The following is a 54285-nucleotide window of genomic DNA, read 5'->3' as shown; positions in this document are numbered from 1 at the left end:
CAGGGCGTGGGCCGTCAGGCCACCATGTTCCGCGCCGCCAATTTCGAGGAAATGGTCGCCGACCTGCGCCGCGCCCAGGCCGAAGGCGAGATCAGGTGTTTTTACTAGCAGGCTGCAGCGCAGCCTCCTCACCATGAGGGATTCCTTTATGTAAAACAATTGAGTAGCCCCTCACCCTGAGGAGCCCGCCTTGGCGGGCGTCTCGAAGGGCGGGGGCGGGCCACGGGTTTTTCAGCGGCCTGCTCGAGCGTTTTCCAGCGAAGCGGACGCCAGTTCGCGTGAAGAAAATGCGTTAAACCTAAGAGCGAGACAGGCGGCGGCGCAGGTCGGCGCATATCGGGCCGAGGTCGGGCAGCCAGGGCGTGACGCTGTCGTCGAGTTCGTCATTGAGGTCGTGGAAGTCGAACACGCCGTCGGTGTATTTGGCGAATTTGCCGGGATCGTCGGCGCCAAGGCTGGCGCGGCCGCGCGACCGCTTGACCGCATATTCCTCCCGGCTCTTGCAGAAATAATGGTTGACCTGGGCGACCGACCAGTCGACGTCGGTCGCCACGCCATGCGGCTCCATCTCCAGCGGCGCGCCATTGGCGAGCACCGCGCGGCCCCGGGTCAGCGAGGGCGCGTGCATGTGGATCTGGTCGACGCTGTCCGGCCGGAACAGGCTTTTGACATGGCGGTTGAGCGGCGACGCCTGGGTCGAGGCGCGGCGAAACCGCTCCATCACCGGGCGGGGTGAAAATTCCGTCGCGCCGGAAGAGCCGAACAGCCGCCAGTTCACGCCGATGCAGGCGACATCGGCCGGGAACGAGGCCAGAAAGCCGTTCACGCCGCCGCCGCGCTTGAGCACGAAAAACTCGTCGGCGTCGAGGAACATCAGCCAGTCCGTGCGGCAGTCGCGGGCGAAATGGATGTAGGCGGAGAGCTGCGGCGAGATTTCGGTGACCGGCCAGGGGATGTGCGCGTCAATGGCCCCGATGGCGCGCAGGCCGGCGAGCAGGCTGGCGGTCTCGTCGGTCGAGGCATTGTCATAGATGACGATCCGATCAAAACCGAGCATGCGATGCCAGGCGACCCATTCGACCAGATAGGGCGCTTCGTTCTTGACGATGGCGCAAAGCGTGGCGGACATGGGCGGCTCCGGCGGGTTGCCCAAGCGGAATAGCCCGCGCCGCGTCCGCGCTCAACCTTATTTCAGCAGCATCAGCCAGCGCTGGGTTTCGTCGGGCCGCGCCACCTCCAGCCGGCTCATGCCGATGTAGCGGACGATGCGCAGCTTGTCGCCCTTGGCGAAGCGCACGCATTGGCCGGTCTTTTCCTCCGTGTCCAGATAGGCTTCGGCGACGTCGCGGCTTTCGTCGACATAAAGCTCCACCCAGCGCTTCAGGGGATCGCCGGTCTTGCAGGCGAACAGCGGGAAGGTGAGTTCGCAAATGTCGCCGACGGCGCAGCGCACCTTGGGTTCGGCCTGGGCCGAAACGGGGAAGAGAAGCGCCGGCAGGGCTGCGAGCAGGAGCAACGGTCGCATGAGAGGTATCCGCATGGGTTTTCACGAAAATTAGGCGGCGAAACTCGCGCGAAGCCTGCGGCGCCGGCGGGGCGGTTGAACTTCGTGGAATTTACGTTAACGGTGACTGGCGATGGGGGAGGGGAGCGCATGGACCAGCCGGTCGACGTGGCGATGTCGGTCTACGGAAAACCGTTCCACACCGCCGTGACCCTGCTGAGCCTGCAGAAGCACAGCGGCGCCCATATCCACCGCATTTTCGTGCAGCTCGAACGCCAACAGCCGTTTGGCGCGCAGCCTGAAAAATTTCTGCCGCTGCTCGGCGACAAGATTGTTGTTTACCAGCCGCCGCTCTATCTCGGCTGGTCCCATGCCGATCCGCGCCGGCTCGGCGACCCCGCCTACCGGCAATCCGTGCGCTATCAATGGCCCTGGGAGACCAGCGATCGCGCAAAACTCTTCATCCTGCACAATGATTGCGTGTTCTTCGACGATGTGATCGGGCGCATGGGCGCGGTCATGGCGCGCGACGGCGTGGCGGGGGTCGGCGCCATCGGGCAGTGCTGGAACTGTCCCGCGCATCGCGCCGGCCGCTGCGACGGCGCGCGGCACGAGACGTTTCAGCCGAGCTATGAGGAGGCCTGCGCGATCGTGCGCGCCGATCCGGGGCCGCGGCTCACCGTGGAAAAAATCGACAAGATTTCGCCCATGCCCCTGTTGGAATGCCGCCTGAACGAATTCGCCTGCCTCATCGATCTCGCCCAGGCGCGGCCGGCGACCATGCCGTTCGGGCCCTGCCTGCCGTTCGGCTGGAACCGCACCGACATTGGCGTCGACTGGTTTCGCGGCATGCGGCTGCAAAAATTCCGCTTCGCCCATTGGGATTTGCGCGACGGGTTTGCGCATGGCCTGTTCTATGGCGAGAACGGCGGCCACCCCGCCGACAGCGACCGCGCCCTTTACGACAAGGGCGAAGCCGAGGCGCGCGCCTGGCTGGAGGCGCATTTTCCGGACGAAGCGGCGCTTTTGCGCGCCCTGGTCTGATCGCCGCTCATGCAACCAATGGCGCCGCCTCGCGTATAGGTTTGGGCGCAACCCATGCGCTTTTTCAAGAGAAGGCGTTTGACGATGTTCCGAATCTTCTTGCTCCTATTGGCGCCGGTCCTGGCCTCTTCCGCCCTCGCGGCCGAAAGCGCGCGCTTCATCGATGGCGTCTGGTCCGGAAAGGGCGCGTTCCAGATGGGCGACAAGATCGTGCTGTGCGGCGACGTCATGATGAAATTCAGCGGCGACGAGAAGACTTTTGTGGTCCGCGAGGCCTCCATGACCTGCGACGGCATGCCGCCGCAAAACTTCACCGAAGTCGACAGCTTTTCGCTCGCCGACGATGGCGAACTGACCTTCGAAAAAGGGGTGGCCACGCAGATCGCCGCCGGCACCAAGGTCGGCCGGGTGAAGGGCGCCCGTCTGACCATGCTCAATCCGATCGACGCCACGAAAATGGACGATATCGACATCCGCCTGTCCGGCGACACGCTGGTCTATAGCCAGATCGCCGGCGCGCCCGGCGTTCAGCCCGATTACGCCTTGTTGGCCTTCATGAAGAAGAAATAGGCGCCTCGACCGGCGGCGCCGGGAGGATGCGGGCGATCAGCGCCTTGCGCCGCGCATTGCTGACGCCGTCGAAAAAGCGCAGGCCGAGTTCGCCCTCGCCGATGCGCCGCACTTCGCATTCGATGGCGCGGTCGTCCTCCTTGACCGCGACCTCGATATGGGTCCCGACCCCCAGCGAGGGCGGCAGGGGATGGGTTTCCGTCGCGTCGATCACCAGGCGCAAGCCGTCATTGGAAATATCGGCGATGGTCGCGCGGATTTGCAGCTCGCCGTAGAAGATCACGGCCTCGACATGGTCGAAGATCTTGTGCCGGATGGAGGCGCGGCGCTCGTAACGCATCGGATGTTTTCCCCACCGCGCGGCGCGCGGCTTTCCTCCGATACGATTTTGCGCCCATTGGCTTGCGCGGAGCCGGACGGGACGCGCCCTGCGGCGCGTCCCCTAGGTTCAATGGCCTTCGAAGGCGACCAGCGAGCGCACCGGCACGTTCAGCGCGCCGAGCTGTTCGGCGCCGCCGAGTTCCGGCAGGTCGATGACGAAACAGGCGGCGACCACTTCCGCCCCCATCTGCCGCAGCAGCTTGATCGCGCCGCAGGCGGTGCCGCCGGTGGCGATCAGATCGTCGACGAGCAGGACCTTTTCGCCCGGCTTGATCGCGTCCGAATGCATTTCCATCTCGTCGACGCCATATTCCAGCGTGTAGGACATGGACACCGTGGTGTGCGGCAGCTTGCCCTTCTTGCGGATCGGAATGAAGCCGGCGGAGAGCTGGTGCGCCACGGCGCCGCCGAGAATGAAGCCGCGCGCCTCCATGCCGGCGACCGCATCGATTTTTTGCCCCGCGAAGGGTTGGACCAGTTCGTCCACCGCGCGCCGAAAAGCGCGGGCGTCGCCGAGCAGCGTGGTGATGTCGCGGAACAGGATGCCCGGCTTGGGATGGTCGGGGATGGTGCGGATGATGGACTTGAGATCTTGTTCGAAGGTCATTGTTCGATCCACGCGCTGAAACTCGGACGGCTTGCGCGGCGGCAAGCGGGATTTTGAAAAAGCACATGGCGCAGTAAGGGGAAAGCGAAAACAACGCCGCATCCCTCCGCATATCGTCACACTGCCTTTGTTTTGGGCAGGCGTCGCGGCGGCTCAGTCGATGGCGAAAATGTCGCGGTCCCGGGTTTCGGGGACGAGCAGCAGGCCGACGACAAAGGTCATCAGCGCGACGCCGATCGGATACCACAGACCGGAATAGATGTTGCCGCTGGCCGCGACCATGGCGAAGGCCAGCGGCGGCAGAATGCCGCCAAACCAGCCATTGCCCAGGTGATAGGGCAGGGCGACGGCGGTGCTGCGGATGCGGGTGGGGAAAAACTCCACCAGTTGCGCCGCGATCGGACCATAGGTCATGGCGCCCAAAATGATCAGCAGGGTCAGCAAGACCAAAACCTTGGGCTTGTCGACGCGGGCGGGGTCGGCGCGCAGCGGATAGCCGGCGGCGGCGATCGATTTTTTCACCTCCGCCTCGAAGGCGTCCCGCTTTTTCGCCATGTCCTCGCGCGGAAGACCGGCGCCCTCGAAGGCTGCGATCTCGGTCCGGCCTATGGCGACGCGCGCCAGCGCGCCGGCGGGGGCGGCCTCGTTGGCATAGCTGACGCCGGCATTGGCGAGCACGTTTTTGGCGACATCGCAGGAGCTGCGGAAATCGGCGTTTTCGACGGGATCGAACTGGAAGGCGCAAGAAGCGGGATCGGCGATCACCCGCACCGGCGCGGCGGCCTGCGCCTGCGCCAGAGCCGGATTGGCGGCGACGGTCAAACCCTTGAAAATGGGAAAATAGAGCGCGGCGGCGAGCAGGCAGCCGCCCAAAATGATCGGCTTGCGGCCGACGCGGTCCGACAGCCAGCCGAACAGGACGAAAAACGGCGCGCCGATCACCAGCGCCGCCGCCACCAGCAGATCGGCGGTGGCATGGTCCACCTTCAGCTCCTGGGTCAGGAAGAACAGCGCATAGAACTGGCCAGTGTACCACACCACCGCTTGCCCGGCGGTGCCGCCGAACAGCGCGATCAGCGCCATCCGCGCCGTGTTCCAATAGCCGAACGCCTCGAACAGCGGCCGGCGCGCGCCGCGATCATTGGCCTTCATCCGGCGAAACGCCTCGCTTTCCCGGAGTCTGAGGCGCATCCAGATCGAGGCCGCGAGCAGCACGAAGGACAGGAGAAAGGGAATGCGCCAGCCGAACGCCTCGAACTCCGCCTTTCCCAGCAGGCCGCGCACGCCGAGGATGACGATCAGCGACAGCAGCAGGCCGAGGCTCGCCGTCGTCTGAATCCAGGAGGTGTAAAAGCCGCGCCGGCGCTCCGGCGCATGTTCGCCGACGAACACCGCGGCGCCGCTGTATTCGCCGCCGAGCGCCAGGCCCTGGGTCATGCGCAGCGCCACCAGCATCATCGGCGCCGCAATGCCGACCGAGTCGAAATCCGGCAACAGCCCGATCAGAAAGGTGGAGGTTCCCATGATCAGGATGGTGAGGATGAAGGCGTATTTGCGCCCGAAGAGGTCGCCGAGCTGACCGAACAGCAAGGCGCCGAACGGACGCGCGGCGAAACCCGCGGCGAAGGTGAGCAGGGCCAGAATATAGGCGGCGGTCGGGTTGACGTTGGAATAGAAATTCTTGGCGATGGTCGCGGCCATCGAGCCATAGACAAAGAAATCGTACCATTCCACCACCGTGCCGGCCGAGGAGGCGACGATGACCCGCTTCTCCTGCGCGGTCATGGGACGGGCGTCCCGCTGTTCGAGAGCGGCCTCGGTCATCGCCTCTCCTCTCCCGCTTTTGCGTCGCTCAGCGATCGGCGGCTTCGAAATGCACGGCGTCGAACAGCAGCCAGAGATGAATGCGCGCGCAGCTGTCCCGCACCGCGCCCAAAGCGAACAGGGCGCCGAGCAGCGCGCCGGACAGGATGAGCAGCATGTCGTCGCCGTGCAGCCCGACCATGAGGGCGACGACGCCGACGACGAGACACGCCCAGCGCACCACGAGCGGCGCGGCATTGCGGTTGGCGAAGGATTGGCCCACCCGTCCGGAACTCGCCTGTTGCTCCGACCGCGTCGGCGCGCGGTCGAGGGTCGCGCAGCCGCGCAGCAGCACGGCGAGGGCGAGACGGTCGATCAGCCAGCCGCTCGCCAGCACCAGGAGGATCAGCAGGACGAGCGCGAGCGCCAAAGTCTGCGCCGTCAGCCGGCCGGAGCCCGACCAGGCGGGGCCCCAAAGCGCAACCACCGGCAGGAAGTAGACGGTGAACAAAGTGAGCGGAAGTTGCGCCCGCCATCGCGTCCAGCGGTCGAGGCTTTCGATGCGCCGCCCGGACACGCGGTAGCCTTTGCGCCTCGTCCCAAAAGGATAAAACAAACGTTGTTCGTCGCCATGGCCAAACCAGAGCGGGCGTCGCGCTGCAATCATCTGCTCCCCTTTCTGCCGAAGAGGAAAAGGGCGACGGATTCCAAATGACTCAGATCAAAGACATCCGTCACTCATGATGTTAGCAGGCTACGTCGAATATTTTGCGCGCTCAACCGCGCGGGGTCCTGTTTTGGCCCGGGCCGGCGTGCGATCTGCATAAGCGACTGAATTCTCCTCGCTTTCCCCGGATCATTTCTACGTGACATCTGTCGCGGCGCGCGCCGGCTTGCCGAGATCTTGTCGATCCTAACGCGATGCGTGCGCAGGAGACCCGGCACGCATCGCAAAGCCTCAGTTGAACAGGCTCGAAACGCTTTCTTCCTTGGCGGTGCGGTCGATGGCCTCGCCGATCAGCGGCGCGATCGAGACGACGCGGATGTTTTTTGCGACCCGCACGGCCTCGGTGGACTGGATGGAATCGGTGATCACCAGTTCCTTCAGTTTTGAGGAGGAAATGCGCGCCACCGCGCCGCCCGAGAGCACGCCATGGGTGATATAGGCGCGCACGTCCGCCGCGCCCACATTGAGCAAAGCTTCCGCCGCATTGCACAGGGTGCCGCCGGAATCGATGATGTCGTCGACGAGAATGCAGCTCTTGCCCTTCACTTCGCCGATGATGTTCATCACTTCGGATTCGCCGGCGCGCTCGCGGCGCTTGTCGACAATGGCGAGCGGGGCGTTGATGCGCTTTGCCAGCGCGCGCGCGCGAACGACGCCGCCGACGTCGGGCGACACCACCATCACATTGGACAGGTCCAGCTTGTCCTGGATGTCGCGCACCAGGACGGGCGCCGCAAACAGATTGTCGGTGGGGATGTCGAAAAAGCCCTGGATCTGGCCGGCGTGGAGATCGACGGTGAGCACGCGGTCGGCGCCGGCGCGGGTGATCAGATTGGCGACCAGTTTCGCCGAGATCGGGGTGCGCGGTCCCGGCTTTCTGTCCTGTCGGGCGTAGCCGAAATAGGGCATGACCGCCGTGATGCGGCGCGCGGAGGCGCGGCGCAGGGCGTCGATCATGATCAACGCCTCCATCAGATGGTCATTGGTGGGGAAGGAGGTCGACTGGATGACGAACGTGTCTTGTCCGCGCACGTTTTCGAGGATTTCGACGAAAACTTCCATGTCGGCGAAGCGGCGGACCTGACATTTGGTCAGGGGGACGCCGAGATAGGCGGCGATGGCCTCGCTCAGCGGCCGATTGGAATTGCCCGCAAGAATTTTCATGACGCCAGACATCTCGTGTCGTTACGTTGAAGTTGGCGGCGTCTTAGCAGCGCGACCGGCGATGAACAATGCCATAGCCGGATGCTGTCGCATTTTCGTTAAAGACTTGAAGTCGCACCTGGGATCGGCGGATCAGCGGATCGGCGCGTAGGACAGCGCCCGGGTCGGCGTGGATGGCATGGCCGCCAGCGCTTCCGGCGTGTTGGAGAGATAGGCCGCGACATCGTCGGCGCTGCGCTGGGCGAGGGCGGCGAGGGCGGCGGCGTCGACCAGCGACCACGGGTCGGGCGAGGCGCCCTTGATGGCGATTTCGTCGTTGAGTCGCTGGGCGCGATGCGCCTTGTTGTCGTAGATGTCCCAGACATAGGTGAGGCGGGCGCCGCCATTGTCGGGATAGGCGGAGATATAGCCGCGCGCGAGATAGCGGGCGCCCGCCGAATCGGTGAGGGCGACCTCCTGCTTGGCGGCGTCGGCGTTGAATTCGGCCAGGAATTTGGTCTTCAGCGGTTCGGGCGCGTCGAGCTGCGTGACCGCCAGCGTGGCGGGGCGGGGGCTCGCGCCCGAGGGGCTGATCACGCTATGCGTCGGGGCTTGCATCGTGGCGGTGGCGATGGGATCCATGTCGCCGCCGCATCCGGCGAGAAGAAGGGGAAGGGCCGCGAACAGGCGCAACACCGCTTTCGACTCGACCATACGCACTCCCTGAATCCCGCGTTGACGGTTTGTTAACCACAGTGCTAGCGGTAAAATCGCGCGAGGTCCAGAACCTGGATCAACATGCGGCAAATGCTGACTTTTGTTCATGATCCCGGACCCGGACACAGATCTTCCCGACACGCCCAATCTGGACGACGAAGACGACGCGGAGCTTGCGCCGGAAACGGCGCTCGAGCTTGATTTCGAGGCGTCTGAGAGCCCGGACGCGCTGAAGCGCGGCGTGCGCGCGATTCGCGACCACTGGAAGCATGCGCCCTCGGGGCCGGGCGTTTATCGCATGCTCGCCGAGGATGGCGCGGTGCTCTATGTCGGCAAGGCCAAGAGCATCAAAAAGCGCATCGCCTCCTATATGCGGGTGAGCGGCCACACCAACCGCATCGCGCGCATGATCGCGTTGACGGCGACCATGGTGTTCGCCTCGACCGAGACCGAGGTCGAGGCGCTGCTGCTCGAAGCCAATCTGATCAAGCAGCTCAAACCGCGCTTCAACGTGCTGCTGCGCGACGACAAGAGTTTTCCCTATATTCTGCTGACCAAGGACGAGCGCGGCGCGCAGATCGTCAAGCATCGCGGCGCCCGCGCGCGAAAGGGCGATTATTTCGGCCCGTTCGCCGGGGTCTGGGCGGTCAACAACACGCTGAACACGCTGCAAAAGGCGTTTTTGTTGCGCTCCTGCGAAAATTCGTTTTTCGACAACCGCACCCGGCCCTGCCTGCTGTTCCAGATCAAGCGCTGTTCCGGTCCCTGCACGGGCGAGATTTCGCCGGGCGATTATGACGAGCTGGTGCGCGAGGCCCGGGATTTTCTCTGCGGGAAATCGCGGGCGGTGCGCGAGCGGCTTGCGGCGGAAATGAACGCCGCGGCGGAAGAGCTGGAGTTCGAGCGCGCCGGGCGGCTGCGCGACCGCATCGCCGCTTTGGCCGCCATTCAGGCCCAGCAGGGGATCAATCCGCGCAACACGCCGGAGGCCGACGTGTTCGGCCTGCACGAGGAGGCCGGCGCGTTCTGCGTCGAGGCCGTGTTCATCCGCGCTTGCCAGAACTGGGGCAACCGCGCCTATTTTCCCCGCGCCGACAAGGTTTTGACGCCCGGCGAGGTGTTGGGGCCGTTCCTGGCGCAATTTTATGCCGACCGCCCGGCGCCGCGCTGCGTGCTGCTCTCGCATGAGATCGAGGAGGCCGAGCTTTTGGCCCAAGCGCTTTCCGCGAGAGCGGGGCATAAGGTCGAGGTCGTCGTTCCCAAGCGCGGCGAAAAGGCTGAGCTGGTCGGGCATGCGCAGCGCAATGCCCGCGAGGCCCTGGGCCGCAAACTCGCCGACGCCGCCAGCCAGCAGCGGCTGCTGGAGGCGCTTGGCGCCGCGTTCGGCATGGATAAGCCGCCGCGCCGGGTCGAGATTTACGACAATTCCCACATCATGGGCTCAGCCGCCATCGGCGCCATGGTGGTCGCGGGTCCACAAGGCTTTGTCAAAAACCAGTACCGCACCTTCAATATCAAGTCGGAGATCGCGCCGGGCGACGATTACGCCATGATGCGCGAGGTTTTGGGGCGGCGGTTTACCCGCATCCTGAAGGAGGGGGAGCCGGAGACCAACGATCCCGAGGCGTTTCCTCATAAGCCGGATCTGATCCTGATCGACGGCGGGCGCGGGCAGTTTTCCGCCACGCTGCAGGTGATGCGCGAGCTCGGGGTGGAGGGGATCACGCTGGCGTCGATCGCCAAGGGCGTCGACCGCGACGCCGGGCGCGAAACGTTTTTTGTCGAGGGGAAGGAGCCGTTTCGGCTGCCGCCGCGCGACCCCGCGCTTTATTTCGTGCAGCGCCTGCGCGATGAGGCGCATCGGTTCGCCATCGGCACGCACCGCGCCAAGCGGAAAAAGGAGTTTGTGAAGAACCCGCTCGATGAGATCGCCGGCATCGGGCCGGCGCGGAAACGGGCGCTGTTGCAGGCGTTCGGCACCGCCAAGGCGGTGGCCGGGGCGTCGCTCGCGGATTTGGAGAAGACGCCAGGGTTGTCCGCCGCGACCGCGAAGCTGGTCTATAACCATTTTCATGAGAAGGGGTGAGGCGCTGGGCGTCTCGCGAGGCGTCGCCGCGCGTCCCCTCGCCCCGCTTTAGCGGGGAGAGGGACAGGGTGAGGGGCTGGGGCATTGGCTTCAATGTCGTCAGACAAGTCGTTTGAATGCTTTCCTGACGACGTCGAGGGTCGCGACCCTGCCCCTCACCCCAACCCTCTCCCCGCTAAAGCGGGGCGAGGGAGAAGAGCGAGGCAGGGAGAGGGCGTTTACTCCTTCCCCAAACAACACTTCTTGAATTTCTTGCCGCTGCCGCACGGACACGGGTCGTTGCGGCCGACATCTCTAAACTTGTTCTCGGCGGGGGCGGGCGGGGCGAAATCCTCTTCGTCGACGTCGAAAACTTCTAAGGCCGCCACCGCGTCCTCGACCGGGCCGAGGCCGCGCTCCTTGAAAAAGCCGTCGCGGTCGGCGCGGGCGGCGCGCAGGTCGTCCTGGAAATCCTCGAAGGCCAGAATCGTGTTGTCCACCTGTTTCTGGCGGAAGGCGCGGGCGACCAGGGGCTCGAGATCGCCGAAACCCAGCAGCGCCACGCCCGCCTGCATGCCGTACCAGACCACATGGGTGTCGCGCGGCAAAAGGGTTTCGAACCAGCCTGAGAACTGGGCGCGCGTCTCCTCGACCGGGATGTCGCCCTTGTGGGTGAACCAGCTCAGCGCTTCAATCGCCGCGACCCGCGCCCATTCGTCGGCTTCCGGCGTCTCCACCAATTTCCGCAGCGTGGCGAAATCGCCGTCGCACAGGCTGATCAACAGGCTGGGCAGCGTTTCCGTCGCGCCGTCGCCGATCATATCGTAGAGCGGCTCGCCCTCCAGCGCCACCGAGACCAGCGGCGCGAAAGCCGCCGCATCGCGCTTTTCCGCGAGCAGATGCAGGCCGAAAAAGGCCTTTGAGGCGTTTTCCGGCGAGCGGTCGGCGCCCGAAGCATAGGCGTTGAGCGCGGACAGCAAGGGGTCGCGCGCCTCGCTCCAGCGCTGGCGCAGGGTCATCAGCGCATCCAGCGGAAAGGTTTCGGCGCCCGAGAGGTCGTCCAGCGCGATTTTGACCAGGTCCATGAATTCTCCTTAGACGGGGACCCGCACGCTGGCGCGCAGGCCGCCGAGCGGGGATGTGGAAAGATAGATGTCGCCGCCGTGCGAGCGGGCGATGTCGCGGGCGATGGCGAGGCCGAGGCCGGTGCCGCCCTCGTCCTGGTTGCGCGCCTCGTCGAGACGCACGAAGGGCCGAAAAACCTCCTCGCGCTTGTCCGCGGGAATGCCGGGGCCGTCGTCGTCGACGTGGATTTGCAGGAATTTGCGGTCGCAGGAGCCCTCGAGCGCAATGGTCTTGCCATGGCGCACGCCATTGACCAGCAGATTGGCGAGGCAGCGCTTGAAGGCGTCGGGGCGCACGGTGGCGATGGGCTCGCCGGCATAGGTGACATGGGTCTTGTGGCCGAGCCGCTCGGATTCCTGGCGCAGCATGTCGAGCAGGGCGGGGATGTTGGTCGGCGACGCCACTTCGCCGAGATCGCCGCGCGCAAAAGCCAGATAGGCCTCGAGCATGCGCTGCATTTCATTGACGTCGCCGGCCATGTCCTGGACTTCGGGTTCGTCGGGCAGCAGGGCGAGCGACAGTTTGAAGCGGGTGAGGATGGTGCGCAGGTCGTGGCTGACGCCATTGAGCATGGTGGTGCGCTGCTCGATGGCGCGCTCGATGCGGCGCTTCATTTCGAGAAAGGCGTAAGCGGCGCGGCGGACCTCGCGGGCGCCGCGCGGGCGGAACTCGACTTCGCGGCCCTTGCCGAACTCTTCGGCGGCGTCGGCCAGCGCCATGATCGGGCGGATCTGGTTGCGCATGAACAGGATGGCGACGACGATCAAGACCGCCGCCGTGCTCAACATCCAGACGATGAAAATATGGGTGTTCGAGGCATAGGCCTGGCTGCGCCGCGTCACCACGCGCAATATGCCGTCGCCGAGGTCGACGCGCACTTCGAGGAAATCGGATTGGCCCACCGTGTCGATCCAGAACGGCAGCGGGATCATCCGGCCGATCTCTTGGGACAGCGCGCGGTCGAGCAGCGAGAAGAACGGGCGGGGCAGGGCGGGCGGCAGCGGTCCCGGCGGTAAAATTTCGGCGTCGAAGCCGAAACGCTTGCGCGCGATCTCCTCGAGCTTGTCGCTGTCCTTGTCATAGGCGCCGAATTCGCGGTGGATGTCGATCAGCGCCGCTATGTCCTGGCTGACCGCATTGGACAGGCGAAAGGTGACGAGGCTCCAGTGGCGCTCCATGAACACGACCGTGATGGCCGCTTGCAGGATCACCATGGGCGCGATGACGATCAGCAGCGACCGGGCGTAGAGGCCCTTGGGCATCGCGCCCGCCAGCAGGCGCGCGAATTTTTGCCAGAGGGCGCGCAGTCGCCCGAAAACCGTCATCTTTCCGCCGCCAGCCGGTAGCCGATGCCGCGCACGGTTTGCAGCAGCAGGGGATTGGCGGGGTCTTCCTCGATCTTGCGGCGCAAGCGGTTGACCTGGACGTCCACGGTGCGCTCGTTGGCCGCCTCGCCGCCGCCCAGCGCCTCGCGCGTCACCGTTTCACCCGGGTTTTCGCTGAGGATGCGCAGCATGTCTCTTTCGCGCTCGGTGATGCGGATGATCTCGTCGCCTTTTTTCAGCTCGCCCCGGTCGGGATCGAAACAGAACTCGCCGAACCGGGCGGGATTGGGCGAGGCCGCCGTCGCCACCGGGCGCGAGCGGCGCAGCAGCGCGGCGACGCGCAGGGTGAGTTCGCGGACATCATAGGGTTTGGCCAGATAATCGTCGACGCCGGACTCCAGCCCCTTGATGCGGTCTTCCAGTTCGGCGCGGGCGGTGAGCATCAGGATCGGCGCCCGGCCGATCTCGCCCGCGTCGGCGCGCAGCCGCGCGGCGAATTGGTAGCCGTTTTCGCCGGGCATCATCACGTCGAGGATGATCAGGTCGAAATGCAGCAATTTTAAATGCGCGCTGGCGTCCTCGGCGCTGGTGGCGGAGGTGACGCGATAGCCCTCGCGCTGCAGCACGCGCGACAGCAATTGCCGGATGCGGCGGTCGTCGTCGACCAGCAGCACATGCGGCGCGTCGTCCTGCGGGGTCGGAATTTCCGTCATGCGCCGTCCCCCGCATCGCTGATGGCGGCCAGAAACGCCGCGCCCTGGGCTCGGGCGCCGGCGGGCAGTTTTTCCAGGGCGCGGGCGAACCGGCGCGTTTGCACCTGCGCGATCTCCTGCGCCAAAGCGTGGCCTTTGTCGGTGGCGTGCAGCAGGCGCTGGCGCCGGTCGGCGATGCCCGGGCGCTGCTCGATATAGGCGCCGTCGAGCAATTCCTTCAGCACGCGGCTGAGGCTCTGCTTGGTGATTTTCAGGAGGTCGAGCAGTTCGGCGACGGACAGGCCGGGGCGGCGGTCGACGAAATAGAGCACGCGGTGATGGGCGCGGCCGAAATTATAGCGCAGCAGCAGCCGGTCGGCGTCGCCGACGAAATCGCGATAGGCGAAGAACAGGGCTTCGATGAGGTCGAACATCGGCTCGGCCGCCGGCTGCTCCACGGGCGGGGGCGGCGGCGCGGTCTGGCGCTGCAAGGCCTGGTCCATCACATCCCTTCCCGGCGCTAAATATGTCAGCTCTATTGACATATTTCAGGTCGGTTGCTACTCGTCAAGCTTCCCCCGAGCGGCGATCGATGCCGGCGCAGGCCGTGTTTCCCTCAAAAAGCCGCCCATATTCAAAATTCCCGGCAGTTTTGCAGGAGCGCGACATGTCCGTTTTGCCTTTCGACCAGCGTGATGGCTTCATCTGGAAAAACGGCGAGATGGTCCCGTGGAAGGACGCCAAGCTGCATGTCCTCTCCCACGGCCTGCATTACGGCTCCTGCGTGTTCGAAGGCGAGCGCGCTTACAATGGCGTCATCTACAAGTCCCGCGAACATTCCGAGCGGTTTAAAAAATCCGCTGAATTGCTGGATTTCGAAATCCCCTATTCCGTGGACGAGATCGAGGCGGCCAAGGTGGCGACGCTGGAGAAGAACGGCCTGAAGAACAGCTATGTGCGCCCGGTGGCGTGGCGCGGTTCGGAAATGATGGCCGTGGCCGCCCAGAACGCCAAGATTCACGTCGCCATTGCGGTGTGGGACTGGCCGTCCATGTTCGACATCGCCACCAAAATGAAGGGCATCAAGCTCGACATCGCCGAATACCGCCGCCCCGATCCGGCCTGCGCGCCCTGCGCCTCCAAGGCCGCCGGTCTCTACATGATCTGCACGATTTCCAAACATCGCGCGGAGCGGCGCGGTTATGCCGACGCCATGATGCTCGACTGGCAGGGCCGCGTCGCCGAATGCACCGGCGCCAACATCCTGTTCACCAAGGATGGCGAGATTCACACCCCGCTCGCCGATTGCTTCTTGAACGGCATCACCCGGCAGACCGTGATCGGCCTCGCCCGCGACAAGGGCATCAAGGTCAACGAACGCCGCATCCTCCCCGAGGAGCTGTCGAGCTTCGAGGAATGTTTTATCGTCGGTACGGGCGCGGAAGTGACGCCGGTCGCCGAGATCGGGCCGTATAATTTCGTGCCCGGCGCCATTTCGCGCACGCTGGTCGAGGCTTACGCCGCCGAAGTGCAGCCGAAGGTGCTGGCGTAAAGCTTGCGCTGGGCGGGCGGCCGTAAGGTTCGCCCGCAATGACGGCATCAAGGACTTCGGCGTCGCCGTCGAAGTCCATTCTCGCTCTTTGATTATCCAGCCAGGGCGGCCTTCACCAGGCCGCTGACCTTGGCAAAGTCCATCTTCCCCGCATGCGCCGCCTTGAGCGCCGCCACCACTTTGCCCATGTCCTTGATCGAGCTCGCGCCCGTCTCGGCGATGGCGGCCTTGATGGCTTCCGCCACTTCCGCCTCGCTCAGCGGCTGCGGCAGGAAGGTGGAGATGACGGCGATTTCCTCGCGCTCCTGCTGCGCCAGTTCCGGGCGGCCGTTCTGCTCGTAGATCGTCATCGATTCCTGGCGGCTCTTCACCAGCTTCTGCAGCAGCGCCAGAATCTCGTCCTCGCCGACCTCCTTGCCGGAGGTGCGCGCCTCGATGTCCTTGTCCTTGAGCGCGGCGGTGATCATGCGGATCGTGTCGACGCGGCGCTTGTCGCCCGCCTTCATCGCGGTCTTGAGTTCGGCCGTAAAAGTTTCACGCAGCATTTTGGGGCTTCCCGCTGGTCAGCATTGACGATTGCGCCTCGAATGCCTAGGTTGCCGGCGGATTTCAACCCCCGTGAAGGAAAAACGCCGCTTTCGTCGCCCGCGAAGGCGGCGCGTGCGCGCGAACAGAAAAGAAAACGCAGATGACCGAACAGACTGGCTGGACCAAGCCCACCCCGACCGCCTTGCTCGTTCTTGCGGATGGAACGGTGATCGAAGGCTTCGGGTTCGGCGCGACGGGGGTCGCGGTCGGCGAAGTCTGTTTCAACACCGCCATGACCGGCTATCAGGAAATTCTGACCGATCCGTCCTATGCCGGGCAGATCGTCACTTTCACCTTCCCGCATATCGGCAATGTCGGCGCCAATGCCGAAGACGTCGAGACCGTGGATATGGCGCGGGTCGAAGGCGCGCGCGGCCTGATCGTGCGGGCGCCCGTGACCGATCCCTCCAATTTCCGTTCGCAGGACCATTTGGACGCCTGGCTGAAGGCGCGCAACATCATCGGGTTGTCGGGCGTGGATACCCGCGCCCTGACCGCGCTGATCCGCGAAAAGGGCATGCCCAACGCCGTGATCGCCCATGATCCCGACGGCAAGTTCGACCTCGACGCCTTGAAGAAGCAGGCGGCGGCCTGGCCCGGCATTGACGGCATGGATTTGGTCCCCGGCGTCACGTCGCAAAAAGATTTTTCCTGGGCCGAGACCACCTGGAGGCTCGGGGCTGGCTATGGCGCTCAGGAAAAAACCGCCTACAAGGTCGTGGCGCTCGATTTCGGCGTGAAGCGCAACATTTTGCGCCTGCTGGCGGAAGCCGGTTGCGAGGTCAAGGTCGTGTCCGCGACCACGCCGGCGGAAGAAATTCTGGCGCTCAAGCCCGATGGCGTGTTCCTGTCCAACGGCCCCGGCGATCCCGCCGAAACCGGCAAATATGCCGTGCCGACCATCCGCAAGATTTTGGATGCGAAAATCCCGACGTTCGGCATCTGCCTGGGCCATCAGATGATGGCGCTGGCCGTGGGAGCCAAGACCGCGAAAATGCACCAGGGCCATCACGGCGCCAATCATCCGGTCAAGGATTTTACGACGCAAAAGGTCGAGATCGTCTCGATGAACCACGGGTTTGCCGTGGACCCGAACAGCCTTCCGGCCAATGCTGTCGAAACCCATCGCTCGCTGTTCGACGGATCGAATTGCGGCATCGCGCTCACCGACCGCCCGGCCTTTTCCGTGCAGCACCATCCCGAGGCCTCGCCCGGGCCCCAGGACAGCCATTACCTGTTCGCGCGATTCGTCGAGATGATGAAGGCGCGGGCGGCGTAAGACGGACGAACTCTGGCCGCTGCGCGGCCACCTTCTTCCGCCCATCGCCAACGGGTCGCGGGGAGGGGGCGCCGTCACTTCAAGGGAAAATCGCCGCGGGCCTTGCGGGCTTTCGTGAACGCCCACCAGTCCAAGGCCTCGCCTGTTTTCGCCTGATGGATCGCCGCCGCGAAGACGTCGTGGACGCAGGGGTCGTGCCTGCGCCCCGTCGCCTGACAGAGCCGGAGGTAAAGGCTGTCGGCGTCCTGATCCGCGAGTTGGCTGATGCTGGTGACGCCCAGCAGGCTGAAATCGGCCAAGGCCGCCTTGCCGACATTGCGCAGTCGCGCCAGAGAGTCCCGGTCTGCTTCGGGCGGCATGGCGTTGTTCCTGATTTGTTTTAGTCTGGCATGGCTGGCCACGCGGCGCAAGTCCTCCGACAGCGCCGTCGCGGCGCCAACAAAACTGTCGGCTTCGCCTCTTCCGTGAAACAGCCGCGACACATCGTCGCCGCCAAAATCCCTCCAGATCAAATTTCGCAGGGGCATGGTCCTTGCTGACCGCCGCGCGGGGACTTTTGTCTCCTCAAACCCGAGGGCAAACCAATGGCCAATGTGACTTTTACCTCGCCGAAACTGTCTCGCGATGTGACCGTCTACGCCGTGGCGGGAGCGCGCGGCACGCTGCTCGATCTCGCCAAGGAGCATAAGGTTCCGATCCCCTACGACTGTCAGGACGGCGAATGCGGCTCCTGCCTGTGCGAGGTGACGATCCTGAGCAAGACGCCCCACGCCATTTCCCTGACCGAAAAGGAAAAGGAAGTGTTGAAGCAGCTCGGCAAGATTTCTCACCAGGAAGTCGACAATGCCGAGGTTAACGACATGCCGCCCCACTACCGGCTCGCCTGCCAGTACATCATTCGCGACGAGGATATTGTCGTGAAGTTTGATGGCGACGAGACGGTTCCTGTGAAGATCGTCAAGTCGTCGGCTACGGTCATCAGCTGATCGTGGCCTGAAACCCTGAGGGACAGGCGCCGGTCGCGGCTGGAGACAGTTTTGTGACCGGCGCCGATGCGCCTCTTGACCGTTTTATGACCGGCGCCGATGCGCCGCCCGCTTTCAGGATAAGCTTGCCGAACCTCCTCCGGCGCCCTAAATCAACCCGAAACGTCCGGCGGCCGTTCGGACAAACGGCAGTTGGGCTATGGAGCGGATGGGCAGCGATTACGTGGAGGATGCCGGCCCACACGAGGGAAGCCCGGAAGCGGATGCGCGCACGCAAACGCGTCGCGATCTCGCGCCGCTCCCCGCCAAAAAGGTCTTGAGCCAGAAGGTCAAGGCGCTGATCGGCGCGGGGGCCAGCCTGCTGCTGGTGATCGTCGCCTTCTTCGTCCTGTCGCGCACGCTCGCCAACCTCAACCTTTCCGAATTGCGCTCGGGCATTGCCGCGACCTCGTTCGGCCAGATCGCGCTCGGCCTGCTGTTCACCAGCTTCTCCTATCTGATGCTGACCGGCTATGACGCCATCGCCTTGAAGCAATTGCGGCTGAAAGTGCCTTACAAGACCACGGCGCTGGGCTCGTTCACCTCTTATGCGGTGTCGTTCACGCTCGGTTTCCCGATCTTCACCGGCGGCACCGTGCGCTACTGGATCTATTCCCGCGCGGGGGTGAAGCCGGGGAAAATCGCCAGCCTGACCGTGGTCGCCGGCGTCACCTTCTGGCTGGGCATGGCCGTGGTGATCGGCTTCGGCCTGTTGGTCGAGGCCGAATCGATTTCGGAAATCAATCAGTTCGCCGTCTGGCTGAACTGGCTGATCGGTCTCGCCGTGGTCGGCGCCGTCGGCTATTACCTCTATTGGGTGTCGGTGCAACCGCGCCGCGCCAAGCTGCAGGGTTTCCTGTTCGAATTGCCCGGCCTCGGGCTGACGCTCGGCCAGATGACGCTCGGCGTGCTCGACCTCTGCGCCGCCGCGGCCGTGCTCTATGTGCTGCTGCCGAGCCATGAGGGGCTGGATTTTTTCACCTTCGCCTCCGTCTATGTGTTCGCTTGCCTGCTCGGCATTGTCAGCCATGCGCCCGGCGGCATTGGCGTGTTCGAGGCGACCATGCTCAAGGCGCTGCCGGCGCCCTCGCAGGAGGCGCTGCTGGCCTCGCTGCTGATGTTCCGCATTCTTTATTATGTGATCCCGTTCGTGCTCGCCCTGGTTCTGCTGGGCGCCACCGAGGGCGGACGCCGCTGGGACGAGCTGCGCGAAGCCATGAACCGGGCCGAGGGCGGCGACGACCGCTAAAGGATTGCGCGCCATGACCAAGACCGCTGGCGCCGTGATTTCCGCCTTGATCGAAGCCATGCCCGAGCCTGTGCTGGTGATCGGCGACACCGCGCGGCTGGTCGCGGCCAATGCGCCGGCCCGGGCTTTGTTTCCCAATCTGCGCCTGGACGCGCCGCTTCTGTCCTCGATCCGCGCCGTCGATCTCCATGACGCCATCGCCAAGGTTTTGGCCGGCGGCCCCGCCGAAGACATTTCCTGGCTGACGCTCGCGCCGGTCGAGCGGGTGTTTCAGGCCCATGTCGCGGCTTTTGACGCCGGCGAGGCGCGTTTCGTCGCGGCGACGCTGCATGACGCGACCGAAGCCCGGCGGGTGGAGCGCATGCGCGTCGATTTCGTCGCCAACGCCAGCCACGAATTGCGCACGCCGCTCGCCTCGCTGCTCGGTTTTGTCGAGACCCTGCTGGGGCCGGCGCGCGACGACGCCGCCGCGCGCCAGAAATTTCTCGAGATCATGCTGCAGCAGGCGCGGCGCATGGCGCGGCTGGTCGACGACCTGCTGTCGCTGTCGCGAATCGAGCAGACCCTGCATGTGCAGCCGCGCGCGGCGGTCGATCTCGCCGATGTCGCCCGGCAGGTCTGCGACGCTCTGTCCCAGCTGGCGCGGGACAACCGGGTCGAGTTGGTGATCGAGGTCGAAAAAACCGTGGTGCGCGGCGACCGCGACGAACTTTTGCGCGTCGCCGAAAATCTGATCGAGAACGCCATCAAATATGGCGCGCCCGAACCGGGGCAGGACGACCGCAAGGTCTGGGTGTCGGTGGCGCCGCGCGAGGGAATGGGCGCGCTGGCGGTGCGCGACGAGGGGCCGGGCATCGCGCCCCAGAACATTCCGCGCCTCACCGAGCGTTTTTATCGCGTCAATGTCGGCCAGAGCCGCGCCAAGGGCGGCACCGGCCTCGGCCTCGCCCTGGTCAAACATATTTTGGCGAGGCATCGCGGACGGCTGCGCATTCAATCGGCGCTGGGCGCCGGCGCGACCTTTACCGCGACCGCGCCGCTTCACGATTAGGCGAGCGCCGGACGCTGTCACGAAACTGTCGTCTCACTGTCGTAGATGACCCCCGCGCCCAACGCGCAGGCCGGGGGATGCCCCGGCGGTTCCTCCCAAGAGGCTGAAATGACGAAATTCCTGATGCGCTCTGTGTTCGCTGCCGCCGTGGCGACCGCCGCCGCTCCCGCGCTCGCCGCCGACATCTCCGGCGCGGGCGCCACCTTCCCCTATCCGATCTACGCCAAATGGGCCGACGCCTACAAAACCCAGACCGGCAATGGCCTGAACTACCAGTCGATCGGTTCGGGCGGCGGCATCAAGCAGATCATCGCCAATACCGTGACCTTCGGCGCCACCGACAAGCCGCTGAAGGCGGAAGAACTGGCCAAGAACGGCCTGGTTCAGTGGCCGCAGGTGATGGGCGGCATTGTGCCGATCATCAACATCGAAGGCGTCGGCAGCGAGCAGCTGGTGCTCGACGGCCCGACCCTGGCGAAGATTTTCCTCGGCGAAATCAAGGCCTGGAACGATCCGGCGATCGCCAAGCTGAACCCGAAGCTGAAGCTGTCCGAGACCCCGATCGCGGTGGTCCATCGTTCGGACGGCTCGGGCACCACCTTCAATTTCACCGATTACCTCGCCAAGGTGTCGGCGGACTGGAAGTCCAAGGTCGGCTCCGACGCCGCCGTGGAATGGCCGGTCGGCCTCGCCGCCAAGGGCAATGAAGGCGTCGCCAACACGGTCACCAACACCAAGGGGTCGATCGGCTACGTCGAATACGCCTATGCCAAGCAGAACAAGATCGCCTTCGCCGATCTCGTCAACAAGGACGGCAAGCGCGTCGGTCCCACCGTCGAAGCTTTCCAGGCGGCCGCCGCCAACGCCGATTGGGCCAAGAACCCCGGCTATTATCAAATCCTGACCGACCAGCCCGGCGCGAAATCCTGGCCGATCACCGCCGCCACCTTCATTCTGGTGCACAAGCAGCCCAACGATGCCGCGGCGGTCGGCGAAGCGCTGAAATTCTTCGACTGGGCGTTCAAGAGCGGCGCCAAGGATGCGGAAGCGCTGGACTACATTCCCATGCCCGACAATGTCGTCGGCCTGATCCGCAAGACCTGGGCGGCCGACATCAAGACCGCCGAGGGCAAGCCGGTCTACGAAGGCAAGTGATTTGTCGGGGGCTTCCGCCCCCGGCCAACCCGTGGACCACCCAAACGAGCGTTCGCTAGAACGCCCGTCTGGCGACGGGCTTTCGCCTTCGAGACGGCCCCTGACGGGGCCTCCTCAGGGTGAGGGTTACTGGGTATAGAGAAATCCCTCATGGGGAGGCGCGCCTCGAACCATGGCCATCAAGACGGGATTACAATGTCGGACTCCACTGCGTCGCTTGTCGGCGACGCCCGCACGCGGGCGCTCAAACGGTTTAATCTGGGCGACCGGGCGTTTCACCTGATCACCAAAAGCGCGGCGGTCGCGGTGCTGCTGCTGCTCGGCGGCGTCATCGCCTCGCTGATTCACGGCTCCGCGCCGGCGCTGAGCGAATTCGGCTTCGGCTTTCTCACCTCGGAGGCCTGGAACCCGGTCACGGAAAAATTCGGCGCCGCGCCCGCCATTTACGGCACGCTGCTGACCTCGTTCATCGCCTTGCTGATCGCCGCGCCCGTCGGCTTCGGCATTGCGGTGTTCCTGACCGAAATCTGCCCGTTCCCGCTGCGCCGGCCGATCGGCATCGCCATCGAGCTGCTCGCCGGCATCCCGTCCATCATCTACGGCATCTGGGGCATGTTCGTGCTCGCGCCGGTGCTGCAGGCGACCTTGCAGCCCTGGCTGATCGCCGGTTTCGCCGACATTCCGATCCTCAACGACCTGTTCGCCGGGCCGCCCTATGGCATCGGCATTTTCACGGCTTCGATCATCCTGTCGATCATGATCCTGCCGCTGATCGCCTCGATCTCCCGCGACGTCTTCGCCACCGTGCCGACCGTGCTCAAGGAAGCGGCCTTCGGCGTCGGCTGCACCCGCTGGGAAGTGGTGCGCCGGATCGTCATGCCCTACACCGGCGCGGGTCTGGTCGGCGGCGTCATGCTGGCTCTGGGCCGGGCGCTGGGCGAGACCATGGCGGTCACTTTTGTGATCGGCAACGCCCACAAGATTCACGCCTCGATCCTCGGGCCGGGCACCACCATTTCGGCGACCATCGCCAATGAATTCACCGAGGCCGATGGCGTGCTCTACACCTCCTCGCTGATCGCGCTGGGTCTGGTGCTGTTCGTCATCACCTTCATCGTGCTGGCGGCGTCGCGGCTGATGCTCGCCCGGCTCAAGCGACAGGAGGGCCGCTGATGGCGGACCGTCTTACTGAGAAGGAGGGCCGCTGATGTCTCTCGCATCGATTCGCAAGGCGCGCAGCGCCATCGCCATGGGGGCCTGCATCGGCTCCGCCGTGCTCGGCATCGCCGCCCTCGCGCTGATCCTCGGCGCGCTGCTGTGGAACGGGTTTTCGAGCCTCAACCTCGACGTCTTCGCCAAGATGACGCCGCCGCCGGGCGCGTCCGGCGGTCTGCTCAACGCCATCGTCGGCTCACTGATCATGACGATCATGGGCGTCGCCATCGGCGCGCCGCTCGGGCTGCTCGCCGGGACCTATATGGCGGAATATGGCCGCTATTCGAAGCTCACGACCTTGGTGCGCTTCATCAACGACATCCTGCTGTCGGCGCCGTCCATTGTCATCGGCCTGTTCGTCTACGAGATCACCGTCTTGCAGATGGGGCATTTTTCGGCCTACGCCGGCGCGCTCGCTCTGGCGCTGCTGGTGGTTCCGGTGGTGGTGCGCACCACCGAGGACATGCTCAATCTCGTGCCCGGCGGGTTGCGCGAGGCGGCCATCGCCATGGGCCTGCCGCGTTCGCTGATCATCCGCCACATCGCCTATAAGGCGGCGCGCGCCGGCCTGATCACCGGCCTGCTGCTGGCGGTCGCCCGCGTCTCCGGCGAGACCGCGCCGCTGCTGTTCACCGCGCTGAACAACCAGTTCTTCAGCACCAATCTCAACGCGCCCATGGCGAGCCTGCCGGTCGTCATCTTCCAGTTCGCCATGTCGCCCTACAAGGATTGGCAATCTTTGGCCTGGGCGGGCGCGCTGCTCATCACCACCGCCGTGCTCGTGCTGTCGATCGGCGCGCGCATCCTCGGCGCTCAGAAAACATTCAAGTGAGTCGTCCCATGAACGAAGCTTTTCACAACGAGTCCAGGCCGAACGCGGAAGCGCTGGGCGACGCCAGCGGCTTCTTCCCGGCGCTGCCGGAAAAAATGTCGGTGCGCAATCTCGACTTTTTCTACGGCGACCACCGCGCGCTAAAGAGCGTCAGCGTGCCGCTTTTTGATCGGAAGGTGACGGCCTTCATCGGCCCGTCGGGCTGCGGCAAGTCCACGCTGCTGCGCGTGCTCAACCGCATGTACGACCTCTATCCCGGCCAGCGCGCGGTCGGAAACGTGCTCCTGGACGGCGAGAACGTGCTCGATCCCAAGCTCGACGTGAATGCTCTGCGCGCGCGCGTCGGCATGGTCTTTCAAAAACCGACGCCGTTCCCGATGACCATTTACGAGAACATCGCCTTTGGCGTGCGGCTCTACGAAAAGCTCGGCAAAGCCGACATGGACGAGCGCGTCGAAAAGGCGTTGCGCGGCGCCGCCATCTGGGACGAGGTCAAGGACAAGCTCAACGCTTCCGGCCTGTCGCTGTCGGGCGGCCAGCAGCAGCGCCTGTGCATCGCCCGCACCGTGGCGATCCAGCCGGAAGTCATCCTGTTCGACGAGCCCTGCTCGGCGCTCGACCCGATCTCGACCGCCAAGATCGAGGAATTGTTCGACGAATTGCGCTCCGAATATACGATCGCCATCGTCACCCACAACATGCAGCAGGCGGTGCGCGTCTCCCAATATACCGCCTTCATGTATCTCGGCGAAATGGTCGAGTTCGGCGAGACCGACCAGATTTTCCAGACGCCGCGCGAAATCCGCACCCAGGATTACATCACCGGCCGCTTCGGCTGATCTTCGAGAGAGTGTTATGGCCGAACATACCGTCAAATCCTTCGACGCCGAGCTGGAACTGCTGGGGCGCCATATTTCCGAAATGGGCGGCATCGCCGAAAAGATGCTCGCCGACGCCATGGACGCGCTGGCCAATATGAACGCCGAACTGGCGCAGCAGGTCATCGCCGTCGACCCCCGGCTCGACGCCTTGCAGCGCACTGTGGAGGAGGAAACCGTCTCGATCATCGCGCGGCGCCAGCCGGTCGCGGTGGACTTGCGTGAAATCGTCGGCGCCTTGCGCATTTCCAGCGATCTCGAGCGCGTCGGCGATCTCGCCAAGAATATCGCCAAGCGCACGGTCAAGATCGCCGGGGAAGGCCGGGTGCCCCGCGCCATCGGCGGCTTGCGCGGCATGCACGATCTCGCCGTGGTCCAGCTCAACGACGTGCTCGACGCCTATGCGCAGCGCGACGCCGAACGGGCGAAAACCGTGTGGGTGCGCGACGCCGAACTGGACGCGCTGGAGGATGCGGTGTTCCGCGAACTCCTGACCTATATGATGGAAGACCCGCGCAACATCACCTTTTGCACGCATCTGCTGTTCTGCTCGAAGAACCTCGAGCGGGTCGGCGACCACACCACCAATATTGCGGAAACCGTCTATTACATCGTCGGCGGACGGCCTCTGCCGACCGACCGGCCGCGCGGCGGCGCGACCGCGGCTGCCTGATCCGGGGGGACGCCATGAACGAGACGCGCGCGATGACTGTGAGCGCCCCCCAGCGCGGGGCGCCGCGCATTCTGGTGGTCGAGGACGAATCCGCTTTGTCCCTGCTGCTCGCCTATAATCTCGAAGCCGAAGGGTTTTTGGTTGAGCGCGTCGAGCGCGGTGACGAGGCGGAATTGCGGCTGGAGGAATCCGTCCCCGATCTCGTCATCCTCGACTGGATGCTTCCTGGCGTCTCCGGCCTGGAAATCTGCCGGCGGCTGCGGGCGCGGGACGCCACCCGCACATTGCCGGTGATCATGCTCACCGCGCGCGGCGAAGAGGGCGAGCGGGTCCGCGGGCTTTCCGTGGGCGCCGACGATTATGTGGTCAAGCCGTTTTCCGTGCCGGAATTGATGGCGCGGGTGCGGGCGCTGCTGCGCCGGTCGCGTCCGGAGCGGGTGGCGACGAAATTGTCGGCGGGCGACATCGAACTGGATCGCGAAACCCGGCGGGTGCGCCGGGGCGGCCGCGACATTCATCTGGGGCCGACGGAGTTCCGGCTGCTGGAATATTTGATGGAAAAGCCCGGCCGGGTTTTTGCGCGCTCGCAGCTCTTGGACAGTGTCTGGGGGTTTTCCGTCGAGATCGACGAGCGCACCGTGGACGTTCATATCGGCCGGCTGCGGAAAGCGCTGGCCAAGGCGACGGAAACCGACCCGATCCGCACGGTGCGCGGCGCCGGCTATTCTTTTGACGAGACGTTTGGAAGGGCGTGAGGGTCAGTGTTCGTCGAGGCCGAGGCGCTGTTCCACGCGCCTCATTCGGGCCTCGAGATCGGCGATGATGGCGCCATGGCCGATGACCGAGGAATGATAGTCCACCACCGCGCGGCGCAGGCCGACGATCTGGTCCGACAGCTCTTTGTTGGTGACGTCCAGCTTGTTGTCCAGCCGGTGCAGGTCCGAGGCCACGTCGGCGCGCAGGGAATGCATGTCGGATTGCAAATCCGCTATGTCGTCCTTGGTCGCCATCTTCTCGCGCATGTCGCGCAAAAGCTGGAGCACAAGGTTTTCGCGTTCGTTTGCGGTCATGTCGCTTTCCTGGCCCCATCTTTATAAGGCAAATCCGCCGCCAGCGGAACCGTGCGGCCGGTTGCAACGCCGGGCGCGCTTGACCTGTGCCTATAGTTTAGGCGCCTTCCTTGTTTCCTCGCCCATCTGTCCAGATTTAGGACGTGACAGCCCCGGCTCGGGCCGCGCATAAAGTCGCGCGACGCAACAAAGGACGGGGCGACCATGGCCATTCTCGCCAAACTGCATCATTCCACGCGATACAGCTACGATCGCCCGGTGATGCTGGGGCCACAGGTGGTGCGGCTGCGTCCCGCCCCCCATTGCCGGACCCCCGTCCACGCCTATGCGCTGAAAATCGAGCCGGCCAATCATTTCATCAACTGGCAGCAGGACCCGCACGGCAATTATCTGGCGCGCCTGGTCTTCCCCGAGCCGACCGACGAATTTTCCGTCACCGTCGATCTCCTGGCGGAAATGGCGGTCTACAATCCCTTCGATTTCTTCATCGAAGATTACGCGCAAAAAGTCCCGTTCAACTACGCCGACAGTCTCGCCAAGGACATTTCCGCCTATATTGGCGCGGAGCCGGCGGGGCCGCTGTTGCAGGACTATCTCGCTGGGATTTCCCGCGTGGAAACGCCCACCGTGGATTTCCTCGTGGCGCTCAACACCGCCCTGCAGCACAGAATCAAATATGTGGTGCGCATGGAGCCGGGCGTGCAGTCGCCCGAGCAGACCTTGCAACTGGGCTCCGGCTCGTGCCGCGACACCGGCTGGCTGCTGGTGCAGATTCTGCGGCATCTCGGCTTCGCCGCGCGCTTCGTCTCCGGCTATCTCATTCAGTTGAAGCCCGATCTGGAGGCGCTGGACGGGCCCTCCGGCACGGATCACGATTTCACCGACCTGCACGCCTGGGCCGAGGTCTATATTCCCGGCGCCGGTTGGATCGGCCTCGACCCGACCTCCGGCCTGTTCGCCGGCGAGGGCCATCTGCCCATCGCCGCCACGCCGCATTTTTCCTCCGCCTCGCCCATCGACGGGTCTTACACGGGGGATGCTCGCGCCGATTTCGCCTTCGAAATGCGCGTGGATCGGGTCGATGAAAAGCCGCGCGTCACCGCGCCGTTCTCGGATGAAGCCTGGCTGCGGCTCGACGCGCTCGGAAAACTGGTAGACCAGGATTTGCGCCTCCAGGACGTGCGTCTCACCATGGGCGGCGAGCCGACCTTCGTCTCCATCGACGATTATCAGGCGGCGGAATGGAACACCGATGCGGTGGGGCCGACCAAGCGCGGCATCGCCGACCAGTTGATCCGGCGGCTGCGGGAAAAATTTGCGCCCAACGGCTTTCTGCACTACGGGCAGGGCAAGTGGTATCCCGGCGAAAGCCTGCCGCGCTGGACCTTTTCGCTCTATTGGCGCAAGGACGGCGAGCCGATCTGGCGCGACATCAATCTGATCGCCCGCGAGACTCCGGCCGAACAGGCGACGCCGGAGCAGGCGCAGGTTTTTTGCGCGGCGGTCGCCGAAAAACTCGACATCACCCCCGACCATGTCGTGCCCGCCTATGAAGACCCCGCCGAATGGGTGCTGAAAGAGGCGGACCTTCCCTTCAATGTCACGCCGGGCGACAGCCGGCTCGCCGAGCCGGAGGAGCGCGCCCGTTTCGCCCGCGTGTTCGGCCATGGCCTGCACCGGCCCAGCGGCTTTGTGCTGCCGGTGCAAAGGTGGAACAGCGCGCCGCGCAAAAAATCGTGGATCAGCCAGAAATGGCCGCTGCGGCGCGGGGCCTTGTTCTTGAAGCCCGGCGATTCTCCGGTCGGCTATCGCCTGCCGCTGGCGTCGCTGCCCTATATCGCTCCCGACGCCTATCCGTTCATCATGGAGCAGGACCCGACGGCGGAGCTGCCGCCGCTGCCCCGGGCCACCGAGATCGCGCAAAAATTCAAGCGCGGCGCCCGCGAGGCCGGCCGCGCCGAGCAGAATGAGCAGACGCTGGGCGATCACAGCGTCGAGGTGCGCACGGCGCTCGCCGTGGAGCCGCGCGACGGCAAGCTGCATGTGTTCATGCCGCCGGTGAAGGCGCTGGAGGATTATCTGGACCTGCTGGCGGCGGTGGAGGCCTCCGCCGCCGAAACCGGCCTGCCCGTGCATATCGAAGGCTATGCGCCGCCGGTCGATCCGCGCCTGCAGGTGATCCGCGTCGCGCCCGATCCCGGCGTGATCGAGGTCAATGTCCATCCCACCGACAATTGGGACGAGCTGGTCAATATTTCGCGCACGCTCTACGAGGAGGCGCGGCAGTGCCGGCTGGGCACGGAAAAATTCATGGTCGACGGCCGCCATGTCGGCACCGGCGGCGGCAATCATGTGGTGATCGGCGGCGCCACGCCGATGGATTCGCCGTTCCTGCGGCGCCCCGACCTGCTCAAGAGTCTGGTGCTGTACTGGCAACGCCGGCCGTCGCTGTCCTATCTGTTCTCCGGCCTGTTCATCGGCCCGACCTCGCAGTCGCCGCGCGTCGACGAGGCGCGCCATGACGCGCTCTATGAGCTGGAAATCGCTTTGTCCATGACCCCGCCGCCCGGCGAAGGCGCGCCGCCCTGGCTGGTCGACCGGCTCTATCGCAACCTGCTCACCGATGTCACCGGCAACACCCACCGCTCTGAAATCTGCATCGACAAGCTATATTCGCCGTCGGGGCCGACGGGACGGCTCGGGCTGGTCGAATTCCGCGCCTTCGAAATGCCGCCGGACGCGCGCATGTCGCTGGCGCAGCAACTGCTGTTGCGCGCCTTGGTCGCGTGGTTCTGGCGCGAGCCGCAGGATGGCAATCTTTCGCGCTGGGGCACCAGCCTGCATGACCGCTTCATGCTGCCGCATTACGTCTGGCGCGACTTTTTGGAGGTTTTGGACGATCTCAAGCGCGCCGGCTACGCCTTCGACCCCGAATGGTATCGCGCGCAATTCGAGTTCCGCTTCCCCTTCTACGGGCAGGTCGAGCATTCCGGCGTAAAACTGGAGGTCCGGCAGGCGCTGGAGCCCTGGCATGTGATGGGCGAGGAAGGGGCGATTGGCGGCACGGTGCGCTATGTCGATTCCTCGGTCGAGCGCCTGCAGGTGCGCGTGGAAGGGTTTAATGAGGCGCGCCACGTCGTGACCTGCAACGGCCGCAAGCTGCCGATGGGATCGACCGGCGTGCGCGGCGAGGCGGTCGCGGGGGTGCGCTTCAAGGCGTGGCAGCCCTATTCGGGCCTGCATCCGACGGTGTGGCCGCATGTGCCGCTGACGTTCGATATCGTGGACAAATGGTCGAAGCGGTCGCTCGGCGGCTGCGTCTATTATTCCGCGCATCCCGGCGGCCGCAATTACGAGACGTTCCCGGTCAATTCCTACGAGGCGGAGGCGCGGCGTCTGGCCCGCTTCCAGGACCACGGGCATACGCCGGGGTCGATTGTGCTGCCGCATGACGAGGTTTCGGGAGATTTCCCGACCACGCTGGATTTGCGGCGGCCGCGGGGCGTTTAGCGCGGATGTAGTGGGGCAGGGGACAGGAACGCATTGCGCCCTCACGAGTCGCCAATGCGCTCAGGGTTGAACAGCGCAATGCGATCCAGTCCCCGCACCAAAACCGGCAAAAAGTGAAAAGGAGTCGTGTGGCTTGACAAAGCCGGAATTTGTTCATGTTATGTTCCGGATGAAACTTTAGGACCTATATACGAGTGTGACCTAATATGAGGGTGTGCGATTGGTATTGACACCAGGCGAAATTTGTGAATTGCGAAGGCAGGCAAAATTTCGTTTCCCATTCGGGGTCGAATGGGTTAGAGTGCGAGGACTGGTTTGGGACAAATGTCAAGAGGTATGTTTAAATGACAACCGCAAAAATGAAGGCAAAGATTGTGCGGGTCGTCGTTGAGCAGGGCCGTGCAGGGCTTTTTTATGCGACAAGCCCTGACTTAAAGGGGTTACTTGTTGCCAACCCGACTATCGAAGGGTTGAAAGAGGAAATCCCGACAGCAATTGAAGAAATGTACCTCGCTTGTGATATGCGAGTTTGTGTCACTGAGGTCGAGAACGATTCGCCCATGTCATGGGTTGCGGTCCCACAGGGTGCGGCGAGTTCACTCCGTTGTTAACGGAATGGAATAAGGCTCTTCAAAGAGGCTGTTCCAAATCTTTTCGATCGTTTCCGCTCGTTGTTCCTGCGTCTGAGTGTCTGGTGCAGGAACCCTCTGAAGTTCTCCGCTTCGCGTTCTGAACATTGTGGGTACTTTGGTCGGCGTAAGCATCATTCTGTGAACTTCAGCCCAATATTGACTGACTGAAAGCCTAGCTCTCATTGTTCTTCTCCGGTATCGCCAGAGACGGCATGGTCAAATTCTGCCGGCGTCATATCCGCTACCGACGCCTCGTCAGAAGCGCGTGGGTCATATTTTCCGTCTGGCGACGGGAGCTCAGCAAACCAATACCCACCGCCTGGAACTCTAGCGACCTTGTGCCTCATCCGCCAAAGCATCGTTGACAACACCATTTCCGGGTCTGTTCCTTCGATGGTCAACTTGAATTCATTCACAAGCTTGTCATAAAGATCAGAGCGTGACACTGGCGCTCCAGCTTCAGCAATGATCTCGCGCGCATGTTCTGCAACAATTTCCTTCCGGGTGTTTCTACGCTTGGCTGACGGTCTGATGATGGCGGGGGGGGCAGGTGGCTCCGAATGCTCATCTTGAACACCAGCAAACTTGCGCCATTGAGAAATGAAGGCGTCAATTTCCCGAATTTCCGCCCGCGCCTCGTCCAGGAGTTGCTGCAATGTATTGATTTTTGCAGCTAATTCGTCACGCCGCCCAAGCGCGTTTTGATAAGCAATGTCGCTCATTCTGACGTCCACTGATGGTCCACTGATGTTCCATATCGGTGTAACATACAGCTTTGGCATGTGGAAGAGGATTCTTAGTCCTCTTGAATTTGTATGAATGCTGGAGTGATTACAAAATTGCGATGCCTGGAAAGGAAAAGGCGCCGGGGGCGGATCCCCGGCGCCTGGGAATTGCCAGCGTCCTCCGGTTCAGGCAACGCTCAATCGCAGCAGCTGCGGCGTGAGCGCCGCGATTTCTTCCCGCGCTTCCTTTTGCAGCGCCTTCAGCCAGCGTTTCGGGATCGCGTCCAGGCCATACAAGGCCCCCGCCAGCGCGCCGACCATGGCGCCCGTCGTGTCGGCGTCGCCGCCCCGGTTCACCACGCGAATGAGGCAGTCTTCAAACGTGTTCGTCTCAAAAAAACCGCACAGCACGGTCCGAACCGTGTCGACGACATAGGCCGAGGACGGGCCGGTGTAGGCCGTGTAGCGAAAATACGGGTGCTCCTCGATCCAGCGGTCCGCCAGCGCGCGCAAAACCGTCTTGTCGGGCGTGAGCAGCGCTTGCTGGATCAGCCGCATGAACCAGACGCAGGCCGCGTCCGACTTGTCCTGGTTGTGGGTGATGTGACCCTGCTGGACCGCCCAGGCTTGGCCAAGCTCGGGACGCTTCAAGGTCGCCAGCGCCACGGGGAGCACCCGCATCACCGCGCCATTGCCGCCGTCGCCTTCGGAATAGGGGCCTTCGACGGTCCCGTGGGTCATGAACCGGCGAATGCCGCGCCGACAGGTGTTGCCGACGTCGAGCGGGCCGGATTTCAGCCAGTCGGCAAAACCTTCCGCCACATCCTGGGCGTCAAACCCGTTGCGCTTGACCAGCGAGCGCGCCAGCACCAGCGACATTTGCGTGTCGTCGGTGATGTCGCCGGCCTTGAGGCGCAGCCAGCCGCCGCCGACAATGTTCCAGTGCACGCCATATTGCGCCGCGATCTCGCGCTCGGTCATGAATTCGACGGTGGCGCCGAAGGCGTCGCCAATGGCGAAGCCTAAAAAAGCGGCGCTGGCGCGACTTTCGACATTGGCGGATGTGACGAGGGAGGTCATGACTGCGGGGTCACCCAGAAATCGCCGCCGATGAGCAAAACCTCGCCTTCGCCGCGCAGCGGGCTGATCGAAAGCAGGTTGTTGACGAACAGGATCTTGGACACGGGCGCTCGAATCTTGACGATGATATCGCCGAAACAGCCGGCGACATCGGGGTCGGTGGAGGTCGAGACGCAATTGTTGAGCCAGATGAGGCAGCAGGCGCGCCGCGTCAAATGGCTGGCCTCGGAGAGGTTGAGGCCGCGGTAGAGCGTGACATGGGTGCGCTCGCCATGGACGAAGCGGCGCAGAATGTATTGGGTGAATTCGTATAAAAGGTCGAGCTGCGAATAGATGGAGTTTGAATGAAAACGGCTGTCCATCTTCTCCTTGAGATAGGGCGCCCAGGCGGCGGCGTCGCCGGGGGGCAGCGGGTGCTTGTGGTAGCTCGGGCGCAGGCCGAAGCGGCTTTCGACCCAACCTTTCATCACCGCGCCCTCGGGGCCGTTGGAGTCGAACCCCCAGCCTTGCAGCAGTTTGAGATAGCACGAGCGGAACGGGGTGCGGGCGCTGGTCGGGGCCTGTTCGACGTCGATGGCGAAGGCCGCGTTCATGTAGAGCTTGAAGGCGCTTTCCGCGTCCGCCAGCGTCGGCGAATCGTCCAGCATGGCGAAGAGATCGCGGTTGAACGTGCGGACATTGGTGATTTCGATCCGCGGCCCGCCCATGTTGAATTCCGGGCTGGACAGAAAATCCGCGGTATATTCAATGAAATTGGTCGGATGCGCTCTCGGCGTCATGGTGCAGGTTCCGGCTGTCTCGCTGAATAGCGGCGACAGCCGGCGTCTGTCCAGTATTTCCTAGGGACGCGGCGTCGCAGCCCCGGAGCCGTAGGACAGGATGACGCGTGCGATCGCCAGCAATTCCTCCTGCGAGTTCGGCTTGGAGAAAGCGGCGTCGGCGCCCTCGGCCATGGCGTTGTCGAGCACGTAGTTTTCCGTCGCCGTGGTCAGCACCACCGCGGGAACGTCGGTGAGCTCCAGATCGGCGCGCAGGGCGGAGAGAAAACGCGCGCCGTCGACCTTGGGCATGTTGAGATCGACCACGATGCAGTCGGGCAGGCGATTCATCAGGTCCTTGCAGGCGATGTCGCCGAGCGCGTCGAGACCGTCCTCGGTGTGGACGACGTTGAGGTCGATTCGTTTTTCCTCGGCGGCGAGGCCGAGCGCCCGCTTGAGCAGGAAGGCGTCGTCCTGGTCGTCTTCGACAATCAGCACATGGCGGGCGTTGCGCGCGTCGGACATGAATCGATACCTTGATAATGCGTGGAAAACCGCCTGCGAATTAACCGTCTGAAAGTGGACTGAAAATGTCCTATTTGTGATTATACAGCGCAAAGGCCCGGCGTACATTGTCCCGCCCTGAGACGAAACGACGCGCGTGCGCAATGGCCAATGAAATCTTCGCCCTGGCGTTCGAAGCCTGCCCCGCGGCCATGCTCATGGTGAGCCCGAGCGGCCGGATCGAACTGGTGAATACGCAATGCGAGGCCATGTTCGGTTTTCCGCCCGGCGGCATGGTCGGCTTGCCCGTCGAAGCGCTGTTGCCGGAGGGCGCGCGCGACGGGCATCGGGAGATGCGCGACGTTTTTCAGGCGCAACCGACGAAACGGATGATGGGGGTGGGGCGCGATTTGCGCGCGAGGCGCCGCGACGGCGGCGAGTTTCCGGTCGAGATCGGTCTGACGCCGGTGGTGACGCCTGAAGGGCCGCGCGTGCTGGTGTTCGCCGTGGACATCAGCGGGCGGGTCGAAGCGGAACGGCGGCTGGTCGCCTCCATGTCCGAATTGCGGCGCGCCAACCAGAATCTCGCGAGTTTTGCTTACGTCGCCTCGCACGACATCCAGGAGCCGCTTCGAAAAATTTGCGCCTTCGCCGAGGTTTTGGAGGGCGCGCTGGCGCGCGGCGACGCCGAGGAAACGCGCTATGCCGCGGGGGTGATGGCGCAATCGGCGCAGCGCGCCCGCCGGCTGGTCGCCAGCCTGCTCACCTATGCCCGGTCGCTGGAAAGCGAGTTGAACCTGCAGGATTTTTCCATGCGCGGGCTGGTCGACGAGGTGTTGGAGATGTGCGCGCAGAGCATTTGTGACAGGCAGGCGCGGGTGGAGACGCGCGGCGCCGATTTTTGCGTGCGCGGCGACCGCGAGCAGACGCTGCATCTGCTGGTGAATTTTCTGACCAATGCGTTGAAATACGCCAAGCCGGGGCAGGCGCCGCAGGTGCGCATCATGCTCACGCGGGGCGAGCGGGAAAACCGGCTGTCGGTGGAGGATGAGGGCGTCGGTTTCGCCGAGGACTCGGCGCGGGTGATTTTCGAGCCGTTTCGTCGCCTGCACGGGCGCGACGCCCCCGGCGAAGGCATCGGTCTCGCCATCTGCCAGGCGGTCGCCAGCCGCCATGGCTGGCGGCTGTCCGCACGGGGCCGGCCGGGGCGGGGGGCCAAGTTCGAGGTGGGGTTTGCGTCCCGGGCGGCCCAGGCGTCCTGACAGAATCGAAAAAATGTCAGGGCTTTCCGCCATCGCTCCCCAAAAGCCGTATAGGCTTGGGCAAGACCCGATGCTATAGGGCGGCGGCTTGGCGCGTCCCGTGCGCCAATTCGCCGCAGATCAGGGAGTCAGGCATGAGCAAGATCAAGGTCGCCAATCCGGTCGTCGAAATGGACGGCGATGAAATGACCCGGATCATCTGGCAGCTCATCAAGGACAAGCTGATTCATCCCTATCTCGATCTCGACCTCAAATATTACGATCTCTCGGTCGAGCACCGCGACGCCACCAACGACCAGGTCACCATCGATTCCGCGGAAGCGACGAAGAAATACGGCGTCGCCGTGAAATGCGCGACCATCACGCCGGACGAGGCCCGCGTGAAAGAGTTCAACCTCAAGGAAATGTGGAAGTCGCCGAACGGCACCATCCGCAACATCCTGGGCGGCGTGATTTTTCGCGAGCCGATCATCTGCAGGAACGTGCCGCGTCTGGTGCCGGGCTGGTCGCAGCCTTTCGTCATCGGCCGCCACGCCTTTGGCGACCAGTATCGCGCCACCGATTTCAAGGTTCCCGGCAAGGGCCGCCTGACCATCAAATTCGAGGGCGAGGACGGCACGGTCATCGAGAAGGAAGTGTTCAAATTCCCGGGCGCCGGCGTCGCCATGTCCATGTACAATCTGGACGAGTCGATCCGCGATTTCGCCCGCGCCTCCTTCAACTATGGCATCGCCCGCAAATATCCGGTCTATCTCTCCACCAAGAACACGATCCTGAAGGCCTATGACGGCCGCTTCAAGGATCTGTTCCAGGAGATTTTCGACGCCGAATTCGCCGACAAGTTCAAGGCGCTCGGCCTTCATTACGAGCATCGCCTGATCGACGACATGGTGGCCTCGTGCCTCAAATGGTCGGGCGGCTATGTCTGGGCGTGCAAGAACTATGACGGCGACGTTCAGTCCGACACGGCGGCGCAAGGCTTTGGTTCGCTCGGCCTGATGACCTCGGTGCTGATGACCCCGGACGGTCAGACGGTCGAGGCGGAAGCCGCGCATGGCACGGTGACCCGTCACTATCGCGAGCACCAGAAGGGCAAGGAGACCTCGACCAATTCCATGGCGTCGATCTTCGCCTGGACCCGCGGCCTCGCGCATCGCGCCAAGCTCGACAACAACGAGGAATTGGCGAAGTTCTCGGCCACGCTGGAAAAGGTCTGCGTCGACACGGTCGAAAGCGGCTTCATGACCAAGGATCTGGCGCTGCTGGTCGGCCCCGATCAGAAATGGCTGACCACCACCGGCTTCCTCGACAAGATCGACGAGAATCTGAAGAAGGCCATGGCCTGAGGCTTGGTCCAGAACAGGGAAAGGCGGGCCGCTTCGGCCCGCTTTTTATTTGCAAGTTGTTTTGTGTTGTAAGTCTGTCTTACGGAACGCGGCGCAGCGGCGTCACCGGCGCATGGGGCAGGGCGTAATGGCCCTGCGACGGCCGCATGATTTTTCCCGCGCGCAACATGCGGTGCAGGCGCACGGTCAGGGCTTCGCGGCTCATGGCCGCGCCGGATTCCACCACGCCATTGTAAATGTTTTCGACCGAGGCGCCCTCGGGGAAAATCCCGATAATGTCGAGGATGAAATTTTCGGTATTGCCGGCGTCGAAGGCGCGCTCGGGCTCGGCGCGGAAAGGTTCGACGCGGCCCGCGCCGGTTTCGCCGCGCAGCGTGTCGACCAGCGCCGACAGATCGGATACGGCTTCATGGAAGGCGACGGGATCGAGCGTTTGAATCGCCTCGAACTGCAAGGTGAGCCTGCGCGCCTCGCCGAGCAGCATTTTGGCGAGATCGCGCGCCGCCGCCCTGCGCGCCTCGTCCTCTTCATGATTGTAAGCCATGCCGCGCCTCCGCGTAAGATAACCATACGCAAGGCCTTCGCTTGAATCAATGCGCGGATGCCGCAGGGCTTTTGGTTAATGCGCATTGACAATTCACCATAGTGTGTAAGGATACCTTACAATCATGTTTGTTTTTGTTTCGTTCTGGGAGGCTGCGATGGACGGATTGTCATTGGGGCTGGTCGGCGTCGCTTGTGTCCTGTTGGCGGGCGCCGCCTGGCTCGCCGCCCGCTGGCGGATCGAGGCGCATGGCGTGCGGGTTCCGGGTCCGGTGTCGCAGCTGGAATTGCGCGTGGCGCGCCGCGCCGGAGAGGCCCGCGGCTGGCGTCTCTACTGCAGCATCGTGGTGGCGCGCGGAACGGACCGGCCGATTCTGTCTGGCCAACCTCCGGCGCAAGGTTTATAGAACGCAACGTGAGATGGGCGGGCCGCGAGGCGGTTTCGCTCCATGGACCTCGATCTATCGCGAACTTTTCCGCGAAGCGCAGGCGTCCGGCGCGCTGGAGCCTGCGAAGGAGCGTTGCGCATGAAAAAATTGTCTGCAGCCTGCGCCTTTCTGGCGCTTTTCTCGATCATGCACACCCCGGTTTCGGCCGAGGAGCGCACGGTCAAGGGGTTCTGGCAGTCCTACGACGATTCCGACAAGCCCAACGCGTGGTTCTATTTCACCGAAAAGGACGGGGTTTACGAGGGCCGCCTGGTCAAAGGTTTCCCCAAGCCCGGCGAAGAGGGCAAGGTCAAGACCTGCGACAAATGCGAGGGACCCTTGAAAGGCTTGCCGGTCGTCGGCCTGCCGATCGTCACCGGCATGAAGCGCGACGGTCTCGCCTATGAGGAGGGCAAGGTGCTCGATCCCCGCGACGGCACGGTCTATGACGCGCGCATGGACCTCTCGCCCGACGGCAAGAAGCTGGAGCTGCGCGGCTACGTCGGCATTTCCGTCCTCGGCCAGACCAAGACCTGGACGCGCCTGCCCGACAACGCCATGCCGCTCGACGCTCTGCCCCATTCTCCCGTCGCCGGCAAAAAACCGACGCCCTGAGGACAACCGCCTTACGCCTGCTCGGCCTCTTCGGCGAGCAGGGTGAGGCGGATGAGTTCGGACAGACTTTCCGACTGGGTCTTGGTCATCAGATTGGCGCGGTGGGTCTCCACCGTGCGCACGCTGATGCCGAGTTCGAAGGCGATGGTCTTGTTCAGCTTGCCCTTCATCAGCCCGTGGAGCACGTCGCGCTCGCGCGCCGTGAGCGCCGACAGCCGGCGCCGCGCCGCGGCGATCTGGGATTCCGGGCTGTCGGGGTCGGAATTGCGCGCCAGAGCGGCGCGGATCGAGCCGACCATCAGCTCGTCGTCGAAGGGTTTCTCGATGAAATCGACGGCGCCGAGCTTCATCGCCTTGACGGCCACAGGCACGTCGGCGAAGGCGGTCATCACCACGGCGGGCAGGTTGATGCGCCGGTTCTTCATCTCGGCCAGCAGTTCGATGCCGGTCATGTCGGCCATGCGGACATCCGTGACGACGCAGCCGTCGGGCGCCGGCTTGCACTCGAGGAAATCCCGGGCGCTGGGATGAAGGCGCGGCGTCAGGCCGGCGGAGCGCAGCAGCAAATCGAGGGATTCGCGCACGGCGCAATCGTCTTCGATCACATGGACAGTCTGGCCATAACTCATCGTCGCTCTCCGGCTTGGTCGCGGCCTCGAGGCGCTCGTTTGCGGTCCGCTCTTGCGCGGACCTCAGGCGGAGCCTTAAGAAAGACATAACACGGATGCGTTCACGGCGTCAGTCAGGTTGGGCCGCTCGGTATTTTCCGCAAGCCCGAGACTTTGGCGCTGGCGCAAGCCCCGCATCCTGTCCGGAGGGCGAAATGTCCGGAACGGAGATCGACGGCGGTTTGGCGCGCAAGGCGGCGGCGCGGGCCGCGGGCGCATGGCTTCCCCCGGTTTCGAACTGGCCGCGTCCGCTCCGCCTCGCCGTGATCGGCGCTTTCGCCCTCGTCGGCTTTCTGGCGCGCGGCGGCTTCGCCGATCAGCCGGGCGCGGCAATGGTTCATGCGCTGTTCGATCCGGCGCTGCTGGTCGCCGCTTTGCTGCTGGAGCCGCAAGGCGTGGTCGCGGTGTTCGCCTTTGCCGTGGTCGTCAGCTGCACGCCGCTGTTCGGCCCGCCGCCCGCGCCGCTCTCCAGCATGTTCGACTATGTGAGCCTCGCGGTGTTCGCCCTCAACAGCGGCATATTGGCGCTGGTCGCGCGCGCTCTGGAGCGCCTGTCGCGCGTGCGCGGCGAACTCGATGCGCTCGACAGGCGCAACGCCGAGCAATTGAGCCATTTCATCGAGCAGGCGCCGGCCGCCATGGCCATGTTCGACCGGGACATGCGCTATCTCGCCGCGAGCGCGCGCTGGCGCGACGATTTCCATCTCACCCGCGATATTGTCGGCAAGTCGCATTATGAGGTCTTTCCCGAAATCGGCGACGCCTGGAAGGCGGATCACGCCGCCGCGCTCGCCGGCGAGACCATTCGATCCGATCGCGACTTTTTCCAGCGAGCCGATGGCGAAAAGCTGTGGCTGCGCTGGGAGGTGCGGCCCTGGCTTCGCCCGGGCGACGGCGTCGGCGGCGTGCTGATTTTTTGCGAGAATATTTCCGACCGCGTCGCCATCCGTCAGGCGCTGGAGGACAACGAGCGCCGCCTCAAGGCCATTCTCGATTCCGCCATGGAGGCGATCGTCACCATCGACGCCGAGGGCAAGATCATCTCGGCCAATCCGGCGGCCTGCGAAATGTTCGGTTATGCGCCGCCCGAGCTGATGGGCCGGAGCGTCGACGGGCTGATGCCCGGCGCCTCACATGGCGAGCACAGGCGCTATCTCTCCGCCTACGCCCGCAACCGCGAAACCCGGGTGGTCGGGCGCCGGCGCGTGATCGAGGGGCGCCGCAAGGACGGGTCGGTGTTCCCGCTCGAACTCACCGTCAGCGAGGCCAAGGACAATGGCGGCGTCATTTTCGTCGGCTTCATGCGCGACCTCAGCCCGATCGAGGAGGAGAAGCGGCGGGTCAACGCCTTGCGCGACGAACTGGTCCATGTCAGCCGCATCAACGATATGGGCGAAGTGGTGGCGAGCCTCGCCCATGAGGTGGGACAGCCGATCGCGGCCATCCTCAATTTCGCCGCCGCCCATCGCCGGGCGGGGACGGGCGCGGCGGGCGAGGTCGACATCGTCGCCCGGATCGAAGCGCAGGCGCGCCGCGCCGGCGAAATCCTCAAGCGGCTGCGCGGCTTCATCGAAAAGCGCCCGGAGATGCGGGAGACCGAGGATTTGTCGGCGCTGATCCTGGAGGCGCTCGACCTGACGCCATCGCGCTCGCGCGCGCAGATCGTCTTCGTCCCGCAGCACGGTTTCGAGGTGGTGGTCGACCGCATCCAGATCGAGCAGGTGATGGTCAATCTGCTGCAAAACGCCGACGAGGCCCTGCGGCTCGCCGAGGCCCCGGAAATCCGCATCACGCTGGCGCGGCCCGACCCGGAGCGCGTCAGCGTCAGCGTGGCCGACAACGGCCCCGGCGTCGAGCCGGAGGCGCGCGAAAAACTGTTTTCGGCCTTTTACAGCACCAAAAGGTTCGGCATGGGCGTCGGCCTGTCGATCAGCAAGAGCATTGTCGAGGCCCATGGCGGCGAAATCCGCTTTCGCGACCATGCGCCCCATGGCGCCGTGTTCGAATTCACCCTGCCGACGGCGGGCGGCCCGCCATAGCGCAGGCGGTCGCTTTCCGCGCAGGGCCAGGGGACGATGAAACGTGCAGGGGAGGCGGGTTTGCGGGGGATGAAAGCTTTGTCCATGACTCTATTGGCGATCGCCTTTGCGCAGGCCGCGCCGGCCCCGGCGCAGGCCGCCAAAACAGCGCCGCCCGCCGTCCAGGCGGAGTTCACCGGCTTCATGCGCAGATTTGCGGCCGCGCTGAAAGCGAACGACGCCGTCGCCGTCGCAGGCATGACGAAACTCCCTTTCCAGGGAGACGCCGACGTCAGCACCGCCGCGCAATTCCAGACGAAGATCTATAAGGGCCGCTTCTCCGCGAGCGCCCGCGCCTGCCTTCAACGCAGCGCCGCCGTCTATGATCGCGACCCGGAAAACAACGACAATTTTCTTGTTTTCTGTGGCGACACGATTTTCACCTTCACAAGAACGCCCGCCGGGTTCTTGCTCACGGATATTGGCGAGAACGATTGAAGGATCCCGCCGGGCGTCGAGGGCTTATCGGCGGAGAGGTTTTGCGTCGCCAACAGGCTCAGGCGCCGTCCATCTCCTCCCGGGAGGGCGCGCTTTCGAAAAACTTGCGCGGCAGCGGCGGCAGCGGCTGCCGGTCGGCCACCACCAACCCAACCGTCTGGCGCGCCTCGGGCTCCACCAGCGGCAGCGCGACCACGCCCGCCAGCGGGCCGAACAGGTCCAGCACCTGCCGCGACGCGACGCTGGCGACGCCGGGCAAAGCGGCGTGGGTGATGAGGTTGAAGATTGAATTGGTTTCGACCCAGGGCCGGGGCGTCTTGCCGACCCGACGGAACAGGCCGTCGATGATGCGGCGGTTCTGCATGTCGCCGGTCAGCAGGCAAAGTTTTTGCTCGGCGGCCTCCGCCCAGCCGATGTTTTCGCGGCCGCCCAGAAGCCCGTCGGCGCGCGTCAGCAGGCAATAGGATTCGCTGTAGATCGGCTTGGAGAGCACGCCGGTCAGCGGCTCATTGTCGAGATAGGTCAGGCCGGCGTCGATCTCGAAAGCCTCCAGCCGCTGGCGGATTTCGTCCGAGGTCAGCGACAGGATTTCGAGCGTCACCGCCGGATGGGACGCGCAGAACGGCGCGGTGACCCGCACCGCCATGGGCAGAGCGGTGGGAATGACGCCGAAGCGCAATTTGCCCCGCAGCCCCTCGCGCGCCTCGGCGACTTCGGCGCGCAGCGCGTCGATTTCCATCAGCGCGCGGCGGGCCCGCGCCAGCACGATTTCGCCTTCGGGGGTCAGGCCCTGGAAGCGGCCGGAACGCGCCACCAGGGGCACGCCGAGTTCGTCCTCGAGCTGCGCCAGCGCCGCGGACAGCGTGGGCTGCGAGACATTGCAGGCCTCCGCCGCCCGTCGAAAATGCCGTTCCCGCGCCAGCGCCTCCAGATATTCCAGCTGGCGGATGAACATGGCTCAGTTCTGCGGGCCGGAGGGCAACAGCGGCGCGGCGGCGTTCGACCGTCGAATCAAACCCTCGGCGTCGGGGACCACGGCGGGCTCGTCCCAGGGGCCGACGAGGTTGAAGCCGAATTGCAGCGCCTTGCCCTCGGCGCCGGCGCGGCTGGCGCTGGCGTGCAGGTCGACGGAGCGGTCGGCGACATTGGCGCGCCCGGAAAAGAACAGCGCGACCTGGTTGGCGCGCACGGCGCCTTCCTCGACATCGGCGACGCCTTGCGACATGGCGAATTTGCCGGACATCAGCTCGAACGGCGTGCGGCCCGAACGCAGGTCGGCGCCGACCGTCAGCGGACTGCGCTCCATCCGGCGGAACGCGAGATCGAGGTCGATGCCGAACATATCCCCGGAGGCGACGGAGAAATCGCCGCGCGCGTCGAGATGGGCGGCGAGTTCGGCGAAGGAATTGCCGCTGGTTTCGAAACTGGCGGAAAGGTTGGCGGCGCCGGTCAGCACCTGGCGCTTGACCGAATCCCACAGCAGCGGCGCGAGGTCGAGCTTTTCGGCCGCAAGCGAGCCGCGAATGTCTAGCCCGGCTTCGCTCTCCGCGATCACCGCGCGGGCGCGGGCGAGGCCGGAATAGGCGCGCGCCTGGGCGATCGATAGGTCGATCCGGCCGCTCTTCAGGATCACCGACAGGGCGGCGTCATCGAGCTGGAGGTCGCCAAGCCGGGCGCGTTTGGCCGACAGCCGCAGGTCGAGATCGGCGACGCCGAGTCTCGCGGGCGGGAACGTGTCGCGATTCCACTGGCCGTTGGCGACGGCAAACGGATAGTCCTCGAACATGGGCGCGAAATCGAGCGAGGCGCTGGCGAGCGTCGCGGCGGCGGAGGGCCGGGGGCCATTCAGACGAATGGAGGCGGCGCCGTCCAGCGCATTGCCGTCCACCGACAGGCTCAGATTGGTCAGCGCCAGTTCGCCCGGCTCGAACAAGGCGTCGGCCTTGATCCGCGCGTCGCGATACGGCCCAGGCAGCGGCATGGGCACGCCGAACCAGCCCGCGGCGGTGCGCAGCGAGGCCGCGGAGGCGGCGACCTGGCCCTCGAACCTTGTCTTGTCCGCGAGCGTCAGCGCGCCGTTCATCACGACTTGCAAACCGTCGTCGTCGAACCGGAGCGTGACCGGGCTGGTCCCCGCGTTGAGCAGCCGGTCCGGATGGGCCGCCCAGACGGCGAAACGCGCGGGTTGGCGCTCCTCGCCCATGGCGGGCACGCGCGCGTGCCCGGTGAGCGACAGCGGCGCGCCGGCGCGGCTCCATTCCAGCCGCGCCGAAATCTCGTCGGCGGCGAGTTCCGGCTGGTCCAGCCCGGCATGGCGCAGCAGCACTTTTCCGCGGGTGATCTCGAGGTCGCCCAGTCCATCCGCGGGGCGGGTGGTGGCGGCGACCACGGCGGCGGGCAGCCGCGCGGGGTCGAAGGTGAAGACGGCGTCGGCGAGAACGGCGCGGGCGAGATCGAGCCGGCCGGTCATCAGCCCGCCAAAGCCGAGATCGACCCGCAGCGAACTGGCGGAAACCGTGAATTCGCTGTTGGAATCGCGCAGCTGCGGTTCATAGATGCGGATGTGGGGCCGCGGCAGCACCGCGAAGACAGACCGGCCGTGGTCGGCGAGCGCCAGTCCGGCGCGATCGCGGATCTGACGCTCCAGCGTCTTGATCTGCGCCGTCTCCGAAACGGTCCAGGGCGCCGCGGCGAGGCCCAGCAGAAGCAGAGCTCCGGCCGCAAGCGACCACTTGAGCGTGAGGATGAGTTTCATCGCGGCAGGATAGACGCGCGCCTTGCCGAGGAAAACAGTTAATTAAGCGCCAGCCGTCACGCGCCGAAGCGCGGCGCAGCCGGGCGCAAAGCCCTGGCGCTCAGCGGCGGTTGCGGCGCGCCTTGACGGGAACCCGCACGGGAGCCGGCGCACGGCGAGAGGCGGCCAGCAGCAGAAGGGCGAGGGCGGTTGCAGCTATGATCATGTTCGTCTCCTCATCCTTAGTTTGGCGCGCATTTTTGGAAGTTCAAGTGCGGGTTTCGGCAAAAACGCGCGCCGGCGCCGAAATCCTTGCAGAAGCTTAGCAATTCTTTCACGTTTACGATGGGAGAGCGAGCCGCGCCGCTTGGCGCGGACATGCCGCTGCGGCGCCGGAAATGCGGTTGCGTCAGGCGTGCGGACGCAGCCGCCGGTAGAGCTCGAAGGTGCGGCCGTACATGGTCTCGGCGGAATAGGGCGCCGCGAATCGCCTCGCCGCCTCGCGCAGGGCGAGGCGTTGCTCGGGGCTCAGCCGCAGCAATTGGTCCAGCCCATCCGCGAGCGCCTCCGGGGTGAGGTCGGCGACCGCGAAGACGGGGCCTTCCGGCCGCTGCAGCTCCGGCACGGTGCCGACATTGGTCGACACCAGGGGAACCCCGGCCATCAGCGCCTCCGGAAAAATCAGCGGCGAGCTTTCGTAATCGCTGCTGCACAGCAGGCAGTCGAAGGCCGGCATGTAATCGCGCGCCGGCGCGTAGCCGACCATGCGCACCCTTTCCGCGACGCCCGCCGCGCGGGCGGCGGCAAGCACGTCCGGCTCCAGCGGGCCGCCGCCGATCACCGCCAGCAGCGCCTGCGGATGCGTCGGAGCGACCAGCGCGAAGGCTTTGACGGCGCGGACCGGATTCTTCTGCTCGACCAGCCGGCCTACGAAGCCGATGACGAAACTGTCGTCCTCGGCGCGCAATTTGGCGCGGATCGCGGCGCGATTGCCCTGCGGCGCGGCGCTGACGCCGTTGGGAATGAGGTGCAGCAGGTCCGGCGCGATATGCAGGACTTCGGTCGCGTGCCGGCGCTCCTGCTCGGACAGGACCACGATGGCGTCGGTGACATGGGACAGGAGCCGCTCGATCAGCCCATAGATCGGGCGCGCGTCGGGGCTGAGGGTGACGAAAGCGTGGGGCGCATAGACCTTGGCCGCGCCCGGCATGAACAGGCCGGCCAGCCGCGCCAGGCCGCCGGCCTTGGAGGAATGGGCGTGGATGACGTCGAACGGGCCATGGGCGATCAGCGCGCGCAACAGCCGCCAGCCCGCGACAATGTCGTGGAGGCCGACCTCGCGCTGCATCGGCGTCTCCACCAGATGCAGGCCGTCGATGGCGACGAGGTCGTCGATGAAAACCTGTTCCGCCCGGTTGCGCGAATAGATGACGGTGACGTCCTCGCCCGCCGCGACGCCGCTGCGCGCGAGCTCGACGACAACCCGGCTGCTGCCCGCATTGGTCGATTCGATGATGTGGCAGATGCGCATGCCGCTGCGGGGCTCCGGACGACGCCGAACTGGCGCAGGTCCTGGATTGGAAACACAAAAAACTTACCAGGGTGTTTGCGCTATCTTGCCGCGATCCCGGCCGCGGCGACCAGCAGCCAGGACAGGATCAGGGTCACGCCCCCCGACGGCGCCGCCATCGGGAACAGATGCGCGCCGCCCAGCGTGAACAGCGACACGTCCAGGCCGAACAGGGTCGCGCCGGCGGCCATCAGGAGTGCGGCGAGGGCGAACAGCCGGCCGGTCCGCAAGGTCAGCGCCAGCAGGGCGGCGGCGTGGGCGAGCAGGATCAGGGCGACGCTCGCCATGCGCTCCGCGCCCGCCGCATGGGCGGCGACGGCGGCTGCGGCGACGCCGCAGCCGCCCATCACGCCCGCCCAGGCGGTCAGCGCCGCGTTGATGCTCCTCATTGCTCACGCCCTTAGCTTTGGGAAAGTTTTTCACGCCACTATGCGGCGCGAAACAGGCGGAGCCAATATGATCAGCGGGGAAAAAATCCGTGTCGTCATCGTCGTCGACCATGCGTCGGTGACCGGCGGCCAGGCCAAGGTGGCGCTCGACAGCGCCCTCGGCCTGAAACAGGCGGGTTGCGAGCCCATTGTCTTCGCCGCGGTCGGGCCCGTCGACCCGCGCCTGGCCCAGGCGGGGATCGAAACCATCTGCCTCGGCCAGCAGGACCTGCTCGGCCACGGCTCCCGTCTTGCCGCAGCGGCGCAGGGGACCTGGAATTTTCGCGCGGCCGAAGAATTGGAAAAACTGCTGGCGCGCCTGCCGCGCGACAAAACCTTGGTGCATGTGCATGGCTGGGCCAAGGCTTTGTCGGGCGCCATCGCCGGGCCGATCCGGCGCTCCGGCCTGCCGCGCCTCTACACGGTCCATGAATATTTCCTGCACTGTCCCAATGGCGGGTTCTTCGACTACCGCAAGGGCGAGACCTGCGCCTTGCGCCCGCTGTCGGCGGCCTGCTGGGCGCGCCACTGCGATTCGCGCAATTATCCGTTCAAGCTCTGGCGCAATGCGCGGCTGTGGGTGACCCGGAATGTGGCGCGGCTGGACGCCTGTTTCGACGATTTCATCCTGCTGTCCGACCTGCAGGCGGAGCTGCTCAAGCCCTATCTGCCGGCCGCCGCCCGGCTCTACCGGCTGCGCAACCCGATCGAAGCCGAAGACCTCGGTCCGCGCCATTCCCTAGGCCAGGATTTGCTGTTCGTCGGTCGGCTCTCCGCCGAAAAGGGCATTCTGCTGTTCGCCGAAGCCGCCCGCCGCGCCGGGGTCACGCCGGTCTTCATCGGCGACGGCCCGGCGGCGGCGCAACTGGCTGCGGCCTATCCGGAGGCGCGGATGCTGGGCTGGCGCGCGCCCGAGGAGGCCCGCGCCGCCATGCGCGCCGCCCGCGCCCTGGTGTTTCCCTCGCTCTGGCCGGAGACGCAGGGCATGACGGCGGTGGAGGCCTTGGCGATGGGAACGCCCGTGATCGTCGCCGACGGCTGTGCGGCGCGCGAATGGGTGGCGCCCGAGACATCAGGGCTCTGGTTCCGCAGCGGCGATGCGGACTCGCTTGCCGCCGCCTTGCGCCGCATGGCCGACCCGGAGTTGGCGGCGCGTCTGTCGCGCGGGGCCTATGAGGCGTTCTGGCGCGATCCGCCGACGCTGGACGCCCATGTCGCCGATCTCCTGAAGATTTATGATCAGGTGTTCGCGGCGCATGGCGGGCGGCGAGCGGCCTGATGCGCTGGCGTCTCGTCCTCTTGGGCGTTTGCGCCGCCGCGCTGGGCGGCCTGTTCGTCGTCGGCCGCGACGCCTGGGTCGCGCGCAAACTCGCCTATCTCGACGGTTTCGATCCCTCGGTGATCAAATGTTTCGGCGCGGAGCCGGCCAGCGAGGCGCAAAGGCCGCGCCTCTATCTCGTCGGCGACGCCGCGGCGGAAGAGTGGCCGCGCCACACGCTTGACGCCCGCTACGAAGCCGTCGATTGCGGCATGCACGGCGAGACCACGGCGCAACTCGTCAGCCGCTTCGACCGCTTCGATTTTCTGCGCCCCGGCGATGTGGTGGTGCTGACCTCCGGCGTCTATGACGCGGTTGGCGCCTCCTTCGCGCCCCCCGAGCGCATGGACGCGCTGGCCGAAAAGACCGCCGACCGGCTGTTTCGCCTCGCGCGGCTGGCGCGCGACCATGGCGGCCGGGTGATGGTGCTGACGGTCACGCCGCCGTTCCAGCCCGAATTGTTGCGCCGCCCCTTCTGGAACGAGCGCATTCGCGAGTTCACGCAAAAAACCAATGCGGCGCTGCGGTCCCTCGATTGGGGACCGGGCATTGAGCTGATCGATGTGGCGCGCCTGCTCGGCGGCGACGACCGCACGACGCCGGACATTTGGGGGCGCAACGGGCTGAAGCTGAATGCGCAAGGTTTTGGCGTGCTGACGGACGAGATCAACCGGCGGCTGGCGATTGAAAATCCCAGCCAATAATGGTCTGTCGCGCACCTGATCGCATGAACTCACGGCGGCGCCGAACAGCGCGGCGAGCGATCCAGCGCTTTCCCTATACAAGTACTGGTGTTTTCCGTCAGGCTTGCAACTTCATGTCGTCATGGCCGGGCGTCGTCCCGGCCATCCACGCGGCGTCGCCGTGCGAGTTCTTTCAGATTTTCTCTCGCGGCCGGGCGTGGATGCCCGGCACAAAGCCGAAGGACAAGCTCGGGCATGACGTCCGTGGGACTCTCACCCCACCCGGGTCCACCCCGCCGGCCCCAATCGCTCCTGCGGAAGATATTGGGCCTTGTAATCCATTTTTCGCGAGCCCTCGACCCAATAGCCCAAATAGAGGTGGGGCAGGCCGAGCGCGCGCGCCTTTTCGATGTGGTCGAGGATCATGTAGGCGCCGAGCGACCGGCGCGGCAGGTCCGGGTCGTAGAACGAATAGACCATGGACAGGCCGTCCTCGAGCACGTCGGTGAGGCAGCAGGCGGCGAGGCGCCCCGGGGCATTGTCTTCCGGTGGCAGGCGGTAGAGCGCGATCCGGCTCTCGACATGGCTGTCCTCGATCATCATGCCATAGTCGAGCATGGCCATGTCGGCCATGCCGCCGTCGGAATGGCGGGAGTCCAGATAGGTGCGGAACAGGCGGAATTGCTCGACATCCGCGCGCGCCGGACCGAGATCGCTGAAAATATCGGCATTGCGCGCCAGAAGTTTTTTCTGGGTGCGGTTGGGCGCGAATTCGTCGCAGAGGATGCGCACGGAGACGCAGGCCTTGCAGTTCTCGCAGGCCGGGCGATAGGCGATGGTCTGAGAGCGGCGGAAGCCGGAATGGGTGAGCGCGTCGTTGAGGACGGCGGCGCGGCGGCCGACCAAATGGGTGAAAACCTTGCGCTCCTCGCGCCCCGGAAGATAGGGGCAGGGCGCCGGCGAGGTGAGATAGAATTGCGGGGGGTCGCGCGGCTCGCTCGTCAAGGGCGCCCTCCGCTAGACGCGCCGCAGCACGATGACGCCGGCCAGCATGTCGTGCAGGCAGCGCTTGTCGGAAGCGAGCAGCGAGAACAGGAACAGGATGGGGAAGCCGAGGCTGAGATAGAACAGCACGGCATGGACCGCCGCATAGAGGAAGGGAACCCGGTCGCCGTTCACCAGCCGCATTTCCAGGTCCATGGCCTTCATGCCCGGCGTCGCCATGCGCCAGCCGGAAATGGTCAGGCCGTTGTAGAAGAAGGCGACGAAGGGGAAAATCGGCGGCAGGATGAACCACAGCACGCCGAACGAGGCCAGGCCGAGCAGCAGCCAGATCCCCACCGCGAGGAAGCTGACCAGGACCAGGTCGAGGCCAAGCGCCAGGATGCGGCGGCGGCGCACGCCGTCGAGCGCGCTGGCCGGCAGGGGGGCGAGCGGGTAGACGCGCGGGGCGGCCGGCGTGTTGGCGCGGGTGTTGACTTGCGTCATGGCGGCGGTTCCGGTTGAGTCGAGCCTCAGCGCCGCCTAATCTGGCCCCACGCCCCGCGCCGCGCAAGAGGCGGGCGACTCTGTTGACGACTCTATTGCAAACGCACCGTTTCGGCGCCGGCGGCGCGCAGGGCGTCTTCAACGGCGTGGGTTTTGGACTCGTCGCATTCGACGGAGACGTCCACGGCCCCGTTCAGTTCCGGAGTCTTATCCGCCGTCAGCCCTTCGGCGCCGTAATGTCCGCTTTCCAGGTCCGCGCCGGCGGGCCGGGTCCCGGCGCTGTTCTCTCTGCCCTGCGCCTCGACAAAAATGTCGGTGCGCTCCAGGCCGTGTTCCTGGACGAGGTGTTCCACGGCGAGTTCGGCGTCGCGGCGGGTGGCGAATTGTCCGATGATCATGGCGGCGTTCTCCGGTTCTCGCGGTAACGCCGGCCATGTCGTCGTCGTTCCTCAATCCCGCTTGATCGCGCGCGCCAGCGCCATCAGCGGGAAATAATGGCTGTAGAGCCCGTAGCGCAGCATGAAGGCGCGCGACAGCTCCGGGCCCTGCTTCAGCCGCTCCGCCAGCAGCGGGTCGTTCAGCCGGATGGTCTGGCCGACGCCGTAGCCGGGAAAACCCGTCCCGGTATAGTGCGGCTCCGGCCAGCTTCCCTCGCGCTGGTTTTCCAGCAGGAAATGGCAGCCGCGCTCGATGGCGTCGCGGTCTTTCGGCCTGTTGGCCGCGATCAGCGCCATCAGCGCCCAGGCGGTCTGCGAGGCCGTGGCGTCGCCGCGTCCGGCGGCCTCGGCCTGCATGTAGGAGGCGCAGCTTTCGCCCCAGCCGCCATTGGCCTGCTGGCGTGATGCGATCCATTCGCAGGCGCGGCAGACATAATCCTGGCGCATGTCCTCGCCGATCGCCGCCAGCGCCGGCAGCACCGCGCCGGTGCCGTAAAGATAATTCACGCCCCAGCGGCCGAACCAGGAGCCGTCGGGCTCCTGCTGGTCGCGGATGTAGCGCAAGGCCCGGACCATGGCGGGATGTTCGCGCGACAGCCCCAGCTTGCCAAAGGCCTCGATGATGTGGGCGGTGACGTCGACGGAGGGCGGGTCGAGCGCCTCGCCAAAATCGCAGAACGGGATTTTGGTGAGGATTTTCTTGGTATTGTCCTTGTCGAAGGCGCCCCAGCCGCCATTCTTGCTCTGCATCGCGATCAGCCAGTCGACGCCAAGCTGAATCGCTTCCTCAATGCCGCGCGCCCGCCATTTTTCATCGCTGCGGAACGGGGCGAGCGCGATCAGCGCGACGGCGGTGTCGTCGGTGTCGGGATAGAAATTGTTGGCGTATTCAAAGGCCCAGCCGCCCGGTTTGACCCCCGGCAGTTTGATCGACCAGTCACCGGGAACCCGCACCTGCCGGCGCAACAGCCAATCCACGGCCTTTTCCGTCGCCTCATTGTCCAGGGCCTCGGCGTCGTCAAACGCCAGCAAGGTCAGCATGGTGTCCCAGACCGGGCTGTTGGTCGCCTGAATGAAAGTGGCGTCGCCGACATCGACCCGCCAGCCCGGATCGTTCAGCGCCTCAAAACCCTTGGCGAGCACCGGATGGGTCAAGGCATAGCCTTCGGCGTGCAGCGCCATCAGGCTGTAGATCCACGGCGGCTGGATGCCGCCCCAGGCGCCGTCGGCGTCCTGATGCTTGATGATCCATTCGAGCACATGGCGGATGGCGCCGTTGCGAAAGCCCGCGCGGCCCAGCCAGCCGTTCTGCGCCTTGTGCAGGATTTCGTCGGTCTTGCGAAAGAAGCGGTCCCAGAAATCGGGATTGGGCTTGGCCGGCAGCTCATAGTCGAAGGCGTCGCGACCCTCGGGAAACAGCGCGTCCAGCCGATTTTCCGGCGGCAGCGGGCGGGAGGGACGGCGGGCGGACAGCACGGCGATCGGCATCAGCGTCGCCCGCGCCCATTGGGCGAAATGATAGATGTTGAAGGGGAACCACAGCGGCAGCCAGATCACTTCCGGCGGCAGGTTCGGCGTCTTCTCCCACGGCCATTCGCCGATCAGGGCGAGCCAGTAGCGAGTGAACACGCGAATGTTTTTTAATCCGCCCTTGGCCTCGATCCAGGCTTGCGCCTTTTGCAGCGCGGGGTGGTCCGCCGAAAATCCGGAGCAGCGCAGGGCGGCGTAAGCTTCCACGGTGGTGTTGATGTCGCCATTCGGCGCGCCGTAATAGATTTCCCAGGCGCCGTCGGCGCGCTGCGTGTCGAGCAGCGATTGCGCGAGGCGGGCGCAAAGCGGATGGTCGTCGAGGCCGACGAACCAGAGGGCGAGGCGCCATTGCGCCTCCATGCAACTGTTGGATTCCGCGCGGCCAACCCAATGGCCGTCCGGCTTCTGCCGGGCGATCAGCCAGTCGACGGCCGCGCTGACGCCGGAGCGCAGCGCGGCGGAGAAATTGTCCTGCGGAACAGGCGAAACGAGATTCAAGATTTTTCCCTAAGCCAATAAGTGATGCGTGGCCCATCACTTAGTCGTGGCGGCGCGAAAAGCCAACCTCGCGGACCGTCACCGCCTTAGGTCACCGCCCGTGGAACCCGCCGCCATAGGGCCGCGCATGCGCAAAACCGCCGCCGCCGAAGCCGACGTGACGGCCGTAGCCGCCGTGGCCCCAAGCGCCGCGGCCACCCCAAGCGCCGCGGCCGGCGCCCCAAGCGCCGCGGCCGCCACCCCAAGCGCCGTAGCGGCCATATCCGCCGTAGCGGCCCCACGCGCCGTAGCCGTAGCGGCCCGCGCCATAGCCGGCGGCATAGCCGAGACCCGCGGCGATCACGCCGCCGCCATAGCCGTATCCGCCGCCGTAGCCGGCATAACCGCCGCCATAATTGGCGTAACCGCCGCCGTAGCCGCCATACCCCGCAGAGCTGACCGGTTCGGAGGTGATCTGGCGCGTATAAACGGTTTGCGGCACATATTGCGTGCGCTGGACCGTCTGATAGCTGACGACGGGCACGACCTGGTTGGTGACGACAGGCTGGAGCACCGTGTGCGGCACCAGTTGTTCGCAATTGCGCACGGTATAGGGCTGGTAGTAGGTCGAATAACTGCAGTTGACACATTGCGCCTGGGCCGCAACGCCGGTCGCCGCCAAGACGGACAACCCGCCGAGCGCGGCGAGAACGGAAGCCTTGCTGATCATGACAAGCTCCTGAAAACGAGACAAAAACAAACGCCTGCGCAAGGCGGACATGGGCGCGGCGACGGTGCGGCAAAACATGCCGGAACCTTGGTTAAGCCCAGTCATTCCTCGCGCCCGGCCATTGTTGCACTGTCGCGCTCAGGGTCAATTGCGAGTTTAAGACTTCCTTAACTCGCGCATGGACGCGAGCGGCGCAAAGATGTAGGACACCGGCAAATTCAAAAGACCAGGGTCATCCATGCCTCCGTATCGCTCCCGCACCTCCACCCATGGACGCAACATGGCCGGCGCGCGCGGCCTTTGGCGCGCCACCGGCATGAAGGAAGGTGATTTCGGCAAGCCGATCATCGCCGTGGTGAATTCCTTCACCCAATTCGTGCCCGGCCATGTCCATCTCAAGGATTTGGGCCAGATGGTCGCGCGCGAGATCGAGGCGGCGGGCGGCGTCGCCAAGGAATTCAACACCATCGCGGTCGACGACGGCATCGCCATGGGTCATTCCGGCATGCTCTACAGCCTGCCCTCGCGCGAGGTGATCGCCGACAGCGTCGAATATATGGCCAACGCCCATTGCGCCGACGCGCTGGTGTGCATCTCCAATTGCGACAAGATCACCCCCGGCATGCTGATGGCGGCGCTGCGCCTCAACATTCCCGCCATTTTCGTCTCCGGCGGCCCGATGGAGGCCGGCAAGGTTTTGTTGTCCACCGGCGCGAAAAAGGTCGACTTGATTGACGCCATGATCGCCGCCGCCGATCCGAAGAATTCGGATGAGGATGTCGCCTCCATGGAGCGCTCGGCCTGTCCGACCTGCGGCTCCTGCTCCGGCATGTTCACGGCCAACAGCATGAACTGCCTGACGGAGGCCCTGGGCCTGTCGCTGCCCGGCAATGGCACGGCGCTCGCCACCCATGCCGACCGCAAGGAGCTGTTTCTGGAGGCCGGGCGGAAGATCGTCGCGCTGTGCAAGCGCTATTACGAGCAGGACGACGAAAAGGTGCTGCCGCGGAGCATCGCCACGTTCAAGGCGTTTGAAAACGCCATGACGCTCGACATCGCCATGGGCGGCTCGACCAATACCGTGCTGCATCTGCTCGCCGCCGCCTATGAGGCCGGCGTCGATTTCAAAATGTCCGACATCGACCGGCTGTCGCGCCGCGTCCCCGTTCTGTGCAAGGTCGCCCCCTCCGTGCCCAACGTCCATATGGAGGACGTGCATCGCGCCGGCGGCATCCATGGCATTCTGGGCGAACTCGACCGGGCCGGCCTGTTGAACCGCGACGTCCATTCCGTCCACGCCGACAGCCTCGCCGCCGGCCTGGAGAAATGGGACCTCAAGCGCTCGGACTGCCCCGGCCTCGACACGTTCTATCGCGCGGCGCCGGGCGGCGTGCCGACCCAGGAGGCGTTTTCGCAGAGCGCGCGTTATGACGCGGTGGATTCCGACCGCGAAAAGGGCGTGATCCGCTCCGCCGAACATGCGTTTTCCAGAGACGGCGGCCTTGCCGTGCTGTTCGGCAATCTCGCCGAGGACGGCGCCATCGTGAAGACGGCGGGCGTCGACGAGAGCGTGCTGAAATTCACCGGACCGGCTGTGGTTTACGAGAGCCAGGACGACGCCGTGAAGGGGATTTTGTCCGGCGCCGTCAAGGCGGGCGATGTGGTGATCATCCGCTACGAAGGTCCGCGCGGCGGACCGGGCATGCAGGAAATGCTCTATCCCACCAGCTATCTGAAAAGCATGGGGCTGGGCAAAGCCTGCGCGCTGATCACCGACGGCCGTTTCTCCGGCGGCACCTCGGGCCTGTCGATCGGCCATGTTTCGCCGGAGGCGCAGGAGGGCGGTCTGATCGGTCTCGTGGTTTCAGGTGATTCCATCGTGATCGACATTCCCAATCGCGTGCTGAAACTCGACGTCGCCGAGGATGTTCTGGCGCGCCGCAGGGCAACCATGGAAGCCAAGGGCAAGGACGCCTGGAAGCCGGTCGGCCGCGACCGCAAAGTGTCGGCGGCGTTGCGCGCCTATGCGGCGA

56 protein-coding genes (2 of these 56 running past the window's edge) are annotated in these 54285 nt (G+C 65.0%); 26 read left to right on the top strand and 30 right to left on the bottom strand.

Annotated features, from left to right (window positions below; translation table 11 throughout):
• Positions 1-108, top strand: partial view of a hypothetical protein gene (locus M2320_RS06780; protein WP_264596615.1) — the end only. 258 nt of this gene lie to the left of the window's left edge; the window shows 108 of its 366 coding nt (coding positions 259-366); its start codon lies beyond the left edge, outside the window; the stop codon is at positions 106-108.
• A gap of 190 nt (positions 109-298) precedes the next feature.
• Here M2320_RS06780 and M2320_RS06775 read toward each other — a convergent pair whose 3' ends face one another.
• Both M2320_RS06775 and M2320_RS06770 read right to left on the bottom strand, forming a co-directional pair.
• Complete coding sequence (locus tag M2320_RS06775; RefSeq protein WP_264596614.1) at positions 299-1129, bottom strand: glycosyltransferase family 2 protein; 831 nt, start codon at positions 1127-1129, stop codon at positions 299-301.
• A 57-nt stretch (positions 1130-1186) separates the two neighbouring features.
• Positions 1187-1525 carry a hypothetical protein gene (locus M2320_RS06770; protein WP_264596613.1) on the bottom strand — a complete coding sequence of 113 codons (339 nt, stop codon included), beginning with the start codon at positions 1523-1525 and terminating at the stop codon, positions 1187-1189.
• A 129-nt stretch (positions 1526-1654) separates the two neighbouring features.
• Here M2320_RS06770 and M2320_RS06765 point away from each other — a divergent pair, with 129 nt between their 5' ends.
• On the top strand, positions 1655-2548 hold the full coding sequence (locus M2320_RS06765; RefSeq protein ID WP_264596612.1) for a hypothetical protein: 894 nt from the start codon (positions 1655-1657) through the stop codon (positions 2546-2548).
• Positions 2549-2632: 84 nt separating this feature from the next.
• Positions 2633-3118: a hypothetical protein gene (locus M2320_RS06760; RefSeq protein WP_264596611.1), complete on the top strand. Its 486-nt coding sequence runs from the start codon at positions 2633-2635 to the stop codon at positions 3116-3118.
• Here M2320_RS06760 and M2320_RS06755 read toward each other — a convergent pair.
• The 6 genes from M2320_RS06755 to M2320_RS06730 form a co-directional block, all read right to left on the bottom strand.
• The gene (locus M2320_RS06755; RefSeq protein WP_264596610.1) at positions 3102-3458 is read right to left on the bottom strand and encodes a PilZ domain-containing protein; all 357 of its coding nucleotides are present in this window, start codon (positions 3456-3458) and stop codon (positions 3102-3104) included. The two genes, M2320_RS06760 and M2320_RS06755, sit on opposite strands and share 17 nt — an antisense overlap.
• A gap of 108 nt (positions 3459-3566) precedes the next feature.
• The gene (locus M2320_RS06750; RefSeq protein WP_184428823.1) at positions 3567-4106 is read right to left on the bottom strand and encodes an adenine phosphoribosyltransferase; all 540 of its coding nucleotides are present in this window, start codon (positions 4104-4106) and stop codon (positions 3567-3569) included.
• A gap of 153 nt (positions 4107-4259) precedes the next feature.
• On the bottom strand, positions 4260-5930 hold the full coding sequence (locus M2320_RS06745; RefSeq protein WP_264596609.1) for an MFS transporter: 1671 nt from the start codon (positions 5928-5930) through the stop codon (positions 4260-4262).
• Positions 5931-5958: 28 nt separating this feature from the next.
• A complete protein-coding gene (locus tag M2320_RS06740) occupies positions 5959-6486 on the bottom strand; it encodes a hypothetical protein (protein WP_264596608.1) in 528 nt (175 codons plus the stop codon).
• Positions 6487-6867: 381 nt separating this feature from the next.
• Entirely contained in the window at positions 6868-7800 is a 933-nt protein-coding gene (locus tag M2320_RS06735) for a ribose-phosphate pyrophosphokinase (protein WP_184428821.1), read from the bottom strand.
• 132 nt (positions 7801-7932) lie between these two features.
• On the bottom strand, positions 7933-8493 hold the full coding sequence (locus M2320_RS06730) for a hypothetical protein (RefSeq protein WP_264596607.1): 561 nt from the start codon (positions 8491-8493) through the stop codon (positions 7933-7935).
• Positions 8494-8602: 109 nt separating this feature from the next.
• Between M2320_RS06730 and uvrC the strand changes: the two genes are divergently transcribed.
• Positions 8603-10582 carry an excinuclease ABC subunit UvrC gene (gene uvrC / locus M2320_RS06725; protein WP_264596606.1) on the top strand — a complete coding sequence of 660 codons (1980 nt, stop codon included), beginning with the start codon at positions 8603-8605 and terminating at the stop codon, positions 10580-10582.
• A gap of 218 nt (positions 10583-10800) precedes the next feature.
• Here uvrC and M2320_RS06720 read toward each other — a convergent pair whose 3' ends face one another.
• Genes M2320_RS06720 through M2320_RS06705 form a run of 4 tightly spaced genes read right to left on the bottom strand, consistent with a single transcriptional unit; the run spans position 10801 to position 14206 of the window.
• Positions 10801-11646: a DUF1186 domain-containing protein gene (locus M2320_RS06720; protein ID WP_264596605.1), complete on the bottom strand. Its 846-nt coding sequence runs from the start codon at positions 11644-11646 to the stop codon at positions 10801-10803.
• Between the two features lie 9 nt (positions 11647-11655).
• Positions 11656-13011, bottom strand: coding sequence for an ATP-binding protein (locus M2320_RS06715; RefSeq protein ID WP_264596604.1), 1356 nt, complete (start codon positions 13009-13011; stop codon positions 11656-11658).
• Entirely contained in the window at positions 13008-13724 is a 717-nt protein-coding gene (locus M2320_RS06710) for a response regulator transcription factor (protein ID WP_184428817.1), read from the bottom strand. Before M2320_RS06710 ends, M2320_RS06715 begins: the two co-directional genes overlap by 4 nt.
• On the bottom strand, positions 13721-14206 hold the full coding sequence (locus tag M2320_RS06705) for a MarR family winged helix-turn-helix transcriptional regulator (RefSeq protein ID WP_264596603.1): 486 nt from the start codon (positions 14204-14206) through the stop codon (positions 13721-13723). Before M2320_RS06705 ends, M2320_RS06710 begins: the two co-directional genes overlap by 4 nt.
• A 164-nt stretch (positions 14207-14370) precedes the next feature.
• Between M2320_RS06705 and M2320_RS06700 the strand changes: the two genes are divergently transcribed.
• The gene (locus M2320_RS06700; RefSeq protein WP_184428815.1) at positions 14371-15255 is read left to right on the top strand and encodes a branched-chain amino acid aminotransferase; all 885 of its coding nucleotides are present in this window, start codon (positions 14371-14373) and stop codon (positions 15253-15255) included.
• A 92-nt stretch (positions 15256-15347) separates the two neighbouring features.
• On the opposite strand, the gene M2320_RS06695 is transcribed toward M2320_RS06700, so the two are convergent.
• The gene (locus M2320_RS06695; protein WP_184428814.1) at positions 15348-15800 is read right to left on the bottom strand and encodes a GatB/YqeY domain-containing protein; all 453 of its coding nucleotides are present in this window, start codon (positions 15798-15800) and stop codon (positions 15348-15350) included.
• 143 nt (positions 15801-15943) lie between these two features.
• Between M2320_RS06695 and carA the strand changes: the two genes are divergently transcribed.
• The gene (carA, locus tag M2320_RS06690) at positions 15944-17122 is read left to right on the top strand and encodes a glutamine-hydrolyzing carbamoyl-phosphate synthase small subunit (protein ID WP_264596602.1); all 1179 of its coding nucleotides are present in this window, start codon (positions 15944-15946) and stop codon (positions 17120-17122) included.
• Positions 17123-17196: 74 nt separating this feature from the next.
• On the opposite strand, the gene M2320_RS06685 is transcribed toward carA, so the two are convergent.
• Positions 17197-17649, bottom strand: coding sequence for a helix-hairpin-helix domain-containing protein (locus M2320_RS06685; RefSeq protein ID WP_264596601.1), 453 nt, complete (start codon positions 17647-17649; stop codon positions 17197-17199).
• Between the two features lie 57 nt (positions 17650-17706).
• Here M2320_RS06685 and M2320_RS06680 point away from each other — a divergent pair, with 57 nt between their 5' ends.
• The 9 genes from M2320_RS06680 to phoB all read left to right on the top strand — a co-directional run bounded on the left by M2320_RS06680 (position 17707) and on the right by phoB (position 25955).
• Positions 17707-18108, top strand: coding sequence for a 2Fe-2S iron-sulfur cluster-binding protein (locus M2320_RS06680; protein WP_184428812.1), 402 nt, complete (start codon positions 17707-17709; stop codon positions 18106-18108).
• A gap of 208 nt (positions 18109-18316) precedes the next feature.
• Positions 18317-19396: a lysylphosphatidylglycerol synthase domain-containing protein gene (locus M2320_RS06675; protein WP_264596600.1), complete on the top strand. Its 1080-nt coding sequence runs from the start codon at positions 18317-18319 to the stop codon at positions 19394-19396.
• Positions 19397-19409: 13 nt separating this feature from the next.
• Positions 19410-20447, top strand: a complete 1038-nt coding sequence (locus M2320_RS06670) for an ATP-binding protein (RefSeq protein ID WP_184428810.1) — start codon at positions 19410-19412, stop codon at positions 20445-20447.
• A 108-nt stretch (positions 20448-20555) separates the two neighbouring features.
• Positions 20556-21602, top strand: a complete 1047-nt coding sequence (gene pstS / locus M2320_RS06665; protein ID WP_425540657.1) for a phosphate ABC transporter substrate-binding protein PstS — start codon at positions 20556-20558, stop codon at positions 21600-21602.
• A gap of 195 nt (positions 21603-21797) precedes the next feature.
• A complete protein-coding gene (gene pstC, locus M2320_RS06660) occupies positions 21798-22775 on the top strand; it encodes a phosphate ABC transporter permease subunit PstC (protein WP_184428809.1) in 978 nt (325 codons plus the stop codon).
• Positions 22776-22809: 34 nt separating this feature from the next.
• A complete protein-coding gene (gene pstA, locus M2320_RS06655) occupies positions 22810-23649 on the top strand; it encodes a phosphate ABC transporter permease PstA (protein ID WP_264596599.1) in 840 nt (279 codons plus the stop codon).
• 95 nt (positions 23650-23744) lie between these two features.
• Positions 23745-24488 carry a phosphate ABC transporter ATP-binding protein PstB gene (pstB, locus tag M2320_RS06650; RefSeq protein ID WP_264596673.1) on the top strand — a complete coding sequence of 248 codons (744 nt, stop codon included), beginning with the start codon at positions 23745-23747 and terminating at the stop codon, positions 24486-24488.
• 16 nt (positions 24489-24504) lie between these two features.
• Positions 24505-25200 carry a phosphate signaling complex protein PhoU gene (gene phoU, locus M2320_RS06645; RefSeq protein WP_184428806.1) on the top strand — a complete coding sequence of 232 codons (696 nt, stop codon included), beginning with the start codon at positions 24505-24507 and terminating at the stop codon, positions 25198-25200.
• Between the two features lie 14 nt (positions 25201-25214).
• Positions 25215-25955, top strand: coding sequence for a phosphate regulon transcriptional regulator PhoB (gene phoB / locus M2320_RS06640; RefSeq protein ID WP_184428805.1), 741 nt, complete (start codon positions 25215-25217; stop codon positions 25953-25955).
• A gap of 3 nt (positions 25956-25958) precedes the next feature.
• Here phoB and M2320_RS06635 read toward each other — a convergent pair whose 3' ends face one another.
• Entirely contained in the window at positions 25959-26270 is a 312-nt protein-coding gene (locus M2320_RS06635) for a hypothetical protein (RefSeq protein ID WP_264596598.1), read from the bottom strand.
• 204 nt (positions 26271-26474) lie between these two features.
• On the opposite strand from M2320_RS06635, the gene M2320_RS06630 reads away from it, so the two are divergent.
• Complete coding sequence (locus M2320_RS06630; protein WP_264596597.1) at positions 26475-29780, top strand: DUF2126 domain-containing protein; 3306 nt, start codon at positions 26475-26477, stop codon at positions 29778-29780.
• Positions 29781-30124: 344 nt separating this feature from the next.
• On the top strand, positions 30125-30391 hold the full coding sequence (locus M2320_RS06625) for a hypothetical protein (protein WP_264596596.1): 267 nt from the start codon (positions 30125-30127) through the stop codon (positions 30389-30391).
• A gap of 200 nt (positions 30392-30591) precedes the next feature.
• Here M2320_RS06625 and M2320_RS06620 read toward each other — a convergent pair whose 3' ends face one another.
• The 4 genes from M2320_RS06620 to M2320_RS06605 all read right to left on the bottom strand — a co-directional run bounded on the left by M2320_RS06620 (position 30592) and on the right by M2320_RS06605 (position 33500).
• On the bottom strand, positions 30592-31134 hold the full coding sequence (locus M2320_RS06620; RefSeq protein ID WP_264596595.1) for a hypothetical protein: 543 nt from the start codon (positions 31132-31134) through the stop codon (positions 30592-30594).
• Positions 31135-31323: 189 nt separating this feature from the next.
• Positions 31324-32217, bottom strand: coding sequence for an ADP-ribosyl-[dinitrogen reductase] hydrolase (gene draG, locus M2320_RS06615; RefSeq protein WP_264596594.1), 894 nt, complete (start codon positions 32215-32217; stop codon positions 31324-31326).
• Complete coding sequence (locus tag M2320_RS06610) at positions 32214-32996, bottom strand: NAD(+)--dinitrogen-reductase ADP-D-ribosyltransferase (protein ID WP_184428801.1); 783 nt, start codon at positions 32994-32996, stop codon at positions 32214-32216. Before M2320_RS06610 ends, draG begins: the two co-directional genes overlap by 4 nt.
• A 60-nt stretch (positions 32997-33056) precedes the next feature.
• The gene (locus M2320_RS06605; RefSeq protein ID WP_184428800.1) at positions 33057-33500 is read right to left on the bottom strand and encodes a response regulator; all 444 of its coding nucleotides are present in this window, start codon (positions 33498-33500) and stop codon (positions 33057-33059) included.
• Positions 33501-33643: 143 nt separating this feature from the next.
• On the opposite strand from M2320_RS06605, the gene M2320_RS06600 reads away from it, so the two are divergent.
• Both M2320_RS06600 and M2320_RS06595 read left to right on the top strand, forming a co-directional pair.
• Positions 33644-34741 carry a sensor histidine kinase gene (locus tag M2320_RS06600; protein WP_264596593.1) on the top strand — a complete coding sequence of 366 codons (1098 nt, stop codon included), beginning with the start codon at positions 33644-33646 and terminating at the stop codon, positions 34739-34741.
• 134 nt (positions 34742-34875) lie between these two features.
• Positions 34876-36087, top strand: coding sequence for an NADP-dependent isocitrate dehydrogenase (locus M2320_RS06595; RefSeq protein WP_184428798.1), 1212 nt, complete (start codon positions 34876-34878; stop codon positions 36085-36087).
• A 79-nt stretch (positions 36088-36166) separates the two neighbouring features.
• Here M2320_RS06595 and M2320_RS06590 read toward each other — a convergent pair whose 3' ends face one another.
• A complete protein-coding gene (locus tag M2320_RS06590; protein ID WP_264596592.1) occupies positions 36167-36631 on the bottom strand; it encodes a hypothetical protein in 465 nt (154 codons plus the stop codon).
• A 157-nt stretch (positions 36632-36788) separates the two neighbouring features.
• On the opposite strand from M2320_RS06590, the gene M2320_RS06585 reads away from it, so the two are divergent.
• Both M2320_RS06585 and M2320_RS06580 read left to right on the top strand, forming a co-directional pair.
• Entirely contained in the window at positions 36789-37037 is a 249-nt protein-coding gene (locus tag M2320_RS06585) for a hypothetical protein (RefSeq protein WP_184428796.1), read from the top strand.
• Positions 37038-37157: 120 nt separating this feature from the next.
• Entirely contained in the window at positions 37158-37673 is a 516-nt protein-coding gene (locus M2320_RS06580) for a DUF2147 domain-containing protein (RefSeq protein WP_264596591.1), read from the top strand.
• Positions 37674-37684: 11 nt separating this feature from the next.
• Here M2320_RS06580 and M2320_RS06575 read toward each other — a convergent pair whose 3' ends face one another.
• The gene (locus tag M2320_RS06575; RefSeq protein ID WP_184428794.1) at positions 37685-38302 is read right to left on the bottom strand and encodes a response regulator transcription factor; all 618 of its coding nucleotides are present in this window, start codon (positions 38300-38302) and stop codon (positions 37685-37687) included.
• Positions 38303-38496: 194 nt separating this feature from the next.
• Here M2320_RS06575 and M2320_RS06570 point away from each other — a divergent pair, with 194 nt between their 5' ends.
• Positions 38497-40380: a PAS domain S-box protein gene (locus M2320_RS06570; protein ID WP_264596590.1), complete on the top strand. Its 1884-nt coding sequence runs from the start codon at positions 38497-38499 to the stop codon at positions 40378-40380.
• An 84-nt stretch (positions 40381-40464) separates the two neighbouring features.
• Positions 40465-40857 (top strand): hypothetical protein, encoded by a 393-nt coding sequence (locus M2320_RS06565; protein ID WP_264596589.1) that lies wholly within the window; start codon positions 40465-40467, stop codon positions 40855-40857.
• A 58-nt stretch (positions 40858-40915) separates the two neighbouring features.
• On the opposite strand, the gene M2320_RS06560 is transcribed toward M2320_RS06565, so the two are convergent.
• The 4 genes from M2320_RS06560 to M2320_RS06545 form a co-directional block, all read right to left on the bottom strand.
• Complete coding sequence (locus M2320_RS06560) at positions 40916-41812, bottom strand: LysR family transcriptional regulator (RefSeq protein WP_264596588.1); 897 nt, start codon at positions 41810-41812, stop codon at positions 40916-40918.
• Positions 41813-41815: 3 nt separating this feature from the next.
• Complete coding sequence (locus M2320_RS06555; RefSeq protein WP_264596587.1) at positions 41816-43612, bottom strand: AsmA family protein; 1797 nt, start codon at positions 43610-43612, stop codon at positions 41816-41818.
• Between the two features lie 388 nt (positions 43613-44000).
• Positions 44001-45122 (bottom strand): glycosyltransferase family 4 protein, encoded by a 1122-nt coding sequence (locus tag M2320_RS06550; RefSeq protein ID WP_264596586.1) that lies wholly within the window; start codon positions 45120-45122, stop codon positions 44001-44003.
• An 80-nt stretch (positions 45123-45202) separates the two neighbouring features.
• A complete protein-coding gene (locus tag M2320_RS06545) occupies positions 45203-45550 on the bottom strand; it encodes a DUF423 domain-containing protein (RefSeq protein WP_264596585.1) in 348 nt (115 codons plus the stop codon).
• Between the two features lie 67 nt (positions 45551-45617).
• Between M2320_RS06545 and M2320_RS06540 the strand changes: the two genes are divergently transcribed.
• Both M2320_RS06540 and M2320_RS06535 read left to right on the top strand, forming a co-directional pair.
• Entirely contained in the window at positions 45618-46868 is a 1251-nt protein-coding gene (locus M2320_RS06540) for a glycosyltransferase family 4 protein (RefSeq protein WP_264596584.1), read from the top strand.
• On the top strand, positions 46868-47611 hold the full coding sequence (locus M2320_RS06535; protein ID WP_264596583.1) for an SGNH/GDSL hydrolase family protein: 744 nt from the start codon (positions 46868-46870) through the stop codon (positions 47609-47611). Before M2320_RS06540 ends, M2320_RS06535 begins: the two co-directional genes overlap by 1 nt.
• Positions 47612-47863: 252 nt before the next feature.
• On the opposite strand, the gene M2320_RS06530 is transcribed toward M2320_RS06535, so the two are convergent.
• The 5 genes from M2320_RS06530 to M2320_RS06510 form a co-directional block, all read right to left on the bottom strand.
• On the bottom strand, positions 47864-48595 hold the full coding sequence (locus M2320_RS06530; RefSeq protein WP_184428785.1) for an arginyltransferase: 732 nt from the start codon (positions 48593-48595) through the stop codon (positions 47864-47866).
• Between the two features lie 12 nt (positions 48596-48607).
• A complete protein-coding gene (locus tag M2320_RS06525; protein ID WP_184428784.1) occupies positions 48608-49078 on the bottom strand; it encodes an RDD family protein in 471 nt (156 codons plus the stop codon).
• A gap of 92 nt (positions 49079-49170) precedes the next feature.
• Positions 49171-49476: a hypothetical protein gene (locus M2320_RS06520; RefSeq protein WP_264596582.1), complete on the bottom strand. Its 306-nt coding sequence runs from the start codon at positions 49474-49476 to the stop codon at positions 49171-49173.
• A 51-nt stretch (positions 49477-49527) separates the two neighbouring features.
• Complete coding sequence (gene shc / locus M2320_RS06515; RefSeq protein WP_425540656.1) at positions 49528-51543, bottom strand: squalene--hopene cyclase; 2016 nt, start codon at positions 51541-51543, stop codon at positions 49528-49530.
• A 91-nt stretch (positions 51544-51634) separates the two neighbouring features.
• Complete coding sequence (locus M2320_RS06510) at positions 51635-52252, bottom strand: hypothetical protein (RefSeq protein WP_264596581.1); 618 nt, start codon at positions 52250-52252, stop codon at positions 51635-51637.
• Between the two features lie 238 nt (positions 52253-52490).
• Here M2320_RS06510 and ilvD point away from each other — a divergent pair, with 238 nt between their 5' ends.
• Positions 52491-54285 carry the 5' portion of a dihydroxy-acid dehydratase gene (gene ilvD / locus M2320_RS06505; RefSeq protein WP_264596580.1) on the top strand. Its footprint extends 47 nt past the window's final position, so the window shows 1795 of its 1842 coding nt (coding positions 1-1795); it begins with the start codon at positions 52491-52493; its stop codon lies beyond the right edge, outside the window.

The organism is Rhodoblastus acidophilus, assembly GCF_025961575.1.
Lineage (GTDB): Bacteria > Pseudomonadota > Alphaproteobacteria > Rhizobiales > Beijerinckiaceae > Rhodoblastus > Rhodoblastus acidophilus_C.
The sequence above is the reverse complement of the archived record's forward strand: the minus strand, read 5'-3'. Positions and strand labels throughout refer to the sequence as shown.

Excerpts from the sequence above, each read along its gene's own strand:
- M2320_RS06730 (WP_264596607.1), bottom strand. The coding sequence starts at position 8,493 with ATGGTCGAGTCGAAAGCGGTGTTGCGCCTGTTCGCGGCCCTTCCCCTT.
- M2320_RS06595 (WP_184428798.1), top strand. The coding sequence starts at position 34,876 with ATGAGCAAGATCAAGGTCGCCAATCCGGTCGTCGAAATGGACGGCGAT.
- M2320_RS06510 (WP_264596581.1), bottom strand. The coding sequence starts at position 52,252 with ATGATCAGCAAGGCTTCCGTTCTCGCCGCGCTCGGCGGGTTGTCCGTC.
- M2320_RS06670 (WP_184428810.1), top strand. The coding sequence starts at position 19,410 with ATGACCAAGACCGCTGGCGCCGTGATTTCCGCCTTGATCGAAGCCATG.
- phoU (WP_184428806.1), top strand. The coding sequence starts at position 24,505 with ATGGCCGAACATACCGTCAAATCCTTCGACGCCGAGCTGGAACTGCTG.
- M2320_RS06755 (WP_264596610.1), bottom strand. The coding sequence starts at position 3,458 with ATGCGTTACGAGCGCCGCGCCTCCATCCGGCACAAGATCTTCGACCAT.
- M2320_RS06570 (WP_264596590.1), top strand. The coding sequence starts at position 38,497 with ATGTCCGGAACGGAGATCGACGGCGGTTTGGCGCGCAAGGCGGCGGCG.
- draG (WP_264596594.1), bottom strand. The coding sequence starts at position 32,217 with ATGACCTCCCTCGTCACATCCGCCAATGTCGAAAGTCGCGCCAGCGCC.
- M2320_RS06610 (WP_184428801.1), bottom strand. The coding sequence starts at position 32,996 with ATGACGCCGAGAGCGCATCCGACCAATTTCATTGAATATACCGCGGAT.
- M2320_RS06715 (WP_264596604.1), bottom strand. The coding sequence starts at position 13,011 with ATGACGGTTTTCGGGCGACTGCGCGCCCTCTGGCAAAAATTCGCGCGC.
- M2320_RS06575 (WP_184428794.1), bottom strand. The coding sequence starts at position 38,302 with ATGAGTTATGGCCAGACTGTCCATGTGATCGAAGACGATTGCGCCGTG.
- M2320_RS06550 (WP_264596586.1), bottom strand. The coding sequence starts at position 45,122 with ATGCGCATCTGCCACATCATCGAATCGACCAATGCGGGCAGCAGCCGG.
- M2320_RS06685 (WP_264596601.1), bottom strand. The coding sequence starts at position 17,649 with ATGCCCCTGCGAAATTTGATCTGGAGGGATTTTGGCGGCGACGATGTG.
- M2320_RS06625 (WP_264596596.1), top strand. The coding sequence starts at position 30,125 with ATGACAACCGCAAAAATGAAGGCAAAGATTGTGCGGGTCGTCGTTGAG.
- M2320_RS06705 (WP_264596603.1), bottom strand. The coding sequence starts at position 14,206 with ATGGACCAGGCCTTGCAGCGCCAGACCGCGCCGCCGCCCCCGCCCGTG.
- M2320_RS06700 (WP_184428815.1), top strand. The coding sequence starts at position 14,371 with ATGTCCGTTTTGCCTTTCGACCAGCGTGATGGCTTCATCTGGAAAAAC.
- M2320_RS06695 (WP_184428814.1), bottom strand. The coding sequence starts at position 15,800 with ATGCTGCGTGAAACTTTTACGGCCGAACTCAAGACCGCGATGAAGGCG.
- pstA (WP_264596599.1), top strand. The coding sequence starts at position 22,810 with ATGTCTCTCGCATCGATTCGCAAGGCGCGCAGCGCCATCGCCATGGGG.
- M2320_RS06775 (WP_264596614.1), bottom strand. The coding sequence starts at position 1,129 with ATGTCCGCCACGCTTTGCGCCATCGTCAAGAACGAAGCGCCCTATCTG.
- M2320_RS06540 (WP_264596584.1), top strand. The coding sequence starts at position 45,618 with ATGATCAGCGGGGAAAAAATCCGTGTCGTCATCGTCGTCGACCATGCG.
- M2320_RS06675 (WP_264596600.1), top strand. The coding sequence starts at position 18,317 with ATGGGCAGCGATTACGTGGAGGATGCCGGCCCACACGAGGGAAGCCCG.
- M2320_RS06580 (WP_264596591.1), top strand. The coding sequence starts at position 37,158 with ATGAAAAAATTGTCTGCAGCCTGCGCCTTTCTGGCGCTTTTCTCGATC.
- M2320_RS06635 (WP_264596598.1), bottom strand. The coding sequence starts at position 26,270 with ATGACCGCAAACGAACGCGAAAACCTTGTGCTCCAGCTTTTGCGCGAC.
- M2320_RS06765 (WP_264596612.1), top strand. The coding sequence starts at position 1,655 with ATGGACCAGCCGGTCGACGTGGCGATGTCGGTCTACGGAAAACCGTTC.
- M2320_RS06520 (WP_264596582.1), bottom strand. The coding sequence starts at position 49,476 with ATGATCATCGGACAATTCGCCACCCGCCGCGACGCCGAACTCGCCGTG.
- M2320_RS06565 (WP_264596589.1), top strand. The coding sequence starts at position 40,465 with ATGACTCTATTGGCGATCGCCTTTGCGCAGGCCGCGCCGGCCCCGGCG.
- M2320_RS06630 (WP_264596597.1), top strand. The coding sequence starts at position 26,475 with ATGGCCATTCTCGCCAAACTGCATCATTCCACGCGATACAGCTACGAT.
- pstB (WP_264596673.1), top strand. The coding sequence starts at position 23,745 with ATGTCGGTGCGCAATCTCGACTTTTTCTACGGCGACCACCGCGCGCTA.
- M2320_RS06585 (WP_184428796.1), top strand. The coding sequence starts at position 36,789 with ATGGACGGATTGTCATTGGGGCTGGTCGGCGTCGCTTGTGTCCTGTTG.
- M2320_RS06545 (WP_264596585.1), bottom strand. The coding sequence starts at position 45,550 with ATGAGGAGCATCAACGCGGCGCTGACCGCCTGGGCGGGCGTGATGGGC.
- M2320_RS06535 (WP_264596583.1), top strand. The coding sequence starts at position 46,868 with ATGCGCTGGCGTCTCGTCCTCTTGGGCGTTTGCGCCGCCGCGCTGGGC.
- M2320_RS06720 (WP_264596605.1), bottom strand. The coding sequence starts at position 11,646 with ATGGACCTGGTCAAAATCGCGCTGGACGACCTCTCGGGCGCCGAAACC.
- M2320_RS06710 (WP_184428817.1), bottom strand. The coding sequence starts at position 13,724 with ATGACGGAAATTCCGACCCCGCAGGACGACGCGCCGCATGTGCTGCTG.
- M2320_RS06620 (WP_264596595.1), bottom strand. The coding sequence starts at position 31,134 with ATGAGCGACATTGCTTATCAAAACGCGCTTGGGCGGCGTGACGAATTA.
- M2320_RS06560 (WP_264596588.1), bottom strand. The coding sequence starts at position 41,812 with ATGTTCATCCGCCAGCTGGAATATCTGGAGGCGCTGGCGCGGGAACGG.
- uvrC (WP_264596606.1), top strand. The coding sequence starts at position 8,603 with ATGATCCCGGACCCGGACACAGATCTTCCCGACACGCCCAATCTGGAC.
- M2320_RS06555 (WP_264596587.1), bottom strand. The coding sequence starts at position 43,612 with ATGAAACTCATCCTCACGCTCAAGTGGTCGCTTGCGGCCGGAGCTCTG.
- phoB (WP_184428805.1), top strand. The coding sequence starts at position 25,215 with ATGAACGAGACGCGCGCGATGACTGTGAGCGCCCCCCAGCGCGGGGCG.
- M2320_RS06680 (WP_184428812.1), top strand. The coding sequence starts at position 17,707 with ATGGCCAATGTGACTTTTACCTCGCCGAAACTGTCTCGCGATGTGACC.
- M2320_RS06770 (WP_264596613.1), bottom strand. The coding sequence starts at position 1,525 with ATGCGACCGTTGCTCCTGCTCGCAGCCCTGCCGGCGCTTCTCTTCCCC.
- M2320_RS06735 (WP_184428821.1), bottom strand. The coding sequence starts at position 7,800 with ATGAAAATTCTTGCGGGCAATTCCAATCGGCCGCTGAGCGAGGCCATC.
- M2320_RS06525 (WP_184428784.1), bottom strand. The coding sequence starts at position 49,078 with ATGACGCAAGTCAACACCCGCGCCAACACGCCGGCCGCCCCGCGCGTC.
- M2320_RS06605 (WP_184428800.1), bottom strand. The coding sequence starts at position 33,500 with ATGTCCGACGCGCGCAACGCCCGCCATGTGCTGATTGTCGAAGACGAC.
- carA (WP_264596602.1), top strand. The coding sequence starts at position 15,944 with ATGACCGAACAGACTGGCTGGACCAAGCCCACCCCGACCGCCTTGCTC.
- M2320_RS06750 (WP_184428823.1), bottom strand. The coding sequence starts at position 4,106 with ATGACCTTCGAACAAGATCTCAAGTCCATCATCCGCACCATCCCCGAC.
- M2320_RS06745 (WP_264596609.1), bottom strand. The coding sequence starts at position 5,930 with ATGACCGAGGCCGCTCTCGAACAGCGGGACGCCCGTCCCATGACCGCG.
- M2320_RS06590 (WP_264596592.1), bottom strand. The coding sequence starts at position 36,631 with ATGGCTTACAATCATGAAGAGGACGAGGCGCGCAGGGCGGCGGCGCGC.
- pstS (WP_425540657.1), top strand. The coding sequence starts at position 20,556 with ATGACGAAATTCCTGATGCGCTCTGTGTTCGCTGCCGCCGTGGCGACC.
- M2320_RS06600 (WP_264596593.1), top strand. The coding sequence starts at position 33,644 with ATGGCCAATGAAATCTTCGCCCTGGCGTTCGAAGCCTGCCCCGCGGCC.
- M2320_RS06760 (WP_264596611.1), top strand. The coding sequence starts at position 2,633 with ATGTTCCGAATCTTCTTGCTCCTATTGGCGCCGGTCCTGGCCTCTTCC.
- pstC (WP_184428809.1), top strand. The coding sequence starts at position 21,798 with ATGTCGGACTCCACTGCGTCGCTTGTCGGCGACGCCCGCACGCGGGCG.